The organism is Streptomyces sp. NPDC005898, assembly GCF_040629635.1.
In the GTDB taxonomy this organism is placed as follows: Bacteria; Actinomycetota; Actinomycetes; order Streptomycetales; family Streptomycetaceae; genus Streptomyces.
In genome coordinates, this window is the sequence record NZ_JBEXWC010000034.1 from 1 (window position 1) to 56,123 (window position 56,123).

The window sequence follows — 56,123 nt, forward strand, 5'->3', positions numbered from 1 at the left end:
GCCAGAAACAAGCCCGCATCAGTCACTACAAACGGCGCGGACACAGTCCCTGAAACTGCCCAGCAATCAGCACAAACACCGTTGCAGTACTAGGGGTGCCAGACGCAGCGGATGTCCGGCTCGTGCTCTTCGTTGCCCGAGCCGTCCGTGCGTTCCTCCTCGGTGAAGCCATGGCGGGCGTAGAACCGCCGGGCCGGGGCGTTGATCTCGAACGTCCACAGCCAGAGCCCCTCGGGGCTGCGGTCCTTGGCCAGTTCCACGAACCGGTCGCCGATGCCCTGCCCCCGCCACTCGGGGGCGAGGTAGAGCTGGCTCAGCTCGTCCCCGTCGAGGACCATCATGCCGACGGCCTCGCCCGCCGACCGGGCGAGCCAGGTGCCGCCGCGCGGCACGACGACGTACTCGAAGAACTGCCGCACCTCGGCGTCGGAGTGCGCCCGCCGCACGGTCGGCAGCGCCGCGTCGTAGGAGCGCAGGTAGACGTCGGTGACGGCGGCGGCGTCGGAGGCGGTGGCCGGGCGCAGGTCGATCGGGGTGGTCATGGAGCGATCATGTGCGAGCCCGGGGGCGCGCCGCATCCCCTTTTGCCCGCGCCCCCGAGGGGCGCCCAGCGCACCGGTTGCCCGCGCCCCCGGGGACGTCCACCCCACCGGCGCCACGCCGGCTCAGCGCATCGCCGCCGGTGAGCTCCCGCCCGGCACCAGCAGCGCGGCCTTCCCCGAGCCGTCGGCCGGCGCCGACCAGATGTCCGACTTCCGTCCCCCCTCGCCCGGCAGCGCGTACGCGAGGGTGTCGTCGTCCAGCCAGGCGGCCTGGTCATCGACGCTCCGCCGCTCGGCGACCGGGTGTTCGCGCAGCGTGCGGAGATCGAGGACGTACAGCCGCCACGGGTCCGAAGTCCCCTTCCGTACGCGCTTCTTGAAGGCGAGGCGGGTGTTGTCGGGGGAGAGGGAGGGGCACTCGACGTTCTCGCGCAGCGCGGTGGCCGCCCACTTCCGCATGTCGCCCCGCACGAGGTAGGTGCGGCCCTTGGTCGAGACGGTCGCGTAGAAGCGGTTGTCGTCCTCGGCGAAGGTCACGCCCCAGTAGTTGACGTCGGGGGCGTGGTAGCGGCGGCCGCGCAGGGTCAGGGGGATCTCCTCCATGTTCTTGACGAGGTAGCCGGTGCGGGTGTCCAGGATCGAGGTGCGGGTGGAAAAGGAGGAGCCCGCGTAGGAGTCGCCGGTGGCGAACATCGTCCAGGACAGCATCCGGCCCGACGCGGAGACGCGGGCCCGGTTGGGGATGCCGGTCAGCGCGATGCGGCGCTTCTCGCGCAGCCGTGCGTCGAGGACGACCGCGTACGCCTTGGGCGGTATCCCGGAGCGGCGCTGCAGGCACAGGCCGGTGCGGGCGGCGGCGTAGAACCGTTCGCAGGACGGGCCACCGGTGGTGCGGGCGCCCTTGCGGGCCGCCGCGCCGGACACGGGGCGCCGGGCGACGCGGCCCGCGCCCGCCTCGGTGCTCCGGAAGTAGAGCTGCCCCGCATCCAGGCCGAACGCCGACATGGTGTCGGCGGACCGGGCGCGCTGCGCCGCGTGCAGGGTGTACGCCACGGCGACGCCCATGAGGACGGCGGCGACCACGGCGACCGCGACGATCCGGGAGCGCGGCGAGCGCCGGGTGAGGGGAGCGGACACGGTCATGAGGGCCTTTCCGTACGAGGGAGCAGCACGGCCGCCCCCGCGAGCGCCACCGCCAGGGCGACGACCGCGCAGGTCAGCGCCGGCCCGACGCCCCACAGCGTCCAGGCCGCGCCGAATCCGGCGGCGGCCGCCAGCCGGGCGAGGGCCTGCCCGGTCTGGAGCACGGCCATCCCGCAGGCCCGGCGCTCACCCGGCACGAACGGTGCCGCCAGGGCCATGAGGACGCCGTCGGTGGCGGCGTAGAAGACGCCGAGGAGGAGCAGTACGCCGACGAGGAGCAGCCGCCCGTCGGTGGGCGCGAGCAGCAGGACGTACCCGCCGAGGAGCGCCACGTGCCCGGTGAGGAAGGGCACGCGGCGCCCGACGCGGTCGGCGAGCCGCCCCGCCGGTACGGCGAGCAGCAGATAGACCGCGGCGGCGCCCAGCGGGAGCAGCGGGAACCACGACACGGCGAAGTCGAGCCGCCGCTGGAGGAGCAGATAGAGGAACGCGTCGCCGATGGTGGCCGCGCCGAGCAGCGAGGCGGCGAACAGGACGCGCCGGAAGGCGGGGACGCGGAGCAGGTCGACCACCTTGGCGCGCGGCGGAGCCGGGCCGGCCCCTTTTCGGGGGTTCACCGGCCCCGAGGCCGCCTGCTTCCGTTGCCCCGGCACGAACTTCCGGTGGCCGGGCGCGAATTCCCGGTGGCCAGGCGCAAATTCCCGGTGGCCGGGCACGAACGCGACCAGCGTCAGCACCCCCAGCAGCCCGAAGCAGAAGCTGACGACGAACACGGCGTCGTACGCGTCCGCGGTCGCCCACAGCAGCGCGAACGCGGCCAGCGGCCCGAGCAGCGCGCCCGTGGTGTCCATCGCCCGGTGCACGCCGAAGGCGCGGCCGAGCGCGTCGGGCGGGCTGCTCAGCGAGATGAGCGCGTCGCGCGGCGCGGTCCGCACGCCCTTGCCGATCCGGTCGGCGGCGAGCGCCGCGCCGATGCCGGCGGTGGCGCCGCCCGCGAGGAGCAGGCCGAGCCGGGAGAGCGCGGAGAGTGCGTAGCCGCTCCCGGCGACGAGCTTGTGGCGTCCGCCCCGGTCGGCGGCGTACCCGCCGGCCAGGCGCACGAGCGCGGTCACGCCGTTGTAGAGGCCGTCGAGGAAGCCGAACTGCAGTGGGGAGAGGCCGAGCTGGAGGACGAAGTAGAGCGGCAGGACGGCGGTGACCATCTCGGAGGAGATGTCCGTGACCAGGCTGACCGCGCCGAGCGCGAGGACGGGTCCGGCGACGCGGCCGCGCCGGGCCCCGGACTTCTCCGAGGCCTTGGCGACCGCGTCGGTGGTGGCCAGGTACATGGCGCTCGTCTTCTCAGCGGCAGGCGTACGAAGGGCTGGTGTCCTTCGTCGAGCCGTCCGCGGCGACGAGGTTCCAGGAGAACCCGGTGTCGGTGAAGTTCAGCTTGACGACACCGAAGGTCTTGGTGATCCGCTTCTGGCTGTTGGGCTGCACCTCCTCGATGTCGTACGGGTGGGCGCCGCCCATGCCGCCGAGCAGCTCCACGATGCCGTTCGGGTCCGCCTTGCCGTCCGCGTTCTGCGGCGCGAACCGCTCGTAGTGGTGGTCGTGGCCGTTGAGCACCAGCTCGGCCTTGTGCTGCTGCAGCAGCTTCCACACCGGGCGGCCCACGGGGTCGTTGCCGTGCTCGCCGGAGGAGAAGAGCGGGTGGTGCCAGTACGCGGCCACGCACTTCCTGGAGTTGGCGGCGAGGTCGTCCTTGAGCCAGTCGATCTGGTCCTCGTCGTCGAAGCTGTTGGAGTCGAGGGCGATGAAGTGCCAGTTGTCCTGGTCGAAGCTGTAGTAGCTCTTGCCGTCGGGGTAGGCGATGGACCCGAAGTAGGACTTGTAGCCCTTGAGCGGGCCGGCCGGGTCGTACGTCTCGTGGTTGCCCGGGACGGGGCGGGTCCTGCTCTTGAAGGCGCCCCAGGTCTTGTCGTAGTAGTTCTTGTAGTCCTTCAGGCGCGCGTCGTCGTACTGGTTGTCGCCCATGGTCATCACGAAGGACGGGTTGATCTGCTTGACCAGGGCCGCCGTCTTGGGGTGCTTGCAGCTGCTGCTGCTCGCGGTGCACTGCTCGGCGATGTCACCGGCGGCGACCGCGGTGAAGCCGGCGCGGGGCCCGGCGGCGGGGGAGGCGGCCGTGGCGGCGTCGGCCTCGGCCTGCCCGGCCGGGGACCAGAGCAGCACGCCGCCGACGAGGGCGAGCGAGGCTCCCATGGCGACGGGGATGCCCCAACGTGCTTTGTGCGAGCGGGAGTTGGGCGTGTGGGTGGGGGTGACGCGGGGGGTGGACGACATGTCCGTCTCCTCGGTTGGCGTGGGGGTGCCGGGCCGTCTCGGGGAATCCTGGCGATCGGACATGTGCGCGTCAATAAGGTGGACAGCAATTGTTAGGAAACTTTCCTTCCAGTGCGGGGAGGGAGTGCTTGAGCGACTTTCCAGGGGCGTCGGGTTGCGCCGGACGGGTGGCCCGAGGGACGTCCGGCCGGGTTGTCAGTGGTCTCGCCTAGGGTGGCGAAAGCAGAGGGATCGGTGGCGTGAGCAGGGGCTGAGGGAGGTGGCGGCGATGACGGCGGAGACGGTGCGGGGTTCGACGGCGATGGCACCGGAACAGGCCTCCCTCGTGCGCACCTGCGCGGCGGTCTTCCTCCCGGCGGAAGCACCGAGGGAGGGCCGAGTCGCGTTCTGGAGGCCGGACGGGGGAGAGCTGCCGGGGGGCGGTGAGGGGGACGGCGGGCTTGGGGCGGGGGCGTCTGGTGCCGCGCGGGGTGAGCTTGTTGTGGCTCGGCGGCATGGCAAAGGTGCCCGTTCCCGGACCGTGTCCGCGTTGTTCCTGCCGGTGGGGGAGGCCGTACCCCTTCTGTTGCGTGCCGCTCACCCGCACCCGGCCGCCGCCTGCTGGGCCGCGGCCGCCCGGCACGCGTTGCACCTGGCCGCGCGCGGCCGACTGCTGCCCGGCCTCACCGCGGGCGACCTCGACGCGTGGCGGGCGGGCCCGCTGGACGAGGCCGATGTGACGCACCTGCGTGCCATCGCCGCGGCCCTGCCCGCCGAGGGGCACGCCGTGCCGTTGCCGGGCGCCGGCCCGCTGCTGCTGCCGGAGCCGTTCGCCCTGGTCAGGGCCTTCGTGGACGCGGTGGTGGACGCACTGCCCCGCACGCCCGCCGCCGCGTACGCGGTCGGCGCACCCTTCGCGGCGCGCGAGCCGCAGCGACTGTCGGGCGCCCGGGAATGGGCGGCGGAGGTCGCGGCCGGCATGGACGCCGGGGTCCGGGTGTCCTTGCGGCTGGACCTGCGGGCGCACGAGGTGTTCGACCGGGGGGATGACGAGCCGAGCCCCGACGCGGAGGCGTTGCCGGGCGCCGAGGCTCAAGAGGTCCAAGAGGCCCAAGGGATCCAAGGGGCCGGAAGAGGCCGCTCCGGTGCGCAAGGGTCGCCCGGGGGCGAGGGAGGCGACGCCCGCCAAGGCGTGCCGCGCGCGGCGGTGGCCAGCCCCGCGGCCGCCGTCGTCCAGGTGCACAGCCTCGCCGACCCCTCACTGGTGACCGACGTGCCCGGACTCTGGGCGGACGCCGCCGGCCACTTCGGCCCGCGGGCCAGGGTCGACACCCTGCTCGCCCTGCGCCGCGCCGCCCGCGTGTGGCCGCCGCTCGCCCGCCTCCTGGAGCGGCCGCGCCCCGACGTGCTGCCGCTGAGCGAGGAGGAGCTGTACGACCTGCTGGGCGCCGCGGCCGGCCGGCTCGGCGCGGCGGGGGTGGCCGTGCACTGGCCGAGGGAGCTGACCCGCGGCCTCACCGCGACGGCGGTCGTCCGCCCCGCGCCCGGCACCGCCGCCGACAACTTCGACTTCTTCAAGACGGAGCAACTGCTCCAGTTCCGCTGGCAGCTGGCGTTCGGCGACCAGCCGGCCGAGCCGCTGACCGAGGCGGAGCTCGACCTGCTGGCGGAGGCGCACCGCCCGGTCGTCCGCCTGCGCGACCAGTGGGTCCTGGTCGACCCCGAACTCGTACGCAAGGCACGCAAGCGCGACCTCGGCCTGCTCGACCCGGTGGACGCCCTGTCCGTCGCCCTCACCGGCACGGCGGAGGTCGACGGCGAACAGGTGCCCGCCGTGCCCATCGGCGCCCTGGCGCGGCTGCGCGAGCGGGTGACGGACGACCTCGACGCCCTCGACCAGCCGCCCGGCCTGCACGCGACCCTGCGCGACTACCAGCTGCGGGGCCTGGCCTGGCTGGACCGCATGACCTCGCTCGGCCTCGGCGGCTGCCTCGCCGACGACATGGGCCTCGGCAAGACGATCACGCTGATCGCCCTCCACCTCCACCGGGCGCACCCCGCCCCGACGCTCGTGGTCTGCCCCGCGTCGCTGCTCGGCAACTGGCAGCGCGAGATCGAACGCTTCGCGCCGGGCGTGCCGGTGCGCCGCTTCCACGGCCCCGGCCGCAGCCTCGCCGGACTGACCGGCGGCTTCGTGCTCACCACGTACGCCACCATGCGCACGAGCGCGCCCGAGCTGGCCGCCCGGCCCTGGGGCCTGGTCGTCGCCGACGAGGCGCAGCACGTCAAGAACCCCCACGCGGCGACGGCGAAGGCGCTGCGCACCATCCCCTCCCCGGCCCGCGTCGCGCTCACCGGCACCCCCGTGGAGAACAACCTCTCCGAGCTGTGGGCCCTGCTCGACTGGACGACCCCCGGGCTCCTCGGCCCCCTGAAGGCGTTCCGCGCCCGGCACGCGCGCCTGGTGGAGGGCGGCGAGCGGGCGGAGAACGACGAGGCGCTGGCCCGCCTGTCCCGCCTGGTCCGCCCCTTCCTCCTGCGCCGCAAGAAGTCGGACCCCGGGATCGCCCCGGAACTGCCCCCGAAGACCGAGACCGACCACCCGGTCACCCTCACCCGCGAACAGACCTCGCTCTACGAAGCGGTGGTGCGCGAGACGCTGGCCCGCATCGAGGCCTCCGACGGCATGGCCCGCCGGGGCCTGGTGATGAAGCTGTTGATGGCGCTGAAGCAGATCTGCAACCACCCGGCGCAGTATCTGAAGGACGGCGCGCTCACCACGCGGTCGGGGCGACCCCGCTCCGGCAAGCTGGAGCTGCTCGACGAGCTCCTCGACACGATCCTCACGGAGTCGGAGAGCGCCGGCGCCGTCCTGGTCTTCACGCAGTACGTGGAGATGGCCCGCCTCCTGGAGAGGCACCTGACGTCCCGGGGCATCGCGAACCAACTCCTGCACGGCGGTACGCCGGTCGCGCGCCGCGAGGAGATGGTGGACCGCTTCCAGTCGGGCGAGGTCCCCGTCTTCCTCCTGTCGCTGAAGGCGGCCGGCACCGGCCTCAACCTCACCCGCGCGGGACACGTCATCCACTACGACCGCTGGTGGAACCCGGCCGTCGAGGAACAGGCCACCGACCGCGCGTACCGCATCGGGCAGACCCGACCGGTCCAGGTGCACCGCCTGATCACGGAGGGCACGGTCGAGGACCGCGTCGCCGAACTCCTCGCGGCGAAGAAGGCGTTGGCGGACGCGGTGCTCGGCGAGGGCGGCGAATCCGCGCTCACCGAGCTGTCCGACGCGGAACTGTCCGACCTGGTGGCCCTGCGGAGGACGACGTGAACGGACGTGTTCCCCGGGGCGGCGGCCTCGGCCGGGCGAGCGGGATGAGCGAGACGAGCCGCATGGGCAGCGGCCGCGTCTTCCCCGCCCTGCCCGCGCACCCCGACCCCCACGCGCCCTTCGCCACGTCGTGGTGGGGGAACGCGTGGATCGACGCGCTGGAGGAGAGCGCCCTGGACCTGGCCCGTCTGGTCCGCGGCCGTGCGTACGCCCGCCAGGGAGCGGTCGACAAGATCACCGTCGCGCCGGGCCGCATCGTGGCGTACGTCCACGGCAGCCGCCCCCGCCCCTACCGCGCCGAGATCCGCCTGCGGACGATGCTTCCCGCCCACTGGGACCGCTTCCTGGACGCGGTGGCCACGGACCCCGCGCACATCGCGGCGCTGCTCGACAAGGACATGCCGCACGCGCTGGCCGAGGCGGCGGACCGCGCGGACGTCCCGCTCCTGCCGGGCGCCCGCGAGCTGGCCCCGTCCTGCACCTGCCCGGACCGGGGGCACCCCTGCAAGCACGCCGCCGCCCTCGCCTACCAGACGGCCCGCCTCCTGGACGCCGACCCCTTCGTCCTGATGCTGCTGCGCGGCGGCGAGGAGCAGGACCTCCTGGACGAGCTGTCCCGCCGCAACGCGCGCATGGCGGCGGCGGAACAACAGCCGACCCCCGCCACCCCAGCCTTCACCACCCCCGACTCCGGGCCCACCGCCTCGGGGTCCACCGCCTCGGGGTCCACCGCCTCGAGGTCCGCTGCCCGCGGATCCACCGCCCGCGGGTCCACCGTGCCCGGGTCCACTGCCTCGGGGTCTGCTGCCCGCGGGTCCACCGCCCCCGGGTCCACCGCCCCCGGATCCACCGCGCCCGGATCCACTGCGCCCGGATCCACTGCGCCCGGGGCAATCGCCCCCGGATCCACTGCCCTCGGGTCCACTGCTTCGGGGGCCACCGCCCCCGCGTCACCCGCCCCCGCCTCACCCGCCCCCGGGTCCACCCCGCCCGGGTCCACCGCACTCAGGTCCACCGCGCCCGGGCCCACTGCCCCGGGGTCCACCGCCCCCGGGTCCACCGGCCCAGGGCCCACCGCCCCCGGATCCACCGCGTCCCGCTCCGTCACCTCCCCGTCGGCCGACTCCACGCCCGCCGCCTCCGGGGCCGGGGAGGCAGGCCTCCTCGCACCCCTGCCCGGCATCCCGGCCCGGGACGCGCTGGCCGCGGAGTACCGCCCGGCGCCCCCGCCCCCGCTGCCGCCCCCGCCGCACCCGGGCGAGCCTCCGGTGCTGCCCTCCCTCCCCGGCGCGCCGGACGCGGCGTCGCTGGAGTTCCTGATCACGGACGCGGCGGCCCGGGCCCACGCCTTCCTCACCTCCGGCACGGACCCCTTCACGGCCGCCTCCCCCTGGCGCGACGCGGTCCGCCTCGCGGCCTCCCACCCCGGTCTCACGGGCCGCCGCACCTTCAGCCGCCAATTCGCCGCACTGGCCCGCTCGGTGGGCAGCACCCCGGCCGACCTCTCCCGGGCGGCGGCGGCCTGGCGCCAGGGCGGTGAGGAGGGCCTGGCGGTCCTGGAAACCCCCTGGGACCCCCCGGCGGGCCCCTTCGACCGCGCCCGGGGCGCCCTGGCCGAGGCGGACCTCCCCCGGATGACGATCCACCACAACACCCTGACGAACCAGGACGCCTCCCTCCAGCTCCGCTACGGCCACGACGGCCGCTGGTACCCCTACCGCAGCGACCCGGGCGCGGACGACTGGTGGCCCGAGGGAGAGGCGGACATGGACGTGGTGGGGGCGCTCACGGCGGTGCTCGGGAGCTGAGGGCGTCTCAGGCGGCCAGGTGCGCCAGGAGGTCGCCGGGCGTCGGATAGGGGCGTTCGAGGGGGAGGAGCCGCGCGGCCGCGGTGAGGTCGCCGTCGCGTACGAGGGCGTGGATCGCGTGGGCGCGGTCGGTGACGTCCGTGATCGACACCGTCCACTCGTCCGCGTAGCGGCGGGCCGCCTCGCCCGCCAGGCCCAGCTGCAGGGAGCGGTGGGGGAGTGGGGCGAGGCGCAGGTCGCGCTCCGGGTCCCACTGGACGCGGGCGGGAGACTCGCGCAGGGCGCGTTTCCAGGCGGCCTGGTCGGGGTGCACGTCGGGCGCGTAGTGGGAGAGGCACGCGTGGCGCAGCGCCCAGTCGAAGCCCTCACGCGTGATCTCGACGGCCAGAACCGTCTGCTGACCCTCCTTCAGGGCCCAGCCGCAGCGGTACATCATCCAGAGGAAGGACGGCTTGATCCACGTCATGCGGTCCCGTTTCCAGGCGGCGGGGAAGCGGCCGGTGCGGGCAGCGGGGAGGCCGATCGAGGGGTCGTACGCCTGGTAGACGGTGAGGGTCGAGTCGGTGTGCAGGGCGCGGATCTGGTGCGTCATGGCAGCCCAGCCTGGCGGGACGGCCGGCAATCCGCCAGCGAATTCCACCCCGCCCCAAAGCCCGCCCCGCCCCAAAGCCCCCGCCCCAAAGCCCCCGCCCCAAAGCCCCCGCCCCAAAGCCTCCGCTCAGAAGTCCGCCCGGGTTCGCTCGTCGAGTCGGGCGACCGAGTCCTGCGCGAACGCCTTCTCGTAATCGCCGCGGATCTCCTCGATCAAGGCGTCCCGCTCGCGGGCCTCGCCCGTCGGGTACAGCAGGATCAGTTCGTACGAGCGTTCGCGCTCGATCCTGCCGTGGGAGTCGCGCCACTGCCCGCGCCCGTCCTGGATGGTCAGCCCGTCGGGAAAGCCCGGCGTGACCTCCTTGTCGACGAAGGCCATGAACTGCTTGTCGGTGACCGCCGGCCCGCCGTCGGGGCGCTCCGTGCCGAAGAACAGCCGGGTCTCGGTGAAGGGCTTGCCCCGCGCGACCGTCGACGTGGCGGCCGCCGCCGAGGAGGACGGCCGTGACCCGCCGTCCAGCGAGGCGTACGCCGCCGGCGCGCCGACCGCCAGGGCCGCCGTCACGGCGCCGGCCACGGCGAGTCGGGTACGGGTGAGGCGGGAGAGGCGGGTTGTGGCCATGAAGCGGTCCCTTTCGGCGGCGGGCGAGGACGTCACCCCGGTGAGCGCCCTCTGTCGGCCGCACACCGTAGCGGACTCGCCCGCCGGACCCCAGGCGCTACGCCGCGAGGCCCGCCAGCACCGCCCGGCGAGTGACGGGGCGAGAGCGCGAAGCCGCGTCCCGCTTGGCCCGGGGCGGTGCCCAAAGCCGTAAGACGCCGTCTTCCCACACGTCACCCGACTCCCCTACGGTGCACCTCACTTGACGGAAGCGGTACGTGAGGGGGCGGTGGGCGTGGCGGTGCGCGGCAAAGTGGTGGGGCTGCTGGTGGGAGCCGTCGCCGCCTGGAGCGTCCTCGGGGGCGGCACGGGCACCGCGGTCGGCGCCGAGGACCCCGCGCCGGACTCCGCGTACGCGGCCACGACCGGCGTTGGCCTGCACAACGCGTACGAGAAGGCGAAGTACCCCTACTTCGCCGACGCCCTCGACTCGGGCGCGGCGATGCTCGAACTGGACGTCTGGACCAACGTGTTCGGCGGTGGCTGGCGGGTCTCGCACAGCAACCCGGTCGGCAACGACAACAACTGCGAGAACGCAGCGAGCCCCGGCGAACTGCGCACCAAGTCCCGCAACCAGAGCCTCGCCGGCTGCCTGCGGGACATGCGGGCCTGGCACGACGCCCACCCCGGCCACCGGCCCCTCCTGGTGAAGGTCGAACTGAAGGACGGCTTCCAGGGCAGGTACGGGCGCGGCCCCGCCGACCTCGACGCGCTCCTGACGAGCGTGCTCGGTGACGCCGTGTACCGGCCGGGCCGGCTCGCCGCCGGACACGCCACCCTCGACGACGCCGTGCGGGACAAGGGCTGGCCGAGCCGCACCGAGCTGGCCGGGAAGTTCGTGGTCGAGCTGATCCCCGGCACCGTCGAGCAGGGCAATCCCGCCGACACCCTGTGGACCGACCGCGAGTACGCCACCCATCTGCGCGACCTCGCCGCGGCGGGCCGCCTCGACCGGGCCGCCGCCTTCCCCGCCGTGCTGGGCGCGCAGGCGGGCGATCCGCGCGGGCGGTACGCGGACGCGTCGATCCGGCCGTGGTTCGTGGTGTTCGACGGGGACGCCGCCGCGTACGCGGGCGGGGGCATCGACACGCGGTGGTACGCCGACCGGCGCTATCTCGTCGTCATGACCGACGCCCACAACGTGGCCCCCGCCATCGACGGGACCCGCCCCACCGAGGCACAGGCCCAGGAGCGGGTCGCCCTGCTCGCCCGCCGGCACGCCAGCATCGTGTCGGCCGACTGGTACCCGCTGCCGGGGGTCCTCTCGACGGTCCTGCCGCGCGGCTGAACCGGGCCGCACAGGTCGGTCGTACGACACCCGGCTGACCTGCGGCGCAAGGGAGTCCGCAACTTTTTCCCGTGTTTCCCGCCGCCGGGCGATGAGTTCCGCGCACCCCGCCGGTCCACCCTTCGCCGAAGTACGCGCCCGAAGGGTGGAGGAGACACACCATGGGACTTCCGGACGTCGTCACACGCGAGGAGTGGCTCGTCGCACGTGCGCGGTTGCTGGCCAGGGAGAAGGCCGTCACCCGCGCGCGCGACGCGCTCAACGCCGCGCGCCGCGAACTGCCGATGGTGGAGGTCGACAAGGAGTACTACTTCGACGGCTCCGACGGGAAGGCGACCCTGCTCGACCTCTTCGACGGCCGCGAGCAGCTGATCGTCTATCACTTCATGTTCGCCCCGGAGTGGGACGCGGGCTGCCGCAGCTGCTCGGCGTTCCTCGACCAGATCGGGCACCTCTCGCATCTGCGGGCCCGGGGCACGAACTTCGTCGCCGTCTCCCGCGCGCCGTACACCGCGCTGCTCACCTTCAAGGCGCGCATGGGCTGGACGGTGCCCTGGTATTCGACCAACGGCGGCGACTTCAACCACGACTTCCAGGCGTCCTTCGACGAGGAGCCGTACGACGTGCCCGCGATCAACTGCTTCCTGCGCGACGGCGACCGGATCCACCACACGTACGCGACGTTCGCCCGGGGCCTGGACGGCATCGGCTCCACGACCAGCCTCCTGGACCTCACCGCGCTCGGCCGCCAGGAGGAGTGGGAGGAGCCGAAGGGGCGCTCGTCGGCGCTCGGCGCCCCGGCGGGCAGCGCCCGGGTGCGCTACCACGACGAGTACGAGGACTGAGGTCCCCGGCCCCCGGCAGGACTGAGGGGCGCGGCCCGGGCAGAAGCCCGGGAGAACCCCGGGAAAACCCTGGAAACGCCTCGACTCGGTGTCGGTTCGGTTACGTCGCGAGCCCTTGGGGGCCCGACGCGCGTTCTCCACAGCAGAACCGGACGAACCGCACGGGGGACAGGCATGAACACGAACGTGAACGCGGACAGGGTGAACCGGCGCGTGGTGCTGCGGAGGTTTCCCGCGGGCGGGCCCCGCGGCTCGTGGCCCGCGGAGGACTTCGCCCACGCCCGCCGCCAGGAGGGGCAGCGGGCGGAGGTCGTGATGGACCTCGCCTCGGACGCCTTCCTGGTGATCGTGCGCGAGCCCGGGGAGGCCCGCGCGGCACAGGCGTGACCCGCGTCCCCCCGGGCGCGCCGGAGCCGGCTTCCGTTCAGCGCGGCGGGACGGCCCCCGTCCGCGACCACCCCGGCGTCGTCCCCGTCGCCCGGCACAGCGCCAGGTACAGCGGGATCGGCGGGGTGTAGGGGACGTCGCCCTCCGGCCGGTTGATCAGGACGGGGGGCCGGTGCCCGCCGTCCCGTACGACCGCGCCCGCGGAGTAGGCGACCGGCGCGGGCCACTCCATGGCGACGTCGGAGTCCGCGGGAACGATCCACCACCAGCGCGGCCCGTCCTCGTACACGCACCCCACGCGGGGCAGTCGGGACATCAGGCGGGGGCCGAGGGACGCGGGGACGGCCACCGCGTCGCAGCCGAGCGGTTCGGTCATTCCCGCCGGCAGGTCGAGCCGCACGGGCGGCGGTGGCAGATCCCCGGCGTGCCTACGCCGCCGGGAGAGACGGACCAAGGTGTTCAGATCCAACGGCCGCACCGTACCCGCGCTCACATGCCCCCCGCCCGCATCACTGCCACGCTCGACTCACCCGTTTCCCCGCGCACGCGTTCCCGCACACGCCGGCGCCGCTGGTCCGGCCGCGCCGTCACTCGGTCCGCGCGCACGAGTCGTACGCGCCGTCACTCGGTCCACGCGCACACGCCGTGCGCGCCGCTTACCAGGTTCACGCGTACGTGCCCGCACGCGCCGCTACTCGGTCCATACCTACGCGTTGTCGTACGCGCCGTTGCTCGGTCCGCGCGCACGCGTTGTCGTAGGCGCCCTACCACCGCGGTCTACGCGGACACCGACACCTGTGCCGCCGTCCGGCGCAACTCCGCCCACACCGTTCGCCCGATCCCGGGCCCCGCGTCGTGGACGCCCCACGCACTGCTCACCGCGTCGACGAGAAGCAATCCCCTCCCGTGCTCCTCGTCGGCCCCCCTGTGCACCGGGCGCGGCATCCCTGAACCGCAGCCTTCGTCACGCACGGCTATTCGCAGCTTCTCCGTGTCCGCGCATATCTCGCAGATGATCCGCCGGCTCGCGGTGTGCACCACGGCATTGGTGACCAGTTCGGAGAGGACGAGTGCCGCCGCGTCGCAGGCGTCGTCGTCCCGCACCGCCCACTCGCCGAGCCGCGTGAGCATCAGCCGTCTGGCCTGAGCTACGGAGCCGGGTCGTGGGACGAGAGCGAAACTGACGCAGACCTCGGCAACGCTCACAGGCGGATGCTCGGTGAGAACACCAAGACGGCCTTCGGCGGCTTCGGTTCCTAACGGCGCGGGCGGAGTCACGCTCTCCACTATCGCCCCGCCCCGAACACCTTGGCAAGACCCACTCTGAAAAGTGCACAGTGGCGTGTCCCTCCGAGACGGCGCATGGCACACTGCTGACAACAACTCTCGGCGGGGTGTGAGTTGGCAAGCGGAGTCGGGTGGAGGTAGGAGACGTGAGCGAACCGCGGTCCGCGCCGACCGTCGGCCAGGTCGTTCTCGGTCGTCGCCTGCAGGACCTGCGCGAGAGCGCCGGCCTGAAACGCGAGGAGGCGGCGAAGGTCCTGCGCGTCGCCCCCGCCACCGTGCGCCGCATGGAGACGGCCGAGGTCGCGCTGAAGATCCCGTACCTCCAGCTGCTCCTGAAGGCCTACGGCGTCCCCGACGACGAGGCCGAATCCTTCGTGGCCCTCGCCGAGGAGGCCAACAAGCCGGGCTGGTGGCAGCGGTTCCACGACATCCTGCCGGGCTGGTTCAGCATGTACGTCAGCCTGGAGGGCGCCGCCAGCCTCATCAGGTCCTACGAGCCGCACTTCGTGCCCGGCCTGCTCCAGACCGAGGAGTACGCGCGCGGCGTGATGCGCTCCGGCGCCATCGGCCAGACCCGGCCCGCCGACATCGAGCGGTACGTGGCGCTGCGCATGGAGCGCCAGGCGCTGCTGACCCGCGAGGACGCGCCCCGGCTGTGGGTGGTGATGGACGAGACCGCGCTGCGCAGGCCGGTGGGCGGCCCCGAGGTGATGCGCGAGCAGCTCGACCGGCTGCTCGAAGCGACCGAGATGCCCCATGTGACCTTGCAGGTCGCGCCGTTCGCGGCGGGCCCGCACCCCGGAACGTACGGACCGTTCGTGCTCTTCCGCTTCGCCATGGCGGAGCTGCCCGACATGGTCTACAGCGAGTACCTGACCGGCGCCGTCTACCTGGACGCGCGCAAAGAGGTGGCAACCCACCTGGAGGTCATGGACCGCATGGCGGCGCAGGCCGCCACGGCACAACGCACGAAGGACATCCTCCGGGACGTCCGCAAGGAGCTGTGACATGGACCGACACCGAGCCGGAAGCCGCCCAGCCGGTCCGCGATCCCCCGGAGCCCGCGACGACTCGCGCACCGAGTCGCGCGGGGAGTCCCGCATCTACAACGGCATGCCCGCCCGCGACCTCGGCAACGACGGCTGGCACAAGCCGTGGAGCGGCGGCAACGGCGGCAACTGCCTGGAGGCCATGAAGCTGGCCGACGGCAGGGTGGCGGTGCGCCAGTCCGCCGACCCCGACGGCCCCGCGCTCATCTACACGCACGGGGAGATCAACGCGTTCATCCAGGGAGCGAAGGCGGGCGAGGCGGACTTCCTGCTCTCCTGACCCGTGCCTTCCCGACCCGCGCTCCCCTGCCCCCGCTCCCGCCCGTCCACCCCTCCGCCGCCGACGTCTGGAGTACGCATGACGGACCCGTCGTACATCGACACCAGCAAGCCGCACCCCGCACGGATGTACGACTGGTTCCTGGGCGGCAAGGACAACTACCCGGTCGACGAGGAGATGGGCCGTCAGCTCGTCGCCATGGACGGGCGGGTCCTGACGACGGCGCGGGCCAACCGCGCGTTCATGCAGCGCGCCACGCGCTGGCTCGCAGGACAGGGCGTACGGCAGTTCCTCGACATCGGCACGGGCATACCGACCGAGCCGAATCTCCATCAGATCGCCCAGGGCATCGCCCCCGAGACCCGCGTCGTCTACTGCGACAACGACCCCATCGTCCTCGCCCACGCCGAGGCGCTGCTCCGCTCCACGCCGCAGGGCGTCACCGAGTACATCCAGGCGGACTTCCGCGAGCCCGGGAAGATCCTCGAAGAGGCCTCGCGGACCCTGGACCTCGACCGGCCCGTCGCCCTGTCGCTCGTCGCGCTGCTGCACTTCATCTCGGACGAGGACGGCGCCTACGACCTGGTCGAACGGCTGATGCGGGCCCTGCCCGCCGGCAGCCACCTGCTGCTGTCGCACGGCACGGGCGACTTCACCCCGGACACCGCGCGGCAGGCCGCGGAGCTCTACAAGGCGCGCGGCATGACGCTCGCCCTGCGCACCCGCGCCGAGGTGGAGCGCTTCTTCGAGGGCTACGAGATGGTGGACCCCGGAGTGACGGTCATCGACCGGTGGAAGCCGGAACTGGGCGAGCGGGCACCGGACACCGGCCAGGGCCCCACGCCCGGATACGGGGCGGTGGGCCGCAAGGTCTGAGGCGGGGCGGGTTCACGTCAGGGCGAGCAGGAAGCACGCCGACGCCGCGAGGGAGGCGATGCCGCGGACGTGGTTCCAGGCGGTCCACTCGCGGACGTAAGCACGCCAGTACGCCGCGCCCGCCTCGCTGTCGGGGTCCACCTCGGCGAGGGCCTCGTTGCGCGGGACATGCGCGACGACGGTCACGCCGAACGACCCGAACAGATGCAGCGCGCACCCGAGCAGCAGCTCGGCGGTGCCGTCCTGCGGCCAGAGCACGAACGTCACGACGGCGAGCACCGCGCAGAGCCCCGTCGCCCCCAGGAACAGGGCCATGAACGCCGGCCCGACGGCGGTCACGTTGATCGCGTTCATCGCGGCGATGCCCCGCGCCGGGGGCAGCGCGGCCAGCGCCTTCATCACGAAGGTCGAGAACGCGGCGAAGACCCCGGCGACGAGCCCGCAGGCGAGCGCCCCGAGCACGGTGAGGACGAAATACGGTCCGTCGATCATGGCAACTCCCGCGGTGAATAGGGCCGTTACATGGGACGGCGGGCCGCGAGCGATCCTGCACGGCGCCCCGTGTCACCACAAGTCAATTGCGCGGGCCGCCCCGGATCGTCCAAAAGCGCCGCCGCGGCCTGACGGCATCATGGGTCCGTGCGACTCGAACCGATCACCTGGGAACGCCTGGCCGATACCCTCGCCGACCGCCTGCTCGACCTGAAACCGGCCGACGGGAGCCCCTGGCCCCGCGTCGCCGTGGACGGGGCGCCCGCGAGCGGCACCGGCGAACTGGCGCGGCGGGTGGGCGACGCGCTGCGCCTGCGCGGCCGGACCTCGCTCGTGGTCGCCGAGGAGGGGTTCCTGCGGCCCGCCTCGGTGCGGCTGGAGTACGGGCGGCACGACGTGGAGGCGTACTACAGCGGGTGGTTCGACACCGGCGCCCTGTGGCGCGAGGTGCTCGGGCCGCTGGATCCGGACGGCACCGGCCGTGTGCTGCCCGACCTCTGGGACCCGGTGACCGACCGGGCGACCCGCAGCGCCTACGTCGAACTGCCCCCCACCGGCGTACTGTTGCTGCACGGCCCGCTGCTGCTCGGCCACTGGTTCCCGTTCGACCTGACGGTGCACGTACGTCTCTCGGCGGGCGCCCTGCGGCGGCGCACGCCGGAGGGGGACCGGTGGACGCTTCCGGCCTTCGAGCGGTACGAGGAGGAGGCGGACCCCGCCGCCACGGCCGACGTGGTGGTGCGGGCCGACGACCCGCTCCATCCGGCGTGGAGCGGCTGACCCCGACCAGTTCCCCGAAACCCCTATCTATATGCACGTGCATATAGATAGGGTGTGATCATGACGCCGAACCCCAAGGTGAGCCCCCGTCCCGTCGCCCTAGGCGAATCCGTCCGCGCTCTGCTCGACGCCAAGAACTTCGCCAGCGTCGCCACGCTCGGCCCCGGCGGCGCGCCGCACAACTCCGTGGTGTGGATCAAGCGGGACGGCGACGCCGTGCTGTTCTCCGCCACCGCCGGCCGCCAGAAGGTCCGCAACCTCGAACGCGACCCGCGGATCAGCATCTCGGTCTATGACCTCGCGAACCCCTACTCCTCGGCCGAGATCCGCGGCGTCGCCGAGATCCTGCCGGACGAGGGCAAGCGTCTCCCGCACGAGCTGTCGCACAAGTACCTGGGCGTCGATCCGCCGGCCGAGAAGGACGACGAGATCCGGGTCATCGTCCGGGTGATCCCCCACAAGATCCTGACGTTCACGCCCTAGGGTCCGCGCCCGGGTCTCCAGATGCGGGGCGTCGAGGGCCCCGGGAGAATGAAGGGCGCCGGGACCATCGGCGCGCTCGCGTCGCTCCGGACACCGCCCGGCACGGGAGGCAGCGATGACCACCGCCGGAGACATCATGCACCGGGGCGCCCAGTGGATCCCCGAGCACGAGACCCTGGACCGCGCCGCCCAGCTGATGCGCCGACTCGACGTGGGCGCGCTGCCCATCGCCGACGAGAGCGAACGGCTCTGCGGCATCCTCACCGACCGCGACATCGTGATCGGCTGCGTGGCCATGGGGCACGACCCCTCGCAGGTGACCGCCGGCTCCCTGGCCAAGGGCACCCCGCGCTGGATCGACTCGGGCGCCGACGTCGACGAGGTCCTGCGGGAGATGCAGGGCCATCAGATCCGCCGCCTGCCGGTGATCGAGAACAAGCGGCTCGTCGGCATGATCAGCGAGGCCGACCTGGCCAAGCACCTCACCGAGGACCAGCTCGCGGGCTGGGTCGAGAGCGTGTACGCCAAGGGCTGACCGGCCGGCCCCCGCTCCGGATCGACCGCCTGGAGTCAGGCCCGGCCGACGGGCGGGGTCACAGCCAGCCGCTGCGCCGGAACCCCCGGTACAGCGCCAGGCAGGCCGTCGCGACCAGGCTCATGATCAGCGGATAACCGAACCGCCAGTGCAGTTCCGGCATGTGATCGAAGTTCATGCCGTACATGCCGCAGACCATCGTCGGCACCGCGACGACCGCCGCCCAGGCGGTGATCTTCCGCATGTCCTCGTTCTGCGCGACGGACACCTGGGCCAGGTGCGCCTGGAGGATCGAGTTGAGCAACTCGTCGAAGGCGGCGATCTGCTCGGTGGCCCGCTTCAGATGGTCGTCCACGTCCCGGAAGTACGCCTGTATCTCCGGGGCGATGACCCGCATCGGCTGGGTGGCGAGCACCTGGAGCGGGCGGCCCAGCGGCACCACCGCCCGCTTCAGCTCCAGCAGTTCGCGCTTGAGCTGGTAGATGCGGCCGGGGTCGAGCCGCTCGCCGTCCGGGGCGAAGACGGCCATCTCGACCTGGTCTATGTCCGACTGCACCGCGTCCGTCGCCGCGAGGTAGTCGTCCACGACCTGGTCCGCGATCGCGTGCAGCACGGCGGCCGGACCCTGCGCCAGCTGCTCGGGAGAGGCCTCCAGCTCCTCGCGCAGCGGGCCGAGCGAGCCGTGCCGGCCGTGCCGGACCGTGATGACAAAATCGCGGCCGACGAACACCATGATCTCGCCGGTGTCCACGACCTCACTGGTCGCGGTCAGCTCGGTGTGCTCCACGTAGCAGACGGTCTTGAAGACGGCGAACAGCGTGTGGTCGTATCGCTCCACCTTCGGGCGCTGGTGCGCGTGCACCGCGTCCTCCACGGCGAGCGGATGCAGGTCGAAGAGGTCGGCGACGCCCGCGAACTCCTGCTCCGTCGGCTCGTGCAGCCCCAGCCAGACGAAGCCGTCGTCGGACTTGCGGACGGCCTCCACGGACTCGACCAGGTCCCGGCCCGCGGTCCTGCGCACTCCCTTGCGGTACGTCACGCAGTTCACCACCGAGGAGCCCAGCGGGGAGCGGGCCGGGTGGCTCAGGTCGACGCGCGCGCCGCGCCGGGCCAGGCGGGCCACTCTGCGCAGGCCGCCGACCTTCCGCAGACCTCCGGCCTTGCCCAGGCTTCCGACCTTCCGCAGGTTGCCTGTCATCGACATGTGGGGCTCCTCGCGCTGATGACGTGACGTGCCAGTCTGCCAGGGCGGTCGCCGACTCTGCCGGTGCCTGTGGGAACGGAGCATTCCACTCCGGAATGTCCGGTTCCGCCTACCAGGAGCGAGCGGCAAAATGGTGATAATTCGGTCATGACGCGAATCGACGGCCACCTCCTCGACCCTCGGCAGCTCCCCGACCCCCGTCAGCTCTCCGACGCCCGCCAGGCCCAGGCGAAGCAGGACTTCGCCGCCTACGCCGCCCTCTTCGACCGCACGACGTTCGGGCACATCGAACGCCTCGGCATCGGACCCGGCTGGCGCTGCTGGGAGGTGGGCGCGGGCGGCACGTCGGTGATCTCATGGCTCGCCAAGCGGGTCGGCCCCACCGGCAGGGTTCTCGCGACGGACATCGACATCTCCTGGCAGACCCGGGCCGCGCGCTCACCTCTCGCGGTGCGCACGCACGACGTCGCCGCCGACCCGCCGCCCATCGAATCCTTCGACCTGGTGCACGCCCGGCTCGTCCTGGCCGACGTCGCCGACCAGGAGCACGCCCTGAAGTCGATGCTCAGGGCGCTGCGGCCCGGCGGCAGACTCCTGATCGAGGAGGCCGACCCCGCGCTCCAGCCGCTGGCCTGCCCCGACGAGTACGGGCCCGCGCAGGAGACGGCCAACCGGCTGCGCCACGCCGTGCGCACGCTGCTGGCCGGGCGCGGCGCCGACCTCGCGTACGGCCGCCGGCTGCCCCGCCTGCTGCGCGAGGCCGGCCTGCGCCAGGTGGAGTCCGACGCGTACTTCCCGCTGGCCTCGCCGGCCTGCGCGGCCCTGGAGACCGCGACGCTCCAGCAGCTCCGCCCCGATCTGATCGCGGCGGGCCTGGCGACCCCGGACGACATCGACGGCCACCTGTCCGACATCGCCACACAGACGTTGGACGTGGCGACCCCGCCGCTGATCTCGGCGTGGGGCAGAAAGCAGTAACCGGCGGAAAGCCCCACCCCGCGCCTCCAGGGGCGCGGGGGCCCACCCCTCGCGGGGTGCGGGGATGTGCATGTGCGTAAGGGGGAGGCGGCTGGCGCAGGCGCACGTTGAGCCGTGAGGCGGCGCAAGGGGCGCGGGGGGCCGACTGGCAGAGGGGCGGGGAGCGGCGATGCGCGTGGCGGCCGGCGCGGAGGGCTGACTTGCGCGGGGGCGTGGAGCAATGACGCGCATGACGGCCGGCGCGGGGGCCGTCGGTGCTCGGGCGCCATGACGCACGCGTGCCTCAGGCCGGGCGTCCTCCGATCCTCTGTACCGCCTCGCCGCCCGCCCGGCAGCCTTCCGTCACCGCCTCCAGGAGCCCCGCCCCCGCCAGCCGCGAGGCGAGAAGCGCCCCGGTGAAGGCGTCACCCGCGCCCGTCGTGTCCCGCACCCGCGCGGGCACCGCGGCAACCCGCCCGACCAGCTCGCCGCCCCGGGCCACCACCGCCCCCTCGGCGCCCGAGGTGACCGCCACCACGGGAAACCGGCGGCTGAGTGCCACCGCCGCGTCCGACGCATCGGGGAGCCCGGTGAGCAGGACCGCCTCGTCCCGGCTGGGCAGCAGCACGGTGACCCCTTCCGCCGCCGCGAGGAACCGCTCCACGCCCAGCTCCCCGAGGAACCCCGCCGACGCCGGATCGACGCTCACCGGCACGCCACGCGCGCGTGCCGAAGCCAGCGCCGCCCCGGCCGCCGCCCGACTGGGCCCGGCGAAGAACAGATAGCCGGACAGATGCAGCCACGCCACGCCGTCGAGCAGCTCGGGCGACCAGTCGGCGGGGGAGAGCCGCAGCGCGGCACCGCTGTCCGTGAGGAACGTCCGCTCGGCACCCGCGCCCTCGTCCACCAGGCAGATCACCGTCCCGGTCGGCGCCCGCGGGTCGACGACGAGCCGGGGCCGCACCCCCGCGCGCGTGAGGGCCGCCTCGTGCCACGCGGCGGAGTCGGCCCCCACCCGGCCGAGCAGGCGCACGTCCGCCCCGCCCCAACGCGCCGCCCAACACGCCGCATTGGCCCCCGCGCCGCCCGGCACGGTCCGGATGGCGGCGGCCGTGTCGGTGCCCGGCACCGGCGGCGTACGGTGCCGGGCGACGATGTCCGTGACGACGTCCCCGACGACGAGCAGACCCTGGGCCGAGCGCGGCGCCACCCGGACCTCAGCGCCCGGCCCAGGCCGCGGCGACCCGTCCCGCGAGCCGTACGTTGCCCCGGACCGCCGCGAGGTTGGCCTCCAGCGACGCCCCTCGGGTCCGACGCGTCAACTGGTCCAGCAGGAACGGCGTGATCGCCTGCCCCGTGATCCCCCGCTCCTCGCAGTCCCGCAGCGCTTCGTCCAGCACGCGCGCGTGGAGCACGGGATCGAGCTGCTCCTCGGACGGCACAGGGTTCGCCACGATCAGCGCCGCGTCGGGCCCACCGAGCGCGTCCTGCGCCCCCATCACGTCGGCGACCTCCTCGGGACTGTCCAGGGTCCAGTCCACGCCGTGCCCGGAGTCGACGAGGTAGAAGCCGGGGAAACGGTTCGTCCGGTACCCGGCGACCGCGACCCCCAGCGTCTCCAGGCGCTCCAGCGTCGCCCCCACGTCCAGGATCGACTTCACGCCCGCGCACACCACCGTGACCCTGGTGCGGGCGAGCAGCCCCAGGTCCGCCGACTCGTCCTGCGTCACCGTCCACCCCCGGTGCACGCCGCCGAGCCCGCCGGTCGCGAACACCCGCACGCCCGCGCGCGCGGCGAGCGACGCCGTCGCCGACACCGTGGTCGCCCCGCTCGCCCCCGTCGCCACGGCGAGCGGCAGATCGCGGTGGCCCAGCTTGCGGATGCCGTCCCCGCGCGCGACCCGCTCCAACTGCCCGGCGTCCAGGCCGACGTGGGGCCTGCCGTCCAGGACGGCGATGGTCGCGGGGACGGCGCCCTCCTCGCGCACGGCCGCCTCGAGTTCCTTCGCCACCCGGAGGTTGCGCGGCCGCGGCAGGCCGTGCGCGATGATCGTGGACTCCAGGGCCACCACGGCGCGTCGCCGGGCGACAGCCGCCCGCACCTCGTCGGACACCACCAACACGGGCCTGCCTCCTGCCAGTCGGGTCTCCCCTCATCCCTGGCGGGCGGCGGGCCCCGCCAAACCCCCTTGCGGGACACCGCGCGGGACAGCAGCCTTGGGGCATGGCAAATAACACGACCCGTCTCGACCACATCGTCCTGTGGGTGCGCGACCCTCTGGCGGCAGTCGATTTCTACGAGAAGACGGTGGGCCTGGAGCCCCTGCGCGTCGAGCAGTTCACGGCCGGCAAGGCGGCCTTCCCGTCCGTACGGGTCAATGAGGAGACCATCTTCGACCTCGCGCCGCTGACGTTCGCGGAACGCATGAGTGTCCTTCCGGATGCCGACAAGAGCGCGGGCCACCCCGTCAACCACGTCTGTCTGGCGTTCCCCAAGGCCGACTTCGAGGCGCTGCGCGCCCGCCTGGAGGAGAACGGCACGCCGGTGTCGGACTTCTCGCACGACTCCTTCGGCGCTCTCGGCAAGGCCCCGAGCAGCTTCTACTTCCGTGATCCGGACGGGAACATCTTCGAGGCCCGCCACTACGACGAGAGCTGACGTCCGCCGGGGCCCACGCGGGCCCCGTTCGGGTCCCGTCCCAGCACCCGGCTAGGGTGACCGGCCATGACCACGAATGATCAGAGTGTCGCGTCTTTTGCCGTCCATATTCCGGATGTGGAACTGGAGGCCGAGCCGCTCGATCCGGAACAGATCGTTTCCGGTTCCCCCGAGGTGACCGGCAAGGTGCTGTGGGAGTCCGCCGACGGCAAGCAGCTGCGCGGCATCTGGCAGATCACGCCGGGCGTGGTCACCGACACCGAGGCGAACGAACTCTTCGTGGTCGTCAGCGGCCGCGCCACCGTCGAGGTCGAGGGCGGCGACACGCTGGAGATCGGCCCCGGTGACGCGGCCGTACTGCGCGAGGGCGACCGGACGACCTGGACGGTGCACGAGACGCTGCGCAAGGCGTACCACATCACGCTGCCCTGACCGCTGCCCTCGCCCTGACCCTGCCCCTGCCCCTGCCCCTGCCCCTGACACCGACCCCCCCGGCCCGGGGACCTGTCACGCCTTCCCGGTCGACACCGCCCTGCGCACGGCGAGCGCGGCCATCGGCAGCAGGACGCAGACCCCGACGAGGTTGAGCCAGCCGTAGCTCGCCCGGGCGACGATCAGGCCCGCGAGCGCCCCGCCGACGCCGGCCGCCGCGTTCATCGTCAGGTCCGAAAGGCCCTGCACCGCGGCCCGGGCCGGCTGTGCCACCGAGTCGGTGAGCAGCGCGGAACCGGAGACCAGGCCCGCGGACCAGCCGAGGCCGAGCAGGAAGAGGCCGGCGGCGGTCTGGCCGTGACTGGGCCCCGCCGTCCCGGCCAGGAGCGCCGCGCAGCACAGCAGCCCCACCGCCAGGCCGATCACGGACAGCCGGCCGAACCGGTCGGCGAGCCAGCCCATCACCGGCGAGAACGCGTACATGCCCGCGATGTGGCCGCTGATCACCAGGCCGACCAGTTGCAGGCTCGCCCCGTGGTGTCCCAGGTCGACCGGGGTCATCACCATGATGGAGACCATCACCGTGTGCGACACGGTCACCGTCACCAGCGCGAGCCGGGCCATCGGCGAGGCGGCCACCGCGGCGACACCGGCCCGCAGCGAGCGGCTCTGCGCGTTCTCGTCCTCCCGCGGGGCCAGGGCGCGGGCGGTGAGCAGCGGATCGGGGCGCAGCAGCACCGCCACCACCAGCGCGGCGACGGCGAAGATCCCGGCGGCGAAGAGAAACGGTCCGGCCTCCTCGGGGATGGCGGTGCCGGAGAAGGCGCGGCTCGTGGGCGCGGCGATGTTCGGGCCGAGCACCGAGCCGATGGTCGTGGCCCAGATGACGAGCGAGATGGCACGGCCCCGCCGCTCGGGCTCGGCCAGGTCGGCCGCGGCGAACCGGGCCTGCAGATTGGCCAGCGAGCCAGCGCCGAACGCGGCCATGCCGAGCAGCAGCAGCGCGAAACTCCCGACGACCGACGCCAGCACCACGAGCCCCGCGCCGCACGCGCCGATCACATACGCGAGGACGAGCCCCGCACGCCGTCCGCGTGCGGTCATCAGCGCGGCGAGGGGCAGCGAGAGCAGGGCCGTGCCGGCCACGGACGCGGTGGGCGCGAGGCCCGACAGCGCCTCCGTCCCGCTCACCTCGGTGGCGAGCACCGGAGCCAGCGCGATGCCGATCGGTATCCCGAGCCCGCCCAGTATCTGACTGGTCATCAGTACCGCGGTCGTGCGGCGCCGCAAGGCGGGCAGCGACTCCGGCGCGGGTATGTCAGGGGCGTCGACGGTGTTGGTCACTGACGCAGTGTGCCAGGGGCGCGAGGGACACGGAACAGGGTTACGTCGGCACGGCACCGCGCGAGCATCCCCGCGGTCCCTCGGCGCGGGCCCGCGCAATCACCCCCGCCACGCCGTCAGAAAACTGGCTGCGGAAGGCTGCCCGCCAGGGCCTCAGAACAGCGGCTGAGGCAGGCTCCTGCCAGGGACTCAGAACAGCGGCTGCGGCAGGACCCCCTCCAGCGCGAGCAGTCGCCGCTTGGTCTCCAGGCCTCCGCCGAAGCCGCCGATGCCTCCGTCGCTCTCCACCACGCGGTGGCACGGCACCACGACCGGCAGCGGGTTGGAACCCATCGCGACGCCCACGGCCTGTGCCGCGCCCGGCTGGCCGACACGACGGGCCAGGTCCCCGTAGCCCACCACCGACCCGTACGGGACGCCGGCGGCGAGCTCCCGCAGCACCTGGCGGTTGAAGCCGGAGATCAGCGACCAGTCCAGCGGCAGCTCGAAGTCGCGCCGCTCGTCCGCGAAGTAGGCCGCGAGCTGGCGTATCGGCTCGGCGAGCAAGGGGGAGTCCGGCGCGTGGAGCGGCTCGGCGCCCAGCCGGGTGCCCAGCCGCTCCAGGGTCCTGTCCCGCACGTCGTCCGTGGCGTGGAAGGCCACCATGACGAGCCCCTCACCGGTCGCGGCGAGCAGCAGGGGGCCGATGTCGCTGCCGACGACGGCCCACACGGCCTGACGCTGGTCCTCGTTCATGCCGACCACCGTACGACCGCCCACTGACAACGCGTCCGCCGAGCGGTGCCTCAGTCGTCCTCCAGCGCCCTGCGGACGACGTCGGGCGCGTTGCTGATGATCCCGTCCACACCGAAGCTCGCGGCGCGCACCGCGCCGGCGGTGTCATTGACGGTCCAGGTGAAGATCTCCAGGGGCTTGCCGTGCGGGCCCTTGAGCGCGTGGATCGCGGCGACGTAGGGAGCGGAGAGGGAGGTGTGCGTCGAATTGATCTGGTCGGAGAACTTCGCGTACGCGGGCAGGTCGGCGACCGACGGGGTGCCGAGGAAGCCCGTCTTCACGTCGGGCCGCAGCGCGTGCACGGTCCGCACGCTGTCGGCGCTGAAGCTCTGGACGACGAGCTTGCTCTTGACGTGGTGCTTGTCGAGCCAGCCCGTGTCGCGCAGCACTTGGAGGCCCTGCTTCTCGATGCCCGGGTAGAGCTCGGGTTTCTTGAACTCGAAGACGAGCTTCTGGTGGTTGTGCGAGACCCGGCGCATGTACTGCTTGAGGGTCGGCACCCGCTCACCCGCGTACTTCGGGCTGAACCAGCTGCCCGCGTCGAGGCGCGCGATCTCCGCGGCGGTGAAGTCCGCGACCTTCCACGGCGCGCGGCCGGGGAAGACCTCCTCGACGTTCGTCGTCCGCTTCAGGTTGTCGTCGTGCATGATCACGAGTTCGCCGTCCTTGGTGCGCTGGACGTCGTTCTCGACCCAGCGGAATCCCATGTCGCGGGCCTTGTCGATGGCCGCCAGGGTGTTCTCCGGGGCGTAGGCGGAGGCCCCGCGGTGCGCCACGACCAGCGGTCTGTCGTGGTCGGCCGTGCGCACCGCCGCAGGAGTGCGGGCGGAGGCGGGAGCGGCGGGGACGGCGAGCGCACCGGCCCCCAGGAGGGCGGCGGTGGTGACAGCGGCAGCGCGTGCGTACACGGGTACTCCTCGCGTCGTGAGATCGCGGACCGGTCGAGAGTGACAGTCCACGGCCAACGGAAAACAGGTGCAGGATGGCCACACGTTGAACGGAGTCGCCGAAGTCGAGGACCCCGCGCGCGGGTGACGCGATTGTTTGCCGGAAAATCGGTCGGGCGTCCCGGAGTGAGCTTTACTCTCAGCCTCAGCCGACGGTCTCTCAGCCGACCGACGGCAGAGGGCAAATGGGGCGATCAAGGGCATTTGGTCACCATAGGTGGAAGGGCTACCGCGCATGCAGGGCACGGTCGACGGGTTCAGCTACGGAGTCGTCACACCTGTGGTGGCCTACGTCATGGCCTGCCTCGGGGGAGCGCTCGGCCTGCGCTGCACCACCAGATCGCTGCTCCTCGCCCACTCCTGGCGGCCCGGCTGGCTGGCGCTCGGCTCGGCCGCGATCGGCTCCGGGATCTGGACCATGCACTTCGTGGCGATGATGGGCTTCACCGTCGAGGAGGCGCCCATCCACTACGACAAGGCGCTGACCTTCGCGAGTCTCGCCGTGGCCATCCTCATGGTCGGCATCGGCATCTTCATCGTCGGCTACCGGGGCGCCACCGGCACCGCCCTGTTCACCGGCGGGACGATCACGGGCCTCGGCGTGGCGTCGATGCACTACCTGGGAATGGCCGGTATGCGTCTTCGCGGGACGCTGGAGTACAACACCCTCACGGTCGCCGCGTCCGTGGTGATCGCCATGGTCGCCGCCACCACCGCGCTCTGGGCGGCCGCACAGGTCAGGGGTTTCCTGTGGAGCCTCGGTGCCAGCCTCGTCATGGGCCTGGCCGTGAGCGGCATGCACTACACCGGAATGGCCGCCCTCAGCGTCCATCTGCACGGCCCGGGGGCCGAGCCCGCCGGTGCCTCGCCCGCCGAGATCCTCGCGCCGATGATGATCGGCCCCCTCGCCTTCCTGCTCCTGGCGGGCGTCATCGTGATGTGCGACCCGCTGATGGTGATGGGCGGCCACCAGGACCCCAGGAACCGCGCGCAGACCGGCCGGCCCGCTCCTCCCGGCGGCGCGGCCCGTCCCCGCCACCCGGCCCGCTCGTACCCCGACCGGCGCCCGGGCCTCCGGCGCGTCCCCGCACCCCGCCGCGGCAGCCGACGGCCCGGCTCGCGCACGCCGCAGAACTGGTGAGGGAGCACCGCTGAGCGGCCGATCCGGCCCGGTTGTCAGTGCTGGGTCGTACGGTGGATTCCATGCGGCCCGTATCCAAGATCGAACGCACGGTGGCACCTTTCGAGGTCGTCAGTCCGTACCAGCCAAGCGGCGACCAGCCGGCGGCCATCGCCGAGCTGGAGCGGCGCATCCGCGCAGGCGAGAAGGATGTCGTCCTCCTCGGCGCGACCGGCACCGGCAAGTCGGCCACCACCGCGTGGATGATCGAGAAGCTCCAGCGCCCCACGCTCGTGATGGCGCCGAACAAAACGCTGGCCGCCCAGCTGGCGAACGAGTTCCGCGAGCTGCTGCCGAACAACGCCGTCGAGTACTTCGTCTCGTACTACGACTACTACCAGCCCGAGGCCTACGTCCCTCAGTCGGACACCTACATCGAGAAGGACTCCTCGATCAACGAGGAGGTGGAGCGGCTGCGCCACTCCGCGACGAACTCCCTGCTGACCCGCCGCGACGTGATCGTGGTCGCCTCCGTCTCCTGCATCTACGGCCTCGGCACCCCGCAGGAGTACGTCGACCGCATGGTCCCGCTCAAGGTGGGCGACGAGATCGACCGCGACCAGCTGCTGCGTCGCTTCGTCGACATCCAGTACACCCGCAACGACCTGGCGTTCACCCGCGGCACCTTCCGGGTCCGCGGCGACACCATCGAGATCTTCCCGGTCTACGAGGAGCTGGCCGTCCGCATCGAGATGTTCGGTGACGAGATCGAGGCGCTCTCCACCCTCCACCCCCTCACCGGCGAGGTCATCAGCGACGACGACCACCTGTACGTCTTCCCCGCCTCGCACTACGTGGCGGGACCGGAGCGCCTGGAGAAGGCGGTCACCGGCATCGAGAAGGAGCTGACCGAGCGCCTGGCCGAGCTGGAGAAGCAGGGCAAGATGCTGGAGGCGCAGCGTCTGCGCATGCGCACCACGTACGACCTGGAGATGCTCCGCCAGATCGGCTCCTGCTCCGGCGTGGAGAACTACTCCATGCACTTCGACGACCGCGCCCCCGGCACCGCCCCCAACACCCTCCTGGACTACTTCCCCGAGGATTTCCTCCTCGTCCTGGACGAGTCGCACGTCACGGTCCCCCAGATCGGCGCGATGTACGAGGGCGACGCCTCCCGCAAGCGCACCCTGGTCGACCACGGCTTCCGGCTGCCCTCCGCCATGGACAACCGCCCGCTGAAGTGGGAGGAGTTCCTCGGCCGCATCGGCCAGACCGTCTACCTGTCGGCCACCCCGGGCAAGTACGAGCTGTCGCGCGGCGACGGCTTCGTGGAGCAGATCATCCGCCCCACCGGCCTGATCGACCCCGAGGTCGTCGTCAAGCCCACCGAGGGGCAGATCGACGACCTGGTGCACGAGATCCGCACCCGTACCGAGAAGGACGAGCGCGTCCTGGTCACCACGCTCACCAAGAAGATGGCCGAGGACCTCACCGACTACTTCCTGGAACTGGGCATCCAGGTCCGCTATCTGCACAGCGACGTCGACACCCTGCGCCGCGTCGAGCTGCTGCGCGAGCTGCGCGCCGGTGAGTACGACGTCCTGGTCGGCATCAACCTCCTGCGCGAGGGCCTCGACCTGCCCGAGGTCTCCCTGGTGGCGATCCTCGACGCGGACAAGGAGGGCTTCCTGCGCTCGGGCACCTCCCTGATCCAGACCATCGGCCGCGCGGCGCGCAACGTCTCGGGCCAGGTCCACATGTACGCCGACAAGATCACCCCGGCGATGGAGAAGGCCATCGACGAGACCAACCGCCGCCGGGAGAAGCAGATCGCGTACAACAAGGAGCGGGGCATCGACCCGCAGCCGCTGCGCAAGAAGATCAACGACATCGTGTCGGCGATCGCGCGCGAGGAGGTCGACACCGAACAGCTGCTCGGCTCCGACTACCGCAAGCCGAAGGCGGGCAAGGGCGCCAAGGCGCCGGTGCCCGCGCTCGGCGGCGAGGCGGCCAAGGCCGGCAAGGCCGCCACCTCCGCCAAGGCCAAGGGCAAGAAGGGCGCACAGGTCCCGACCGACCGCCCCGCGGCCGAGCTGGCCGAGCAGATCGAGGAGATGACCGCACGCATGCGCGCGGCCGCCGCCGACCTGCAGTTCGAGATCGCCGCACGACTGCGCGACGAGGTGTCGGAGATGAAGAAGGAGCTGCGGCAGATGAAGGAGGCCGGCCAGGCCTAGCGGGCCCGGAAGCACGGCTGGGGAAGGGGGGGGAGCGGCCCGTCGGCCGCTCTGTTGCAGGACCGCCACAATGTGCGGCCCGCGAGGCACCGCGGCGACCCGCACTGCATAGGCTGCCGGGCAACCGCGAGAGGCGGTTGCCCAGGCAGTTCGAGAGGGGACAGCGCGTGACGGTCAACATGACCAAGGGTCAGGCCATCAGCCTGCAGAAGGACGACGGGGGCGCCCTGTCCGCGGTGCGCATGGGACTCGGGTGGCAGGCGGCCCCGCGCCGCGGCCTGTTCGGCACCCGCACCCGCGAAATCGACCTGGACGCCTCGGCGGTCCTCTTCGCCGACAAGCAGCCGGTCGACGTCGTGTTCTTCAACCACCTGGTCAGCCAGGACGGCTCGGTGCGCCACACCGGCGACAACCTCGTCGGCGGCGTCGGCAAGGGCGGGGACGACGAGGCGATCCTGGTCGACCTCCAGCGGGTCCCCGTCCACATCGACCAGATCGTCTTCACGGTGAACTCCTTCACCGGCCAGACCTTCCAGGAGGTGCAGAACGCGTTCTGCCGCCTGGTCGACGAGACCAACGGCCAGGAGCTGGCCCGCTACACCCTCGACGGCGGCGGCCAGTACACCGCCCAGATCATGGCGAAGGTCCACCGCGCGGGCGCGGGCTGGCAGATGACGGCCCTCGGCAACCCCGCCAACGGCCGCACCTTCCAGGACCTGATGCCCTCGATGCTGCCGCACCTGTAGCCGTTGCCGCACCTGTAGACACGCGGCGGTGCTCGGGGGTGCCGCCGCGGCACGTCCGTACGTACGAGGGGGGAACGAACGCGATGACGGCCGAGCTGGTGCGGGGGCAGAACCACCCGCTGCCCGGGTCCCGCCTGGAGATCCGCGTCTCGGCCGGCAGGCCGGTGGTGGCGGGGGCCACGCTCAGCGACGCCCACGGCAAGGTGCGCGGCGTGGAGTGGGTGGCCCACCCCGGCTCGCCCGCCCTGCCGGGCCTCCAGGTGTCCCGGCAGGCAGCCGCCGACCACCGCCTCGCCGTGGACCTCGACGCCCTGCCGGACGCCGTCCACCGGGTCGACGTCCTGCTGGCGCTGCCCCCCGGCGTCGCCGGTCCGGCCACCTTCCGCGGCCTGGCCGCCCCCTTCGTCGCCGTCACCGGACTCGACGGCACCGAGATCGCCGGCTTCACCCTCACCGGTCTGGACGCCGAGTCCGCCGTCATCGCCCTGGAGCTGTACCGCCGCCAGGGCGCCTGGAAGGTCCGCGCCGTCGGCCAGGGGTACACGGGCGGCCTCGCCGAGATGCTCGCCGACCAGGGCCTGCCCGAGGCCCGCGAACTGGCGGCCGCCATCGACGACACCGTGGCCCAAGGCCTGGCCCGCTCCGTGCCCCCGCCCCACCTCACCGAAGACCCCCGCACAGGCCTCACGGCCCAGGCCCAGCAGGGGACGGCCCACCGAGACCCGGCCCACCGAGACCCGGCCCACCCGGCTGGCCAGGGCCCGGTCCATCCGACCCACCAGGACCAGGCCCGCCAAGCCCGCCGGGACCGGGACCCGACCCACCAGGACCCGACCCGCCAGCCCCAGGCTCACCAAGACCCAGCTCACCAGGGCCCGGTCCGCCACGGCCTTCAAGGCCCGGCCCGCCAGGCTCAAGCCCACCAGGACCCAGCTCACCAGGCCTACCGAGGTCCGGCCCACCAAGGCCCGGCCCAAGGACCCTCCGCCCCGCCTGTACGGCGGACGGGAGGCGACAGCCCCGCGGCGCCCGCCACCGCGGGCGACAGGGCGGCAGGTGGCGGCCCCGTCGACTACACGCACCCGGGCCGCCGGGCCACCGCGCCCCCGGTACCGCCCCCCGCCATCCCTCCCGCCGAGCCGGGTCGGCCCGCGCAGCCCGTCGCGGGTGACGCCACCGGCTGGTCCATGGACGAGCGGCTCTACAACCAGGTGTGGGGCATGTTCGAAGACCTGGCCCGCACCACGGCGGCCTACCGAAGCGCCGTCGATTTCGCCGACTCCCGCAGGGAGCAGGAGCTGGACAAGGTCCTCGACGACCCCCGCAGCCGCATCGGCGGCGCCGGTGACGCCGCCCGCGAGCGCGCCCGCGCCCGGCACGCCGACCTCGTCGGCCGGGCCAGGGCGGCCCTCGACCGCGACCTCGCCCAGCTCACCGCCGAGGCCGACGTCGTTGAACCCGCCCTGCCCCCGGCGTTCGCCGCCTGGAGCAGCCCCGTCTGGCACGCCTACCGCGCGCCCATGGAGGTCCCGATGGCCCTGCGCCTCGGCGACCTCCACCTCCCCGAGCGCCCCGGCCTGCGCATCCCGATGCTGGTGCGGCTGCCGCTGGAGCGCGGCCTGTGGATCGACAGCGGCAAGGCGCTCACCAACCACCGCACCGACCCCGCGGAGCTGCGCCGCCTGGCCATGGACACCGCGGTCGTGCACGCCGCGCGGCTGCTCGCGGTCCACCCGCCCGGCGAGTTCCAGGTGCACGTCATCGACCCGGCGGGCGCCGCGACGGCCGCCCTCGCCCCGCTGGTCACGGCCGATGTCCTCGCCGGGCCCCCGGCGTCCGGCGCGGCCGGTGTCACCGAGGTCCTCGCCCGGCTCACCCGGCGCGTCGACCTGGTGCAGATGGCGATCCGCGGCGGCGCCGCCGACGCACTGCCCCCGGACCTGGACACGGCCGAGCAGCTGTTGATCGTCAACGACTTCCCCCACGGCTTCGACGACCGCGCCGTGACCCGGCTGCGCTACCTCGCGGACGAGGGCCCGGCCGTCGGGGTCCACCTCATGATGGTCGCCGACCGCGAGGACGCCGCCGAGTACGGCCCGCTGCTCGACCCGCTGTGGCGCGCCCTCCTGCGCCTGACGCCGGTGCCCGACGACCACCTCGCCGATCCCTGGGTCGGCCACACCTGGACGTACGACCCACCGGTCCTCCCGCCCGGCGGCCAGACCCTTCGAGAGCTCCTGGCCCGGGTCGTCACGGCCCGCCGCACCGGCGGCCGGTGAGGGCGCGGCACGCCCCGCGAAGAGCGGCGCGGCCGTAGCGGTAAAGCGACTTTAGGCCCCCGCCGAACTGGGCTTTTGGCTTTTGTTTGCCATCGTCTTTACCAATCCTTGGTGTTTCGCGTACTCTGGTGTCAGCGGAGGGGAGTACTCCCGACTGCGACGTACCCGTCAATACGGACCGCCATCGGTCCCGGGGCGTCGGTCCGAGGCGCGGCGGTGCCCGCCCCGGGTGGAAGAGACCTCCGGCAGCGACGACGCTGATCAGTAGCCGTACGACGCCGGAGGCGCAGTGGACGTTTCAATGACCGTGTGGGTAGCGACCGTTCTAGGGCTGTGTGCCCTGATCGCGGTCGACTTCCTCATCGGGCGCAAGCCCCATGACGTGTCGATCAAGGAAGCCGGAATCTGGACGGTCGTCTGGATCGTCCTCGCGGCGCTCTTCGGCGTCGGCCTGCTGGTCGCCGGGGAGAGCCAGGCGTCCGGCGAGTTCTTCGCGGGCTTCATCACCGAGAAGTCCCTCTCCGTGGACAACCTCTTCGTCTTCATCCTGATCATGGCGAAGTTCTCGGTGCCCTCCCACCTCCAGCAGCGCGTGCTGCTGTTCGGTGTGCTGATAGCCCTGGTCCTGCGCGCGATCTTCATCGCCGCCGGCGCCGCGGTCATCGCCAACTTCTCCTGGGTCTTCTACATCTTCGGCGCGTTCCTGATCTACACCGCCTGGAAGCTCATCCAGGAGGCGCGCTCCGACGACGAGGAAGAGGAGTTCGAGGAGAACCGCCTGCTGAAGTCCGTCGAGAAGAAGTTCGGCGTCTCGGACCGGTACGAGGGCACGAAGCTGTTCATCCGCAGGAACGGCAAGAAGATCATGACGCCCCTCATGGTCGTCATGCTCGCCATCGGCACCACCGACGTGCTCTTCGCGATGGACTCCATCCCGGCGATCTTCGGCCTCACCCAGGACCCGTACATCGTCTTCACCGCCAACGCCTTCGCCCTGATGGGTCTGCGCCAGCTGTACTTCCTCATCGGCGGACTGCTCAGGAAGCTGGTCCACCTCAGCTACGGCCTGTCGGTGATCCTCGGCTTCATCGGCGTGAAGCTCGTCCTGCACGCCCTGCACGAGTCCGGGGTGCACGTCCCCGAGATCTCCATCCCGCTCTCGCTCTCCGTGATCTGCGGCGTCCTGGTGATCACCACGATCACCAGCCTCATCGCCTCCAGGAAGCAGGAGCGGAAGGCGGCGGCCGAGGCCGCGGCCGCGGGGGAGACCGAGAAGGACAGCATCGAGGCCTGACCGCCCGACCGTCCCCTCATCTGCCCACCCCTCACCTGCCCGCCCCCGCACCCGACCGACCCGCCCCAGGGGGCGGCACCGAGTAGCGACACCCGAGCGCCCGGAGGAGCATCGAACCATGGTCACTCGGCTCCGGGCGCTCGTCATGCGGTGGACGACCGTGGTCCCGTTCCTCGCGGTCGTCCTCCTCGCCCTCACCTGGGGGCGCGACCTGCCCGGCGTGGTCGTCGCCGTGGTGACACTGGTCCTCGCGGGAGCGGTGCTCTCCGCCGTGCACCACGCCGAGGTGATCGCCCACCGCGTCGGCGAACCCTTCGGCTCGCTCGTCCTCGCCATCGCGGTGACGATCATCGAGGTGGCGCTGATCGTCACCCTCATGGCCGACGGCGGCGACAAGAGCTCCACACTCGCCCGCGACACCGTCTTCGCCGCCGTGATGATCACCTGCAACGGCATCGTGGGGCTCTGCCTCCTGGTCGGAGCGCTGCGCCACCGCGTCGCCGTCTTCAACCCCGAGGGCACCGGTGCCGCCCTCGCGACCGTCGCCACCCTGGCCACCCTCTGCCTGGTCCTGCCGACGTTCACCACCACCAAGCAGGGCCGGGAGTTCTCCACCAGCCAGCTCACCTTCGCCGCCGTCGCCGCGCTCGTCCTCTACGGGCTGTTCGTCACCACCCAGACCGTGCGCCACCGCGACTACTTCCTGCCCCTCACCAAACAGGGCGAGGTCATCGACGCCGACAGCCACGCCGAGGGGCCCTCCTCGCGGCAGGCGCTGGTCAGCCTGGGGCTGCTCGCGCTGGCGCTCATCGGCGTGGTGGGGCTCGCCAAGAGCGTCTCGCCGACGATCGAGTCCGGCGTGGCGAGCGCCGGCATGCCGCACGCGGTGGTCGGCGTGATCATCGCCCTGCTCGTGCTGCTCCCCGAGACCATCGCGGCCGTGCGCGCCACCCGCCGCGACCGCGTGCAGACCAGCCTCAACCTCGCCCTCGGCTCGGCCATGGCCAGCATCGGCCTGACCATCCCGGCCGTCGCGGTCGCCTCCGTGTGGCTGTCCGGGCCGCTCGTCCTCGGCCTGGGCGCGACCCATATGGTGCTGCTCGCCCTCACGGTCATCGTCGGCACGCTCACGGTCGTCCCGGGCCGCGCCACCCCGCTCCAGGGCGGCGTCCACCTGGTGCTGTTCGCCGCGTACCTGGAGCTGGCGGTCACGCCGTAGGGCCCGGCCCCCCGTTGGGCGCCGGTCGCCGAACGGTCACCTCAGTACGTCACCGTGACGCGCCGCGCCGGCCCGTCGACCCGTACGAACCCTCCGTAGGGGATCACCACCTGCGGGTCGGTGTGTCCGAGGTCCACGTCGAAGACCGCCATGGTCCGCGGCGCGTACAGGTCGAGCGCCCGCAGCACGGCCTCCCGCTGCTCACGCGCGTAGGCCGCCTTCGCCTCGGCGTCCTGGGGGTTGGCGAAGGACCAGGCCTTGGCCCGCCCCATCAGGAGGGCGGGGAAGCGGTGCAGCAAGCCGCGCTCGCCCATGTTGCGCAGGATGCGGAACACCCGCTCGGCACTGATCAGTTCCTCGCAGGTCTCCAGGAACAGCACGCAGCCGTCGTACGCCGACAGGTCCCGCGAGACCTCCTGGTCCGCCATCAGGAGCCAGGAGAGGATCTCCAGCTCACCGCCCCAGGAGCGGCCCTCCACGACGTGGTCGGGGCGGTGCCAGTACCAGCCGTCACCGGGCTCGGTCGGCGGTTCCTCGGCGAAGTGGGCGGGGTCCTCCCAGGGCAGGTCGACGTCGCGGTAGCGCTCGGCGGGGGACAGTTCGTAGGGCCCGGACGTGAAGAGCGCGGCGCGCAGCGAACGCTCCGTCAGGGGCGCCATCGCGCCCGGCCGGCCGAGCTCGCACATCACGGACGCGCCGTGGTAGCCGACGATGCCGCACTGCCAGAGGAAGGCCAGCAGATTGGTGTTGTCGCTGTAGCCGAAGAACGGCTTCGGGTGCGCGCTAATCAACTCGCGGTCCAGATGCGGCAGTACGGTGATCTGGTCGTCGCCGCCGATGCTCGCGACCAGGGCCTTGACGGACGGGTCGGCGAACGCCGCGTGGATGTCGTCGGCCCGCTGCCGGGGCGTGGCGCCCATCTTGCGCGTCGAGGGGTACTCCACCGGTTCGAGGCCGAACTCCTCGCGCAGCCGTTTCAGGCCCAGTTCAAAGGGGAGGGGGAAGAGCTCCGGCAGGCCGCTGGACGGCGAGATCACGGCGACGCGGTCACCGGGCGCGGGCTTGGGCGGATACAGCGGCTCGATGGTCATACGCAGCAGCGTAGGGGCGAGATCCCCGGGGGCGCACGCGAGTTGCCGCACGCCGTCGGCGTGATAGACCTCCTCCATGACCCTCGGTACCCGCAGCCTCGCCACCGCCCCGATCATGATCCTGAACGGCCCGAACCTGAACCTCCTCGGGCAGCGCCAGCCCGAGATCTACGGCTCCGACACCCTCGCCGACGTCGAGGCCCTGTGCGCCGAGGCGGCGGCCGCGCACGGCGGCACGGTGGACCTGCGGCAGAGCAACCACGAGGGCGAGCTGATCGACTGGATCCACGAGGCGCGCGAGCACCACGCGGGCATCGTCATCAACCCCGCGGCCTACTCCCACACGTCCGTCGCGATCCTGGACGCCCTCAACACCTGCGACGGGCTGCCGGTGGTGGAGGTGCACATCTCCAACATCCACCAGCGCGAGGCGTTCCGGCACCACAGCTACGTCTCGCAGCGCGCCGACGGTGTCATCGCCGGGTGCGGGGTGCAGGGGTACGCGTTCGCCGTGCAGCGGGTGGCGGCGCTGGTGGCCGCCGGCGCGTGACGCGTCCCCCCGTCCCCCCGGTTCACCCTCCCCGTCTCACCAGCCCCGCGCGCGCCACTCCGCGAGATGGGGCCGCTCGGCGCCCAGCGTCGTGTCGTTGCCGTGGCCGGGGTAGACCCACGTCTCGTCGGGGAGCGCCCCGAAGATCTTCGTCTCGACGTCGTCCATGAGGCTCGTGAACGCCTCCGGGTCCTTCCGCGTGTTGCCGACACCGCCCGGGAAGAGGCAGTCGCCGGTGAACACGTGCGGGTGGCCGTGCGGGTCGTCGTAGACGAGCGCGATCGACCCCGGAGTGTGGCCCACCAGGTGGCGGGCGGTCAGCTCGACGCGGCCGACCCGGATGGTGTCGCCGTCGTCGACCGCCACGTCCGTCGGCACGGGGATGCCCTCGACGTCCTCGCGGCCCGCGTACGTCCGCGCGCGGGTCGCCGCGACGACGGCTTCGAGCGCCTGCCAGTGGTCGCCGTGCTGGTGCGTGGTGACGACGGACGCGATGCCGTCGTCACCGATCAGCGTCAGCAGCGTCTCGGCGTCGTTGGCCGCGTCGATCAAGAGCTGTTCGCCGGTGGCCCGGCACCGCAGCAGGTACGCGTTGTTGTCCATCGGTCCGACCGCGACCTTCGAAATCATCAGGTCCGACAGCTCGTGCACATCCGCGGGCCCGCCGACCTTCACCGCTCCGCTGTACGTCATGTCCGTCAGCCTATAGCGGGGGCAGGGCGGGCAGGAGGCCCGCTTCGGCCGTCAAGGCGGAGCCGTCGCGGCGGCCGGAGAGCCAGCCGACCAGGTCCGGCGCCGGGCCGCTGACGGTGATGGTGGCGTCGTCCGGGGCGCCCTTGCGGCCGGTGCTCCACGCGCGCGTGCCGTCCGAGACGCGGGTGGGCGGCACATCGGGATTTCCCGAGAAGCGTGCCGTGAGGAACGAGATCTCCCGCTGGACGAACTCCGCCGGCAGGTCCTCCAGCTCGTACCCGACGCCGAGGTCGACGTGGTGCAGCTCGACCTCGACCCAGCGCCGGAACGGCACGCGGGAGGCGGAGTCCGTCACGCCGTTGCGCAGGGTGACGGTGCGGGACCAGTCGGCGGGGACGGCGGCCTCGGCCTCGAAGCGGGCCGCGCTCTCCCGCAGGTCGGCGAGGTGTGCGGCCGGCGGCCTCGGGGCGTCCCGCTCGATGTCCGCGTCCCGGGCCTCGGCGCTCGGATACATGGGCCGGCCGGCGAGGACGTTCACCAGCGCGTCGGCGTTCCGGGCCAGGTGGGCGAGGACATGGCCACGGGTCCAGCCCGGCAGCCGTGACGGGCCGGCGGTCGAATCGTTGTTCAGTTCCGCGGCTGCGGTGAGCAGCCGCTCGGTCGCGTCACGTACAGACGCCAGGTCGCGCACATGATCAATCATGGGGCCGACGATAGCTGTGTCACACGTCCGGGTGAAGGTGTCCAGGTCACCCCGGTAATCGAATGTGCGTGCTATATGGTCGGACGTGGCATCGGGCATTCTTGACGGTCCGGATGTGTTCCACAGGTGAACCGGGGAACCAGCCCGGCGTTGTCAGTGGCTCGCCCTAGTCTGTGAAAGACGGGGTTTCGTCCCTGTCACTTCTCTCTAGAAAGGTGCGGACCGGCGTGGCCGACCGTCTCATCGTCCGTGGCGCGCGCGAGCACAATCTCAAGAACGTCTCGCTCGACCTCCCGCGTGACTCCCTCATCGTGTTCACCGGACTCTCCGGGTCGGGCAAGTCCTCGCTCGCGTTCGACACGATCTTCGCCGAGGGCCAGCGGCGGTACGTCGAGTCGCTGTCCTCGTACGCCCGGCAGTTCCTCGGGCAGATGGACAAGCCCGACGTCGACTTCATCGAGGGCCTCTCGCCCGCGGTCTCCATCGACCAGAAGTCGACCTCGCGCAACCCTCGCTCGACGGTCGGCACCATCACCGAGGTCTACGACTACCTGCGCCTGCTCTTCGCGCGCATCGGCAAGCCGCACTGCCCCGAGTGCGGCAGGCCCATCACCCGCCAGTCGCCGCAGGCCATCGTCGACAAGGTCCTGGAACTGCCCGAGGGCAGCCGCTTCCAGGTGCTGTCCCCGCTGGTGCGCGAGCGCAAGGGCGAGTTCGTCGACCTCTTCGCCGACCTCCAGACCAAGGGGTACTCCCGCGCGCGGGTCGACGGCCGGACGATCCAGCTCTCCGAGCCGCCCACGCTGAAGAAGCAGGAGAAGCACACCATCGAGGTGGTCGTCGACCGCCTCACGGTGAAGGACTCCGCCAAGCGCCGCCTGACCGACTCCGTGGAGACCGCCCTCGGCCTCTCCTCGGGCATGGTCGTGCTCGACTTCGTCGACCTGCCCGAGGACGACCCCGAGCGCGAGCGCATGTACTCGGAGCACCTCTACTGCCCCTACGACGACCTGTCGTTCGAGGAGCTGGAGCCCCGATCCTTCTCCTTCAACTCGCCCTTCGGCGCCTGCCCCGACTGCACGGGCATCGGTACGCGCATGGAGGTCGACCCCGAGCTGATCGTCCCGGACGAGGACAAGTCGCTCGACGAGGGCGCCATCCACCCCTGGTCGCACGGCCACACCAAGGACTACTTCGCCCGGCTGGTGGGCGCCCTCTCCGACGCCCTCGGCTTCTCCACCGACATGCCCTGGGCCGGCCTGCCCCAGCGCGCCAAGAAGGCCCTGCTGTACGGCCACAAGACGCAGATCGAGGTGCGCTACCGCAACAGGTACGGCCGCGAGCGGGTCTACACCACGGCCTTCGAGGGCGCCGTCCCCTTCGTCAAGCGCCGCCACAGCGAGGCCGAGAGCGACGCCAGCCGCGAGCGCTTCGAGGGCTACATGCGCGAGGTGCCCTGCCCCACCTGTGAGGGCACGCGCCTCAAGCCGATCGTCCTCGCGGTCACGGTCATGGGGAAGTCCATCGCCGAGGTCTCCGCGATGTCCATCAGCGACTGCGCGGACTTCCTCGCCGAGCTGACGCTGGGCGCCCGCGACAAGAAGATCGCCGAGCGCGTCCTGAAGGAGGTCAACGAACGGCTGCGCTTCCTGGTCGACGTCGGCCTGGACTACCTCTCGCTGAACCGCGCGGCCGGCACCCTCTCCGGAGGCGAGGCCCAGCGCATCCGCCTGGCCACCCAGATCGGCTCCGGCCTGGTCGGCGTGCTCTACGTCCTGGACGAGCCGTCCATCGGTCTCCACCAGCGCGACAACCACCGGCTCATCGAGACCCTCGTACGCCTGCGCGACATGGGCAACACGCTCATCGTCGTCGAGCACGACGAGGACACCATCAAGGTCGCCGACTGGGTGGTCGACATCGGCCCCGGCGCGGGCGAGCACGGCGGCAAGGTCGTGCACAGCGGCTCCATGAAGGAGCTGCTCGCCAACGACAAGTCGATCACCGGGCAGTACCTCTCGGGCAAGAAGTCCATCCCGGTCCCGGACGTGCGCCGGCCCGCCGACCCGGCCCGGCAGCTCACCGTGCACGGTGCCCGGGAGAACAACCTCCAGGACATCGACGTCTCCTTCCCGCTCGGCGTCCTCACGGCCGTCACGGGCGTCTCGGGCTCCGGCAAGTCGACGCTGGTCAACGACATCCTCTACACGCACCTGGCCAGGGAGCTGAACGGCGCCCGCTCCGTTCCCGGCCGCCACACGCGCGTGGACGGCGACGACCTCGTGGACAAGGTCGTGCACGTCGACCAGTCGCCCATCGGCCGCACCCCCCGGTCGAACCCGGCGACGTACACCGGCGTCTTCGACCACGTCCGCAAGCTGTTCGCGGAGACCACGGAGGCGAAGGTGCGGGGCTATCTCCCCGGGCGCTTCTCCTTCAACGTCAAGGGCGGCCGCTGCGAGAACTGCTCCGGTGACGGCACCATCAAGATCGAGATGAACTTCCTGCCGGACGTGTACGTCCCGTGCGAGGTCTGCCACGGCGCGCGCTACAACCGCGAGACGCTGGACGTGCACTACAAGGGCAAGTCCATCGCCGAGGTCCTCGACATGCCGATCGAGGAGGCGCTCGGCTTCTTCGAGGCCGTGCCCGCCATCGCCCGGCACCTGCGGACGCTCACCGACGTCGGCCTCGGGTACGTGCGCCTCGGCCAGTCCGCCCCCACGCTCTCCGGAGGCGAGGCCCAGCGCGTGAAGCTGGCCTCCGAGCTCCAGAAGCGGTCCACGGGCCGGACCGTGTACGTCCTGGACGAGCCGACCACCGGTCTGCACTTCGAGGACATCAGCAAGCTGATCACGGTCCTTTCCGGGCTGGTCGACAAGGGCAACACGGTCATCGTCATCGAGCACAACCTCGACGTGATCAAGACCGCGGACTGGGTCGTCGACATGGGCCCCGAGGGGGGCAACGGCGGCGGCCTGGTCGTCGCCGAGGGCACGCCCGAGGAGGTCGCGGGCGTGACGACGAGCCACACCGGCAAGTTCCTGCGGGACATCATCCCGCCGGACCGGATCAGCGACGCGCTGCCCTCGCAGGGGCGGGCGCGGGCCAAGAAGGCCCCGGCGAAGAAGCCGGCCGCGAAGCGGGCGGTGGCGGCGAGCGCCACGGCCACGAAGAAGACGGCCACGGCCAGGACGGGCGCCCCCGCGAAGAAGGTGGCCGCCGAGAAGGCTGCCCCCGCGAAGAAGGCCGCCCCGGCCAAGAAGGCCGCGCCTGCGAAGAAGGCGGCCGTCGCCAAGAAGACGGCCGCCAAGAAGACGACGCGGGCCCGCAAGGCCTGACCGGCGTCACCGGCCACAAGGCCTGACCGGCGTCACCGGTCGACCGAAGCGCCCCGCCCCCACGTCCGGGGGCGGGGCGCTTCGCCGTGCGGCGCAGGGGATGGCGCGTCCTTGTGGGGGCGGCCCTGGCCGTGGTCGGCTGGAGGACATGTCCGTACGCAGTGAACGCACCGGCCCCGTCACCACCATCGTGCTCTCCCGGCCCGCGGTGCGGAACGCCGTCGACGGGCCGACCGCCCACGCCCTGGCCGACGCCTTCCGCGCCTTCGACGCCGACCCCGAAGCGTCCGTCGCCGTCCTGTGGGGCGAGGGCGGGACCTTCTGCGCGGGCGCGGACCTGAAGGCCATCGGGACGCCCGAGGGCAACGACGTGACGGCGGACGGGGACGGCCCCATGGGCCCCACCCGGATGCGGCTGGGCAAGCCGGTGATCGCGGCGATCTCCGGTCACGCCGTCGCGGGCGGCCTCGAACTCGCCCTCTGGTGCGATCTGCGGGTCGCCGAGGAGGACGCCGTCCTCGGGGTCTTCTGCCGCCGCTGGGGCGTCCCCCTCATCGACGGCGGAACGGTGCGGCTGCCCCGGCTGATCGGCGAGAGCCGTGCCATGGACCTGATCCTCACGGGCCGCCCGGTGGGCGCGGCGGAGGCGCTCGGCATGGGCCTGGTCAACCGCACGGTCCCCACCGGCACCTCGCGCGCCGCCGCCGAACGCCTCGCCGCCGAGATCGCCGCGTTCCCGCAGACCTGCCTGCGGCACGACCGGCTCTCCCTCCTCGAACAGGGCGGCCTGCCCGAGCGGGAAGCGATGGCGGGAGAGTCGCGCCACGGCAGGCACTCCCTCGCGGGGGCCACGGAGGGCGCCGCCCGCTTCACGGCGGGCGCGGGACGCCACGGGGCGTTCCCGAAGGGGTGAGCACCCCGGGGCCGGGCGCGCGACCCCGGCCCTCCCCGGGGGGGACTGGATGGGCAGCCCGTGTGCGACCCGGGCGCACTGGCCCGAGGGGAACCGGATGGGCTGCCCTGAGCAACCGGCCGCATTGCCCGAGCGGACCCCGATAGGCAGCCCCGAGGGGACCCGGGCAGGCAGCCCCGTGTCCGACCCGGGCGCGTTGCCCCGAGCGGGCGGGAAGGGCAGCCCCGAGGGGATCCGCTTGGGCAGAGCCCCGAGCGGGCCCCGACAAGCAGGCCCGAGGGGACCCGGGCACGCTGCTCCGAGGGGACCCGGATGGGCGGCCTCGAGCGGACCCCGACAGGCAGCCCCGAGCGGACCCGGATGGGCAGCCCCGAGCGGACCCCGACAGGCCGTCCCGTCGTCAGCGGAGCTCCGCCGCGTACGGGGGTTCTGCGCCCGGTCGTGAGCAGGTGATCTCCGCCGCGCGCGCGGCGAAGCGCAGCACGTCGCGCCAGCCGGCAGCGCCCAATCCGGCCGAGGCATCCGCCGAGAGCGCGTCGCGCGCCGCGAGGCCGTGCAGCAGCGCCGCGTTGACGGTGTCGCCCGCGCCGATGGTGTCCACGACGTCGACCCGTTCGCCGGGCACCCGCAGTTCCATGCCGTCCCGTGTGTACAGCCACAGGCCCTCGCCGCCCCGGGTGACCACCACGGCAGAGGGCCCGGCGGCCAGCCACTCCTCGGGCCCGCCGCCGAGCCAGTCGGCGTCCTCCTGCGACAGCTTGAGCAGCGAGACCGACGGCAGCCAGCTCCGGAACCGCGCCCGGTAGGCGTCCGCGTCGGGGATCAGTGCCGCCCGCACATTGGGGTCGAGCGCCGTGAACACCCCGCGCCCCGCCGCCCGCCGCAGCAGCTCCTCGTACGCGCTCGCGCCCGGCTCCAGGACGAGCGAACAGGTGCCGAACGACATCGCGCGCACGCCCTCGGGAAGGTGCTCCGGAGCGCTGAAGAGCCGGTCGGCCGTGCCCTCGACGTAGAAGGAGTACCCGGCCGAGCCGTCCGCGCCGATCGAGGCGACGGCGAGCGTCGTCGGCTCCGGGCCGCGCTGGACGCAGGCGAGGTCGACACCGGCCGCCCGCAACCCGTCCAGCAGGGCCTCGCCGAAGGCGTCCCGCGACACGCGCGAGCAGAAGGCGACGGGGGAGCCGAGGCGACCGAGTGCCACGGCGGTGTTGTACGGGCCGCCGCCCAGGCGCGGCGCGAGCAAGGGAAGTCCGGCCCCCGCCTCCCGTCCCTCGGGCACGAGGTCGATCAGGGCCTCTCCGGCGACGACTATCACGGGCGGTTCCTCTCGGGCGCTGCCTGGCTCGGTCCTGGGCGGGACGCCGGGCCGCACGTCGCGCGGCCGGGCGTCCCGCCCAGGCTAGGCCGTCCGCGACCGCCGGGCCGTGCGCGGGCAGCGGACGCGGGCCCCTGCGTACCCCACCCGGTCCGCCGCGCTCCCGCCGGTATGGTCTGATCCGTCACCGATGCCCCTGACCTGTGGAGACACCATGCCCGGCACGCCCCCCGCCCGCCGCACCGTGCTGCGGGCCGCCGCTCTCGCCCCGGCCGTCGGGCTCGGCCTCACCGCCTGCTCCGCCGGCGACGAAGGCTCGAACCGGTCGGCGCCGACCGCGCCGGTGGACCTCGGGAACTCCGACGACGTGCAGGTGGGCGCCTCGAAGCTGTACACGGACCAGAACGTGGTCGTCAGTCGGATCTCCGACGACCAGTACAAGGCGTACAGCACGATCTGCACCCACGCCCGCTGCCCGATCAACACGCTGGAGGGGCACAAGCTCATCTGCCAGTGCCACGGCAGCCAGTTCGACGCCACGAACGGCGCGGTGCTGCACGAGCCGGCGGACGAGCCGCTGCGCGAGCTGCCCGTGAAGGTGCGGAACGGCAAGCTCATCGCGGGCCCGGAGAAGAAGGCCTGACCGCCCCCGCCGCCTCCCCCCCCCCCGGGCAGCCGCAGCCTCACCCCCGCCGCCGGGGCCCCGGTCACTGCCAGTCCCAGGCGATCCCCAGCAGCCCCGCCCGCACCTGCGGCTCCACCAGGTGCACCGAGCGGTGGCTGCCGCTCAGGGTCAGTTCCTGCCGGCCGCCGCGCGGGGCGGCCGCCGACTGCTGGGCGAAGCGGTGGCAGCGTACGGGCAGGGCGTCGGCGTCGAAGCGGATCTGGAGCGCGTACTGCCCGCCCGCGTAGGTGAAGCCGCGCACGTACTCGGTGGCCGTCCCCGCCGTGCCGTCCTCGAAGCCGTAGCCGAACAGATGGGTCTCGCCCGCCCGCAGCCGCGCGTCGAAGAGCAGCTCCGCGACCAGCACCCCCGCTCCCGCGTGCCACCGCACCCGTCCCGTCCGGCAGTTCTCCAGGGCCCGCACCCGTATGCGCTCGGGCGCGCAGCCGGGGTCGCCGTAGTAGATCGCCACATAGCGGTCCACGCCGTCCTGGTGCGCGCGTACGGCGTGCTGCGACTCGCGGCCGAGCAGCTCGCGGCGCGCGCCGATCCGCACCCGCTCGTGGTGGCCGATGGTGTGCAGCCCCCCGTCGACCGGGGAGCCGAGCTCGGCGAGGAGTCCGCGCAGCACGTCGGAGGCCTCGACCAGGGAGCGGTACGAACGGGCGGAGGGCCGTTCGGCGTCGGAGCGTTCGAAGGGGTGGTCAAGGAGCCGGAGCAGTGACTCCTCGGGGAGCTGGAGGATCTCCTCCAGGGCCCGCACGGCGCGCAGTGACTCGGCGCGCTGGGGGCGCCGGGCGCCCTGCTGCCAGTAGCTCAGGCTGGTCACGCCGACGGTGATGCCGTACTGGGCCAGATGGTGGCGCACCCGCTGCAACGGCAGCCGCCGGGCGGCGATCGCGGTGCGCAGCGCGATGTGGAAGGGCCCGGTGCGCAAGGCGGCCGTCAGCTCCGCCGGATCACCGTCCGCCGCCCGCCCCGCCTCGGGCCGACCCCGAGCGCCACCGCTCTCGTACGCTCGCGCCGCCCCATGCGCCCGCGCCACCTCGCTCGGCCGCGCCACCTCGCTCGGCCGCCCCGCCTCGTTCGTCCGCGCCACGTCGTTCGAGCGTGCGCCCTGTGCGAGCCGTGCGTCGTACCGCATGAGGGCCCCTTCCCTGTGAACGTTCACTTCGGCCGCCACGGCGTTCGGGCCGGTCACGGCGGGCCGCCAGGTCGGCGCGCGGCGTGCGTTCACATCTGTGGGCCGCCGTTCACGGCCCAAGTAATTCCGCATTGAAGCGTGTTGACCTGCACCCGACAACACTCGATGCTCAATCGCAAGCGTCCGGACGCGCTCCTCCACACCCCACATCCCGCTCGGGAGGAACGCGATGCGCTCACCGATCAACAAGAGCGGCGGCACAGGCAGACGCAGACGTCTGTCCGCGCTCGCCCTCGTCACCGCGGCTCTCTTCGCCGCGCCCACGGCCACCGCGACGGCGGCCCCCGCCCCCGCCCCGGCCTCCGTCCAGCAGGCGAGCGGGGGCCGGAGCGCCGCCGACGCCTCCGTCCTCGCCGCCAAGCGCCTGAACATCACCATGCAGGCGCAGCAGAAGACCAACTGGTGCTGGGCGGCGGGCGGCAACACCATCGCGACCTTCCTGGGCCGCAACTACAGCCAGAACCAGTTCTGCAACGCGGCCTTCGGGCGCAGCCAGAACACCGAGTGCCCCAACAACCAGGCCACGCTCGGCAACGTCCAGAGCGGTCTGCGCTGGGCGGGCATCAACCCCGGCTCATACGTCACCGGCTGGCTCCGCTACTCCACCGTGCAGTCCGAGATCAACGCCGGGCGCCCGGTCGAGACCCGCATCCAGTGGGCGAACGGCGGTGGCCACATGCACGTGGTCTACGGCTACGACGACGCCGACAGCTGGGTCTACTGGGGCGACCCGTGGCCCTCCAGCGACCGCTACAACTGGGCCTCGCACGCCTGGTACGTCGACAACGACACCTTCTCCTGGACCCACTCGCTCTACCGGATCGGGGCGTGAGAGCGATGACCCGTCACCTCCCGCGCCGCCTGGCCAGGACCGCGCTCGCCGGTTCGGCCGTCACCCTCCTCCTGGGCCTCGCGGTCCCCGCGGCCTCCGCCGCACCGGACCCCTCGGCCCCCGCCGCGCCCTCCACGGCCTCCCGCGAGGCCGCGCACGAGGCGGCGAAGGCGCCGAAGACCCTGGAGACGCTCTCCCGCTTCTTCGCCCGGGAAGGAGCGGTCACCAAGGCCGCCGCCCACCCGCGCGTCCAGGGCGGGGCCGTGCCCGTCTACTACCTCTCGCCGGAGTTCGTCGCGGGCAAGAAGGGCGCGCCGGTCGCCCGCCTGGAGTTCCTCGCCAGCAAGGCGGTCTCCTCCGACGGCCAGGAGGCCTCCCTCTGGACCGTCCGCCGGGGCGGCTCCTGGCAGGTCGTGAACATCGCCACAGGGGACGACGAGACGCACTACGCGCGCGTGGGCGCCGCCAAGCTCCCCGGAGGCACCGTCTTCCACGAGCCGCAGATCAACGCCTGGTACGTGCAGGGGCACGCGCGCGTGCTGCCGCTCGACAAGGACGCGGTGCGTGCCGTGGGCGCCGACGGCACCTCGCTGGCCGCCTACGGCAAGCGCGTGCGCAAGGCGTACGGCGACAAGCTGCCGGGCTCCGCGTACGAGCGGTCCGGCAAGGCGGGCGGCTACGAGGAGACGGAGTCCGGGCGGACCACCGCCCAGAGCCCCGCGCCGAGCCCTGCCCAGGGCCCCGTCACCGTCGCCTCCACGCTGGCCGGCGCGGGCGCCCTGGCCGCCCTCGGCCTCTCCGGGACGATGCTGGTGAGGCGCCGCCGGGCCCGGCACCAGGGCTGAGGCACGCGAACGGCGGCCGGGACGCCGGCCGCCGTTCCCGCGCGCCGCCCACCCACCGGCCGACCGCCGTTCCCGCGCGCCGCCCCCGGGCCGGTGGCGGCCGACCCGGAGTGTCAGTGCACGCCAGTAGGCTGTCCGACATGGCCGACCCTTCCAGCTACCGCCCCCAGCCGGGACAGATCCCCGACGCCCCGGGGGTCTACAAGTTCCGCGACGAGCACCGCCGGGTGATCTACGTCGGGAAGGCCAAGAGCCTGCGTCAGCGCCTGGCCAGCTACTTCCAGGACCTGGCCAATCTGCACCCCCGCACCCGTTCGATGGTCACGACCGCCGCCTCCGTGGAGTGGACGGTGGTGAACAACGAGGTCGAGGCGCTCCAGCTGGAGTACTCCTGGATCAAGGAGTTCGACCCCCGGTTCAACGTCAAGTACCGCGACGACAAGAGCTATCCCTACCTCGCGGTGACGATGAACGAGAAGTTCCCCCGCGTGCAGGTGATGCGCGGCCACAAGAAGAAGGGCGTGCGCTACTTCGGGCCCTACGGCCACGCCTGGGCGATCCGCGACACCGTCGACCTCCTCCTGCGCGCCTTCCCGGTGCGCACCTGCTCCGCGGGCGTCTTCAAGAACGCCACCCGCACCGGCCGCCCCTGCCTGCTCGGCTACATCGGCAAGTGCTCGGCGCCCTGCGTGGAGCGCGTCACCCCCGAGGACCACCGCGAACTGGCCGAGGACTTCTGCGACTTCATGGCGGGCCGCACCGGCACGTACATCCGCCGCCTGGAGCGGCAGATGGCGCAGGCGGCCGAGGAGATGGAGTACGAGCGCGCGGCGCGCCTGCGCGACGACATCGACGCCCTCAAGAAGGCGATGGAGAAGAGCGCCGTCGTCCTCGCCGACGCCACCGACGCCGACCTCATCGCCCTCGCCGAGGACGAGCTGGAGGCCGCCGTCCAGATCTTCCACGTCCGGGGCGGCCGCGTGCGCGGCCAGCGCGGCTGGGTCACCGACAAGGTCGAGGCGGTCACCAGCGCCGACCTCGTGGAGCACGCGCTCCAGCAGCTCTACGGCGAGGAGAGCGGCGACGCCGTGCCCAAGGAGGTGCTCGTCCCCGCCCTGCCCGACCCCATAGAGCCGGTCCAGGAGTGGCTGACCGAGCGCCGCGGGGCCGGCGTCTCGCTGCGCATCCCGCAGCGCGGCGACAAGAAGGCCCTGATGGAGACCGTCGCGCGCAACGCCCGGCAGTCCCTCGTCCTGCACAAGACCAAGCGCGCCTCCGACCTCACCACCCGCTCCCGCGCCCTGGAGGAGATCGCCGCCGCCCTGGAGCTGGACAGCGCCCCCCTGCGCATCGAGTGCTACGACGTCTCGCACCTCCAGGGCGACGACGTCGTGGCGTCCATGGTCGTCTTCGAGGACGGCCTGGCCAGGAAGAGCGAGTACCGCCGCTTCCAGATCAAGGGCTTCGAGGGCCAGGACGACGTCCGGTCCATGCACGAGGTGATCACCCGCCGCTTCCGGCGCTACCTCGCCGACAAGGAGCGCACCGGTGAGTGGGTGGACGAGGACACCGGCGAAGTGGGGGAGAGCGCCCTCACCGAGGAGGACGGCCGCCCCAAGCGGTTCGCCTACCCCCCGCAGCTCGTCGTCGTGGACGGCGGGCAGCCGCAGGTCGCCGCCGCCAAGCGGGCCCTGGACGAGCTGGGCATCGACGACATCGCGGTGTGCGGCCTGGCCAAGCGCCTGGAGGAGGTCTGGGTCCCCGCCGAGGACGACCCCGTCATCCTGCCGCGCACCAGCGAGGGGCTGTACCTCCTCCAGCGCGTACGGGACGAGGCGCACCGCTTTGCCATCACCTACCAGCGCGCCAAGCGGGCCAAGCGCTTCAAGGCGGGCCCGCTGGACGAGGTGCCGGGCCTCGGCGACGCCCGCAAGCGGACCCTGATCAAGCACTTCGGTTCGGTGAAGCGGCTCCGGTCCGCGACAATCGACCAGATCTGCGAGGTCCCCGGCATAGGCCGCAAGACGGCCGAGGTCATCGTGGCGGCCCTCGCCGGCGCGGTGCCCGCCGGCCCCGCGGTGAACATGGCGACCGGAGAGATCATGGAAGACGAGGAGCCCACCGCCGCGGGCACCTCGGACAGCGCAGGAGAGGAGCCCGTGACCGCGGGCGCCTCGGAGGAACGACGGGGGCAGGAGACATGAGCGAGCACGACGAAGGTGGAGAGCAAGTGAGCACGGGCGCGCCGATCGAGACACCAGGGGTCCCCGAGGCGGCGATCCCCGAGCTGGTGATCATCTCCGGCATGTCGGGTGCCGGCCGCAGCACGGCCGCCAAGTGCCTGGAGGACCTCGGCTGGTTCGTCGTGGACAACCTGCCGCCCGCGCTGATCCCCACCATGGTGGAGCTCGGCGCCCGCTCGCAGGGCAACGTGGCCCGCATCGCGGTCGTCGTCGACGTCCGCGGCCGGCGCTTCTTCGACAACCTCCGCGAGTCCCTCGCCGAGCTGGAGTCCAAGAACGTCACGCGGCGCATCGTCTTCCTGGAGTCCTCCGACGAGGCCCTGGTCCGCCGCTTCGAGTCGGTCCGCCGCCCGCACCCGCTGCAGGGCGACGGCCGCATCGTCGACGGCATCGAGGCCGAGCGTGACCTGCTGCGCGAGCTGCGCGGCGACGCCGACCTGGTCATCGACACCTCCAGCCTGAACGTGCACGAGCTGCGCGCCAAGATGGACGCCTCGTTCGCCGGCGAGGAGGAGCCCGAGCTGCGGGCCACCGTGATGTCCTTCGGCTTCAAGTACGGCCTGCCGGTCGACGCCGACCTGGTCGTGGACATGCGCTTTCTGCCCAACCCCCACTGGGTCCCCGAGCTGCGCCAGTACACCGGCCTCAACGAGGAGGTCGCCGCGTACGTCTTCAACCAGCCCGGCGCCAAGGAGTTCCTCGACCGGTACGCCGAGCTGCTCCAGCTCATCGCCGGGGGCTACCGCCGCGAGGGCAAGCGGTACGTGACGATCGCGGTCGGCTGCACGGGCGGCAAGCACCGCTCGGTGGCCATGTCGGAGAAGCTCGGGGCGCGCCTGGCGTCCGAGGGCGTGGAGACCGTCATCGTCCACCGGGACATGGGGCGCGAGTGAAGCCGACCCGCCGGACCGTCCGCCTGAGCCGTCTGGGCCGCAAGCGGGGCACCCAGCCGAAGGTGGTCGCGCTCGGCGGGGGCATGGGCCTGTCCGCCTCGCTCGCCGCGCTGCGCCGCATCACCGGGGCCGGCGACCTCACCGCCGTCGTCACCGTCGCCGACGACGGCGGCTCCAGCGGCCGCCTCCGTGACGAGCTGGGCGTGCTGCCCCCCGGCGACCTGCGCAAGGCGCTCGCCGCGCTCTGCGGCGACGACGACTGGGGCCAGACCTGGGCCCGCGTCATCCAGCACCGCTTCCAGTCCCGCGGCGCGCTGCACGAGCACGCGGTCGGCAATCTGCTGATCGTCGCCCTGTGGGAGCAGCTCGGCGACCACGTCCAGGCGCTGGACCTGGTCGGCCGCCTGCTCGGCGCGCAGGGCCGCGTCCTTCCCATGTCGGCCGTGCCGCTGGAGCTCCAGGCGCTGGTCAAGGGCCACGACCCGAGCCGCCCCGACGACGTGGACACCGTCCGCGGCCAGGCCACGGTGGCCCTCACCCCCGGCGAGGTCCAGTCGGTGCACGTCGTGCCGTCCGACCCGCCGGCCGTCCCCGAGGCGGTCGCCGCCGTCCTCGACGCGGACTGGGTCGTCCTCGGCCCGGGCTCCTGGTTCTCCTCGGTGATCCCGCACCTCCTGGTCCCCGAGCTGCTGGACGCGCTGACCGAGACGAAGGCCCGCAAGGTCCTCCCGCTGAACCTCGCGCCGCAACCGGGAGAAACCGATGGCTTCTCTCCGCAGCGTCATTTGGAGGTTTTGGCCCGACACGCCCCTAAACTCGCCCTGGACGTGGTGCTGGCCGACGAGGACGCCGTGCCCGACCGTGAATCACTGTCCGACGCCGCGAAGCGGCTCGGTGCCACGGTCGAGCTGGCAGCGGTGGCCCGGCCCGACGGGACTCCGAGGCACGATCCGGAGCTCCTGGCAGCCGCGTACGACCGTATTTTTCGGATGCATGGAAGGATCGGCCCATGGCGATGACGCCAGCGGTGAAGGACGAGATCTCCCGGCTCCCCGTCACCCGGACCTGTTGCAGGAAGGCAGAGGTCTCGGCGATCCTGCGGTTCGCGGGCGGCCTTCACCTGGTGAGCGGCCGCATCGTGATCGAGGCGGAGCTGGACACCGCGATGGCGGCACGCCGCCTGAAGCGGGACGTCCTGGAGATCTTCGGGCACAGCTCGGAGCTGATCGTGATGGCCCCCGGCGGCCTGCGGCGCGGCTCGCGCTACGTCGTTCGGGTGGTCGCGGGCGGTGATCAGCTCGCCCGCCAGACCGGCCTCGTGGACGGCCGCGGCCGTCCCATCCGGGGCCTGCCGCCGCAGGTGGTCTCGGGGGCCACCTGCGACGCGGAGGCGGCCTGGCGCGGGGCGTTCCTCGCGCACGGCTCGCTCACCGAGCCCGGCCGCTCCTCCTCCCTGGAGGTCACCTGCCCGGGTCCGGAGGCGGCGCTGGCCCTGGTGGGCGCCGCCCGCAGACTCCAGATCGCGAGCAAGGCGCGCGAGGTGCGGGGCGTGGACCGGGTCGTCGTGCGCGACGGCGACGCGATCGGCGCGCTGCTGACCCGCCTCGGGGCGCACGAGTCGGTCCTCGCCTGGGAGGAGCGGCGGATGCGGCGCGAGGTGCGCGCCACCGCCAACCGCCTGGCCAACTTCGACGACGCCAACCTGCGCCGTTCGGCCCGCGCGGCCGTCGCCGCGGGCGCCCGGGTGCAGCGGGCCCTGGAGATCCTCGGCGAGGAGGTCCCCGAGCACCTCGCGGCGGCCGGCCGGCTGCGCATGGAGCACAAGCAGGCCTCCCTGGAGGAGCTGGGCGCGCTCGCCGACCCGCCGCTGACCAAGGACGCGGTGGCGGGCCGCATCCGCCGCCTGCTCGCCATGGCGGACAAGCGGGCCCAGGACCTGGGCATCCCCGGCACGGAGTCCAATCTGACCGAGGAACTCGCGGACAACATGGCGGTCTGACCGCCCCACGAGCAGCGACAGCCGCCGACGCCTCCCGGGGCACCGGCGGCTTCCGCTTGCTCGCGGACACCTCCGGCCGCCCCCCGCCGCCGTATTGACATGATCATGCACTGTCACGAGCCTGGCATCCCGCACATCCGTGCCGGGCAACCGCAAGGGGGGCTCATGAGACGAAGAGCGAGCGCGAGATCGATCCTCGCCGCTTCCGCACTGCTCATCGGTGGTCTCGCCGCCGCACCGCACGCCCAGGCGAGCGGACCCGCGAAGTCACCGGCCGCCGACGACCCGGCGACCGTGAAGGTCTACCGGGCCGAGGTCACCAAGGAGCAGATCCCCCTCCTGATCGAGGCGGGCCAGGACGCCCACGAACTGGCGGGGCAGGCACCCGAGCACGGCACCGGCCGCGTCGAGCTGTACCTGACCGAGGGCCAGGCCGCGGCGATCGAGCGCCGGGGCGTCGAGCTGCGCGAGCACACGGTCTCCCCGGCCGCCGAGAAGCGGGTGCGGGCCGCGGGGGACGGCGTCTACCGGCCGTACAGCGGCAGGGGCGGGCTGAAGGAGGAGATCGTCAGGACCGGGCAGGCCCACCCCGGCCTCACCAAGGTCGTCTCCATCGGCAAGACCGTCCGGGGCAAGGACATCCTCGCCCTGAAGGTCTCCAAGAACGCCGGGAAGACCAGGGACGGCGCCAAGCCGGCCACGCTCTACCTGTCCAACCAGCACGCCCGCGAGTGGATCACCCCCGAGATGACCCGCCGCCTGATGCACCACTACCTCGACAACTACGGCAAGGACAAGCGGATCACCGAACTGGTGGACTCCACCGAACTGTGGTTCGTGCTCTCCGCCAACCCCGACGGTTACGACTTCACGCACGCCGCCGACGGCGACCGCCAGTGGCGCAAGAACCTCCGCGACATCGACGGCGACGGCACCATCGCCCCCGGCGACGGCGTCGACCTCAACCGCAACTTCGCCTACAAGTGGGGCTACGACAACGAGGGCTCGTCCCCCGACGCCTCCTCCGAGACCTACCGCGGCGCGGCGCCGATGTCCGAGCCGGAGACCAGGGCGCTCGACCGCTTCGAAAAGCGCATCGGCTTCGAGTACGGCGTCAACTACCACTCGGCGGCCGAACTGATCCTCTACGGAGTGGGCTGGCAGGTCGCCACGCCCACCCCCGACGACGTCCTCCACCGGGCGCTCGCCGGCACCCCGGAGAAGCCCGCGATCCCCGGCTACCACCCGCAGGTCGCCTCCGAGCTGTACACCACCAACGGCGAGGCCGACGGGCACGCGGGCAACGTCAACGGCATCTCGATGTTCACCCCCGAGATGTCCACCTGCCAGACCGCCTCGAACGTCGACCCCGACGACGCCTGGAAGCCCGGCGACTGCGCGTCCGTCTTCACCTTCCCCGACGACGAGAAGCTCATCCAGCAGGAGTTCGCGAAGAACGTGCCCTTCGCGCTCGCCGTCGCGGAGACCGCCCTCCACCCCGACAAGCCGGTCTCCGTCACCGGCGCCGAGGCCCCGGACTTCACCCCGGACACCTTCACCACCTCGTACGCGCGCGGCGGCGACCAGGAGGTCGCCGTGACCGCCCGCAGGTCCGTGCGCGACAAGGAGCTGACGTACCGCGTCAACGGCGGACGCACGCAGGAGAAGCACCTCAGGGCCTGGAAGGGCGGCGAGACCTACGGCGGGCAGGACAACCTCCACTTCGATCAGTACCGCGCGAAGATCGCGGACGCCCGCGTGGGCGACAAGGTGGAGGTGTGGTTCACCGGCCGCACCAAGAAGGGCCGCACGCACAGCGAGCACTTCACGTACACCGTCGCCGCACGCCCGAGGGCGAGCGCGTTGGTCGTCGCCGAGGAAGGCGCACCGGCCACCGGGACCAAGAAGTACGTCGACGCGCTGAAGGCCAACGGGCGCGCCGCCGCCGTCTGGGACGTCGCCGAGAAGGGCGCACCGCACCCGCTGGGCGTCCTGTCGCACTTCTCCGTGGTCGTCCACGCGACCGGCGACGCCGTGCCCGGGGCGCCCACCCAGCTCGCCCTGCGCGCCTACCTCAACGAGGGCGGCAAGCTCATCGAGGCCGGCGAGCGCGCCGGCGGCGACGTCGACCTGGGGGAGGCCCTCACCGACGACTTCGCGCAGTACTACCTGGGCGCGTACGAACGTCTGTCCGCCCCCGGCGTCAAGGGCTTCGAGGGCAGCGGCGCCCTCAGGGGGGTGAAGGCCCCGCTCGCGGACGCCGCGGCCAACCCCCTCGACGAGGCCGGCCGCTTCACGGTCACCTCCGACAACCTCCCGCCCGCGCGGTTCCCGCAGTTCCGGAGCGCTGCGGCGGGCTCCTACCCCGGCCTCGCCAATCCGTACGCGCCCTACGCGGGCCAGGGCATGGCCTCGGCCACCCACGCCGACCGGGACTACAAGCGGCTCACCCGCACCCTGGACCTGACGGGCGTCACGGCCGCCGACCGGCCCGAACTGCGGTTCGCGCTCAACTGGAACCTGGAGCCCGGCTACGACCACGGGGTACTGGAGGCCCACACCCCGGGCGCCGACGACTGGACGACCCTGCCCGACAGGAACGGAAACTCCCGGGCCACCGTGCCCGCCGAGTGCGCCGCCGGGTTCCTCCTCAACGGCCACCCCTTCCTCGGCCACTACCTGACGCGCGGCTCGGACGGCTGCACGGCCTCCGGCACCAGCGGCTCCTGGAACAGCTTCACGGGCTCGTCCGGCGGCTGGCAGCCCGTCGCCTTCGACCTGAGCGCCTACGCGGGCAAGAAGGTCGAGGTCTCCCTCAGCGCGATCACCGACCCCTCCAGCGGAGGGCGCGGCCTCTTCGCCGACAACGCGGAACTGGTCGTCGGCGGGGCTGTCAAGGAGAGCGAGGGATTCGAGTCCTCGCTCGGCTCCTGG

At 72.6% G+C, this 56,123-nt stretch carries 51 protein-coding genes (1 of these 51 running past the window's edge); 31 read left to right on the top strand and 20 right to left on the bottom strand.

What is annotated here, in order from left to right; translation table 11 throughout:
* Positions 1-89: 89 nt before the first annotated feature.
* The 4 genes from ABZ385_RS30395 to ABZ385_RS30410 form a co-directional block, all read right to left on the bottom strand.
* Positions 90-542, bottom strand: a complete 453-nt coding sequence (locus tag ABZ385_RS30395; protein ID WP_358586343.1) for a GNAT family N-acetyltransferase — start codon at positions 540-542, stop codon at positions 90-92.
* A gap of 123 nt (positions 543-665) precedes the next feature.
* Complete coding sequence (locus ABZ385_RS30400) at positions 666-1,685, bottom strand: hypothetical protein (protein ID WP_358913925.1); 1,020 nt, start codon at positions 1,683-1,685, stop codon at positions 666-668.
* The gene (locus tag ABZ385_RS30405) at positions 1,682-3,013 is read right to left on the bottom strand and encodes an MFS transporter (protein ID WP_358913926.1); all 1,332 of its coding nucleotides are present in this window, start codon (positions 3,011-3,013) and stop codon (positions 1,682-1,684) included. Before ABZ385_RS30405 ends, ABZ385_RS30400 begins: the two co-directional genes overlap by 4 nt.
* A gap of 13 nt (positions 3,014-3,026) precedes the next feature.
* On the bottom strand, positions 3,027-4,013 hold the full coding sequence (locus tag ABZ385_RS30410) for a metallophosphoesterase (RefSeq protein WP_358913927.1): 987 nt from the start codon (positions 4,011-4,013) through the stop codon (positions 3,027-3,029).
* 301 nt (positions 4,014-4,314) lie between these two features.
* On the opposite strand from ABZ385_RS30410, the gene ABZ385_RS30415 reads away from it, so the two are divergent.
* A complete protein-coding gene (locus ABZ385_RS30415; protein ID WP_358913945.1) occupies positions 4,315-7,329 on the top strand; it encodes a DEAD/DEAH box helicase in 3,015 nt (1,004 codons plus the stop codon).
* Complete coding sequence (locus ABZ385_RS30420) at positions 7,326-9,137, top strand: SWIM zinc finger family protein (protein WP_358913928.1); 1,812 nt, start codon at positions 7,326-7,328, stop codon at positions 9,135-9,137. Before ABZ385_RS30415 ends, ABZ385_RS30420 begins: the two co-directional genes overlap by 4 nt.
* A gap of 7 nt (positions 9,138-9,144) precedes the next feature.
* On the opposite strand, the gene ABZ385_RS30425 is transcribed toward ABZ385_RS30420, so the two are convergent.
* Together ABZ385_RS30425 and ABZ385_RS30430 are read right to left on the bottom strand one after the other, a co-directional pair.
* Positions 9,145-9,729 (bottom strand): DUF4291 domain-containing protein, encoded by a 585-nt coding sequence (locus ABZ385_RS30425; RefSeq protein ID WP_358913929.1) that lies wholly within the window; start codon positions 9,727-9,729, stop codon positions 9,145-9,147.
* Between the two features lie 126 nt (positions 9,730-9,855).
* Positions 9,856-10,350, bottom strand: coding sequence for a DUF3574 domain-containing protein (locus ABZ385_RS30430; RefSeq protein ID WP_358913930.1), 495 nt, complete (start codon positions 10,348-10,350; stop codon positions 9,856-9,858).
* Positions 10,351-10,591: 241 nt separating this feature from the next.
* Here ABZ385_RS30430 and ABZ385_RS30435 point away from each other — a divergent pair, with 241 nt between their 5' ends.
* The 3 genes from ABZ385_RS30435 (at position 10,592) to ABZ385_RS30445 (ending at position 12,909) form a co-directional block, all read left to right on the top strand.
* On the top strand, positions 10,592-11,677 hold the full coding sequence (locus ABZ385_RS30435; RefSeq protein WP_358913931.1) for a phosphatidylinositol-specific phospholipase C domain-containing protein: 1,086 nt from the start codon (positions 10,592-10,594) through the stop codon (positions 11,675-11,677).
* 161 nt (positions 11,678-11,838) lie between these two features.
* Positions 11,839-12,522 carry a DUF899 domain-containing protein gene (locus ABZ385_RS30440; protein ID WP_358913932.1) on the top strand — a complete coding sequence of 228 codons (684 nt, stop codon included), beginning with the start codon at positions 11,839-11,841 and terminating at the stop codon, positions 12,520-12,522.
* A gap of 174 nt (positions 12,523-12,696) precedes the next feature.
* The gene (locus tag ABZ385_RS30445; RefSeq protein WP_358913933.1) at positions 12,697-12,909 is read left to right on the top strand and encodes a hypothetical protein; all 213 of its coding nucleotides are present in this window, start codon (positions 12,697-12,699) and stop codon (positions 12,907-12,909) included.
* Between the two features lie 37 nt (positions 12,910-12,946).
* Here ABZ385_RS30445 and ABZ385_RS30450 read toward each other — a convergent pair whose 3' ends face one another.
* Positions 12,947-13,387 (bottom strand): hypothetical protein, encoded by a 441-nt coding sequence (locus tag ABZ385_RS30450; protein WP_358586381.1) that lies wholly within the window; start codon positions 13,385-13,387, stop codon positions 12,947-12,949.
* A 299-nt stretch (positions 13,388-13,686) separates the two neighbouring features.
* Positions 13,687-14,115: an ATP-binding protein gene (locus tag ABZ385_RS30455; protein ID WP_358586360.1), complete on the bottom strand. Its 429-nt coding sequence runs from the start codon at positions 14,113-14,115 to the stop codon at positions 13,687-13,689.
* 227 nt (positions 14,116-14,342) lie between these two features.
* Here ABZ385_RS30455 and ABZ385_RS30460 point away from each other — a divergent pair, with 227 nt between their 5' ends.
* From ABZ385_RS30460 to ABZ385_RS30470, 3 genes are all read left to right on the top strand, one after another.
* Positions 14,343-15,203 (top strand): helix-turn-helix transcriptional regulator, encoded by an 861-nt coding sequence (locus ABZ385_RS30460; protein ID WP_358586362.1) that lies wholly within the window; start codon positions 14,343-14,345, stop codon positions 15,201-15,203.
* Position 15,204: 1 nt separating this feature from the next.
* Complete coding sequence (locus ABZ385_RS30465) at positions 15,205-15,525, top strand: DUF397 domain-containing protein (RefSeq protein ID WP_358586364.1); 321 nt, start codon at positions 15,205-15,207, stop codon at positions 15,523-15,525.
* Between the two features lie 78 nt (positions 15,526-15,603).
* The gene (locus ABZ385_RS30470; protein WP_358698219.1) at positions 15,604-16,401 is read left to right on the top strand and encodes an SAM-dependent methyltransferase; all 798 of its coding nucleotides are present in this window, start codon (positions 15,604-15,606) and stop codon (positions 16,399-16,401) included.
* 12 nt (positions 16,402-16,413) lie between these two features.
* On the opposite strand, the gene ABZ385_RS30475 is transcribed toward ABZ385_RS30470, so the two are convergent.
* Positions 16,414-16,893 carry an anthrone oxygenase family protein gene (locus ABZ385_RS30475; protein ID WP_358586368.1) on the bottom strand — a complete coding sequence of 160 codons (480 nt, stop codon included), beginning with the start codon at positions 16,891-16,893 and terminating at the stop codon, positions 16,414-16,416.
* 147 nt (positions 16,894-17,040) lie between these two features.
* Between ABZ385_RS30475 and ABZ385_RS30480 the strand changes: the two genes are divergently transcribed.
* From ABZ385_RS30480 to ABZ385_RS30490, 3 genes are all read left to right on the top strand, one after another.
* Entirely contained in the window at positions 17,041-17,673 is a 633-nt protein-coding gene (locus ABZ385_RS30480; protein ID WP_358913934.1) for a uridine kinase, read from the top strand.
* A gap of 60 nt (positions 17,674-17,733) precedes the next feature.
* A complete protein-coding gene (locus tag ABZ385_RS30485) occupies positions 17,734-18,156 on the top strand; it encodes a PPOX class F420-dependent oxidoreductase (protein WP_358586371.1) in 423 nt (140 codons plus the stop codon).
* A 115-nt stretch (positions 18,157-18,271) separates the two neighbouring features.
* Positions 18,272-18,691, top strand: coding sequence for a CBS domain-containing protein (locus tag ABZ385_RS30490; protein ID WP_358586373.1), 420 nt, complete (start codon positions 18,272-18,274; stop codon positions 18,689-18,691).
* Between the two features lie 58 nt (positions 18,692-18,749).
* Here the strand turns inward: ABZ385_RS30490 and ABZ385_RS30495 are convergent, their stop codons facing one another.
* Entirely contained in the window at positions 18,750-19,895 is a 1,146-nt protein-coding gene (locus ABZ385_RS30495; protein ID WP_358586375.1) for a magnesium and cobalt transport protein CorA, read from the bottom strand.
* 147 nt (positions 19,896-20,042) lie between these two features.
* On the opposite strand from ABZ385_RS30495, the gene ABZ385_RS30500 reads away from it, so the two are divergent.
* Positions 20,043-20,873 carry a methyltransferase domain-containing protein gene (locus ABZ385_RS30500; RefSeq protein ID WP_358586377.1) on the top strand — a complete coding sequence of 277 codons (831 nt, stop codon included), beginning with the start codon at positions 20,043-20,045 and terminating at the stop codon, positions 20,871-20,873.
* A gap of 283 nt (positions 20,874-21,156) precedes the next feature.
* Here ABZ385_RS30500 and ABZ385_RS30505 read toward each other — a convergent pair whose 3' ends face one another.
* Positions 21,157-22,062 (bottom strand): PfkB family carbohydrate kinase, encoded by a 906-nt coding sequence (locus ABZ385_RS30505; protein ID WP_358913935.1) that lies wholly within the window; start codon positions 22,060-22,062, stop codon positions 21,157-21,159.
* Between the two features lie 7 nt (positions 22,063-22,069).
* On the bottom strand, positions 22,070-22,975 hold the full coding sequence (locus ABZ385_RS30510; protein WP_358913936.1) for a pseudouridine-5'-phosphate glycosidase: 906 nt from the start codon (positions 22,973-22,975) through the stop codon (positions 22,070-22,072).
* A gap of 101 nt (positions 22,976-23,076) precedes the next feature.
* Between ABZ385_RS30510 and ABZ385_RS30515 the strand changes: the two genes are divergently transcribed.
* On the top strand, positions 23,077-23,511 hold the full coding sequence (locus ABZ385_RS30515) for a VOC family protein (protein WP_358586478.1): 435 nt from the start codon (positions 23,077-23,079) through the stop codon (positions 23,509-23,511).
* A 66-nt stretch (positions 23,512-23,577) separates the two neighbouring features.
* Complete coding sequence (locus ABZ385_RS30520; RefSeq protein ID WP_358586480.1) at positions 23,578-23,943, top strand: cupin domain-containing protein; 366 nt, start codon at positions 23,578-23,580, stop codon at positions 23,941-23,943.
* Positions 23,944-24,018: 75 nt separating this feature from the next.
* On the opposite strand, the gene ABZ385_RS30525 is transcribed toward ABZ385_RS30520, so the two are convergent.
* The 3 genes from ABZ385_RS30525 to ABZ385_RS30535 all read right to left on the bottom strand — a co-directional run bounded on the left by ABZ385_RS30525 (position 24,019) and on the right by ABZ385_RS30535 (position 26,969).
* Positions 24,019-25,287 carry an MFS transporter gene (locus ABZ385_RS30525; RefSeq protein ID WP_358586482.1) on the bottom strand — a complete coding sequence of 423 codons (1,269 nt, stop codon included), beginning with the start codon at positions 25,285-25,287 and terminating at the stop codon, positions 24,019-24,021.
* Positions 25,288-25,476: 189 nt separating this feature from the next.
* Positions 25,477-26,022 carry a methylated-DNA--[protein]-cysteine S-methyltransferase gene (locus tag ABZ385_RS30530; protein WP_358913937.1) on the bottom strand — a complete coding sequence of 182 codons (546 nt, stop codon included), beginning with the start codon at positions 26,020-26,022 and terminating at the stop codon, positions 25,477-25,479.
* A 50-nt stretch (positions 26,023-26,072) separates the two neighbouring features.
* Complete coding sequence (locus ABZ385_RS30535; RefSeq protein WP_358913938.1) at positions 26,073-26,969, bottom strand: glycerophosphodiester phosphodiesterase family protein; 897 nt, start codon at positions 26,967-26,969, stop codon at positions 26,073-26,075.
* 274 nt (positions 26,970-27,243) lie between these two features.
* Between ABZ385_RS30535 and ABZ385_RS30540 the strand changes: the two genes are divergently transcribed.
* The 6 genes from ABZ385_RS30540 (at position 27,244) to ABZ385_RS30565 (ending at position 35,903) form a co-directional block, all read left to right on the top strand.
* Positions 27,244-28,149: an MHYT domain-containing protein gene (locus ABZ385_RS30540; RefSeq protein ID WP_358586488.1), complete on the top strand. Its 906-nt coding sequence runs from the start codon at positions 27,244-27,246 to the stop codon at positions 28,147-28,149.
* Positions 28,150-28,211: 62 nt separating this feature from the next.
* The gene (gene uvrB / locus ABZ385_RS30545; protein WP_358586490.1) at positions 28,212-30,365 is read left to right on the top strand and encodes an excinuclease ABC subunit UvrB; all 2,154 of its coding nucleotides are present in this window, start codon (positions 28,212-28,214) and stop codon (positions 30,363-30,365) included.
* A gap of 167 nt (positions 30,366-30,532) precedes the next feature.
* Positions 30,533-31,111 carry a TerD family protein gene (locus tag ABZ385_RS30550; RefSeq protein WP_358586492.1) on the top strand — a complete coding sequence of 193 codons (579 nt, stop codon included), beginning with the start codon at positions 30,533-30,535 and terminating at the stop codon, positions 31,109-31,111.
* An 83-nt stretch (positions 31,112-31,194) separates the two neighbouring features.
* Positions 31,195-33,390, top strand: coding sequence for a TerD family protein (locus ABZ385_RS30555; RefSeq protein WP_358913939.1), 2,196 nt, complete (start codon positions 31,195-31,197; stop codon positions 33,388-33,390).
* Positions 33,391-33,679: 289 nt separating this feature from the next.
* Positions 33,680-34,684: a TerC family protein gene (locus ABZ385_RS30560; protein WP_358586496.1), complete on the top strand. Its 1,005-nt coding sequence runs from the start codon at positions 33,680-33,682 to the stop codon at positions 34,682-34,684.
* Between the two features lie 118 nt (positions 34,685-34,802).
* On the top strand, positions 34,803-35,903 hold the full coding sequence (locus ABZ385_RS30565; RefSeq protein WP_358586498.1) for an ionic transporter y4hA: 1,101 nt from the start codon (positions 34,803-34,805) through the stop codon (positions 35,901-35,903).
* Between the two features lie 41 nt (positions 35,904-35,944).
* Here ABZ385_RS30565 and ABZ385_RS30570 read toward each other — a convergent pair whose 3' ends face one another.
* Positions 35,945-36,994 carry a S66 peptidase family protein gene (locus ABZ385_RS30570; protein WP_358586500.1) on the bottom strand — a complete coding sequence of 350 codons (1,050 nt, stop codon included), beginning with the start codon at positions 36,992-36,994 and terminating at the stop codon, positions 35,945-35,947.
* A gap of 76 nt (positions 36,995-37,070) precedes the next feature.
* Here ABZ385_RS30570 and aroQ point away from each other — a divergent pair, with 76 nt between their 5' ends.
* Positions 37,071-37,544 carry a type II 3-dehydroquinate dehydratase gene (gene aroQ / locus ABZ385_RS30575; protein WP_358586502.1) on the top strand — a complete coding sequence of 158 codons (474 nt, stop codon included), beginning with the start codon at positions 37,071-37,073 and terminating at the stop codon, positions 37,542-37,544.
* A 36-nt stretch (positions 37,545-37,580) separates the two neighbouring features.
* Here aroQ and ABZ385_RS30580 read toward each other — a convergent pair whose 3' ends face one another.
* Together ABZ385_RS30580 and ABZ385_RS30585 are read right to left on the bottom strand one after the other, a co-directional pair.
* Positions 37,581-38,237, bottom strand: coding sequence for an MBL fold metallo-hydrolase (locus tag ABZ385_RS30580; protein WP_358586504.1), 657 nt, complete (start codon positions 38,235-38,237; stop codon positions 37,581-37,583).
* 10 nt (positions 38,238-38,247) lie between these two features.
* Positions 38,248-38,940: a maleylpyruvate isomerase family mycothiol-dependent enzyme gene (locus ABZ385_RS30585; RefSeq protein ID WP_358586506.1), complete on the bottom strand. Its 693-nt coding sequence runs from the start codon at positions 38,938-38,940 to the stop codon at positions 38,248-38,250.
* A gap of 227 nt (positions 38,941-39,167) precedes the next feature.
* On the opposite strand from ABZ385_RS30585, the gene uvrA reads away from it, so the two are divergent.
* Together uvrA and ABZ385_RS30595 are read left to right on the top strand one after the other, a co-directional pair.
* A complete protein-coding gene (gene uvrA, locus ABZ385_RS30590) occupies positions 39,168-42,281 on the top strand; it encodes an excinuclease ABC subunit UvrA (protein WP_358913940.1) in 3,114 nt (1,037 codons plus the stop codon).
* 148 nt (positions 42,282-42,429) lie between these two features.
* Positions 42,430-43,194 (top strand): crotonase/enoyl-CoA hydratase family protein, encoded by a 765-nt coding sequence (locus ABZ385_RS30595; RefSeq protein ID WP_358913941.1) that lies wholly within the window; start codon positions 42,430-42,432, stop codon positions 43,192-43,194.
* Between the two features lie 400 nt (positions 43,195-43,594).
* On the opposite strand, the gene ABZ385_RS30600 is transcribed toward ABZ385_RS30595, so the two are convergent.
* Complete coding sequence (locus tag ABZ385_RS30600; RefSeq protein WP_358913942.1) at positions 43,595-44,509, bottom strand: carbohydrate kinase; 915 nt, start codon at positions 44,507-44,509, stop codon at positions 43,595-43,597.
* 214 nt (positions 44,510-44,723) lie between these two features.
* On the opposite strand from ABZ385_RS30600, the gene ABZ385_RS30605 reads away from it, so the two are divergent.
* Positions 44,724-45,152, top strand: a complete 429-nt coding sequence (locus ABZ385_RS30605) for a Rieske (2Fe-2S) protein (protein ID WP_358698080.1) — start codon at positions 44,724-44,726, stop codon at positions 45,150-45,152.
* A gap of 64 nt (positions 45,153-45,216) precedes the next feature.
* On the opposite strand, the gene ABZ385_RS30610 is transcribed toward ABZ385_RS30605, so the two are convergent.
* Positions 45,217-46,317, bottom strand: coding sequence for a hypothetical protein (locus tag ABZ385_RS30610; protein WP_358583825.1), 1,101 nt, complete (start codon positions 46,315-46,317; stop codon positions 45,217-45,219).
* A 229-nt stretch (positions 46,318-46,546) separates the two neighbouring features.
* Here ABZ385_RS30610 and ABZ385_RS30615 point away from each other — a divergent pair, with 229 nt between their 5' ends.
* The 7 genes from ABZ385_RS30615 to ABZ385_RS30645 form a co-directional block, all read left to right on the top strand.
* On the top strand, positions 46,547-47,209 hold the full coding sequence (locus ABZ385_RS30615) for a papain-like cysteine protease family protein (protein ID WP_358698083.1): 663 nt from the start codon (positions 46,547-46,549) through the stop codon (positions 47,207-47,209).
* Positions 47,210-47,214: 5 nt separating this feature from the next.
* Positions 47,215-48,054 carry a hypothetical protein gene (locus ABZ385_RS30620; protein ID WP_358583822.1) on the top strand — a complete coding sequence of 280 codons (840 nt, stop codon included), beginning with the start codon at positions 47,215-47,217 and terminating at the stop codon, positions 48,052-48,054.
* A 140-nt stretch (positions 48,055-48,194) separates the two neighbouring features.
* Complete coding sequence (gene uvrC / locus ABZ385_RS30625) at positions 48,195-50,258, top strand: excinuclease ABC subunit UvrC (RefSeq protein WP_358583820.1); 2,064 nt, start codon at positions 48,195-48,197, stop codon at positions 50,256-50,258.
* Entirely contained in the window at positions 50,255-51,190 is a 936-nt protein-coding gene (gene rapZ, locus ABZ385_RS30630) for an RNase adapter RapZ (RefSeq protein WP_358583818.1), read from the top strand. Before uvrC ends, rapZ begins: the two co-directional genes overlap by 4 nt.
* A complete protein-coding gene (gene yvcK / locus ABZ385_RS30635; RefSeq protein ID WP_358583817.1) occupies positions 51,187-52,209 on the top strand; it encodes a uridine diphosphate-N-acetylglucosamine-binding protein YvcK in 1,023 nt (340 codons plus the stop codon). Before rapZ ends, yvcK begins: the two co-directional genes overlap by 4 nt.
* Positions 52,200-53,189: a DNA-binding protein WhiA gene (gene whiA, locus ABZ385_RS30640; protein ID WP_358913943.1), complete on the top strand. Its 990-nt coding sequence runs from the start codon at positions 52,200-52,202 to the stop codon at positions 53,187-53,189. The genes yvcK and whiA overlap by 10 nt, the downstream gene beginning before the upstream one ends.
* 165 nt (positions 53,190-53,354) lie before the next feature.
* Positions 53,355-56,123 carry the 5' portion of a M14 family zinc carboxypeptidase gene (locus tag ABZ385_RS30645; RefSeq protein ID WP_358913944.1) on the top strand. The gene runs 192 nt beyond the window's last position, so only the first 2,769 of its 2,961 coding nucleotides appear in the window; the start codon lies at positions 53,355-53,357; its stop codon lies beyond the right edge, outside the window.

What these genes read in the sequence shown, in the direction of transcription:
- ABZ385_RS30615 (WP_358698083.1), top strand. Translation starts at nt 46,547, where the DNA reads ATGCGCTCACCGATCAACAAGAGCGGCGGCACAGGCAGACGCAGACGT.
- ABZ385_RS30445 (WP_358913933.1), top strand. Translation starts at nt 12,697, where the DNA reads ATGAACACGAACGTGAACGCGGACAGGGTGAACCGGCGCGTGGTGCTG.
- ABZ385_RS30565 (WP_358586498.1), top strand. Translation starts at nt 34,803, where the DNA reads ATGGTCACTCGGCTCCGGGCGCTCGTCATGCGGTGGACGACCGTGGTC.
- ABZ385_RS30410 (WP_358913927.1), bottom strand. Translation starts at nt 4,013, where the DNA reads ATGTCGTCCACCCCCCGCGTCACCCCCACCCACACGCCCAACTCCCGC.
- ABZ385_RS30620 (WP_358583822.1), top strand. Translation starts at nt 47,215, where the DNA reads ATGACCCGTCACCTCCCGCGCCGCCTGGCCAGGACCGCGCTCGCCGGT.
- ABZ385_RS30485 (WP_358586371.1), top strand. Translation starts at nt 17,734, where the DNA reads ATGACGCCGAACCCCAAGGTGAGCCCCCGTCCCGTCGCCCTAGGCGAA.
- ABZ385_RS30430 (WP_358913930.1), bottom strand. Translation starts at nt 10,350, where the DNA reads ATGGCCACAACCCGCCTCTCCCGCCTCACCCGTACCCGACTCGCCGTG.
- ABZ385_RS30555 (WP_358913939.1), top strand. Translation starts at nt 31,195, where the DNA reads ATGACGGCCGAGCTGGTGCGGGGGCAGAACCACCCGCTGCCCGGGTCC.
- ABZ385_RS30595 (WP_358913941.1), top strand. Translation starts at nt 42,430, where the DNA reads ATGTCCGTACGCAGTGAACGCACCGGCCCCGTCACCACCATCGTGCTC.
- ABZ385_RS30570 (WP_358586500.1), bottom strand. Translation starts at nt 36,994, where the DNA reads ATGACCATCGAGCCGCTGTATCCGCCCAAGCCCGCGCCCGGTGACCGC.
- ABZ385_RS30540 (WP_358586488.1), top strand. Translation starts at nt 27,244, where the DNA reads ATGCAGGGCACGGTCGACGGGTTCAGCTACGGAGTCGTCACACCTGTG.
- ABZ385_RS30520 (WP_358586480.1), top strand. Translation starts at nt 23,578, where the DNA reads ATGACCACGAATGATCAGAGTGTCGCGTCTTTTGCCGTCCATATTCCG.
- ABZ385_RS30515 (WP_358586478.1), top strand. Translation starts at nt 23,077, where the DNA reads ATGGCAAATAACACGACCCGTCTCGACCACATCGTCCTGTGGGTGCGC.
- ABZ385_RS30580 (WP_358586504.1), bottom strand. Translation starts at nt 38,237, where the DNA reads ATGACGTACAGCGGAGCGGTGAAGGTCGGCGGGCCCGCGGATGTGCAC.
- ABZ385_RS30440 (WP_358913932.1), top strand. Translation starts at nt 11,839, where the DNA reads ATGGGACTTCCGGACGTCGTCACACGCGAGGAGTGGCTCGTCGCACGT.
- whiA (WP_358913943.1), top strand. Translation starts at nt 52,200, where the DNA reads ATGGCGATGACGCCAGCGGTGAAGGACGAGATCTCCCGGCTCCCCGTC.
- ABZ385_RS30495 (WP_358586375.1), bottom strand. Translation starts at nt 19,895, where the DNA reads ATGTCGATGACAGGCAACCTGCGGAAGGTCGGAAGCCTGGGCAAGGCC.
- aroQ (WP_358586502.1), top strand. Translation starts at nt 37,071, where the DNA reads ATGACCCTCGGTACCCGCAGCCTCGCCACCGCCCCGATCATGATCCTG.
- ABZ385_RS30585 (WP_358586506.1), bottom strand. Translation starts at nt 38,940, where the DNA reads ATGATTGATCATGTGCGCGACCTGGCGTCTGTACGTGACGCGACCGAG.
- ABZ385_RS30605 (WP_358698080.1), top strand. Translation starts at nt 44,724, where the DNA reads ATGCCCGGCACGCCCCCCGCCCGCCGCACCGTGCTGCGGGCCGCCGCT.
- rapZ (WP_358583818.1), top strand. Translation starts at nt 50,255, where the DNA reads ATGAGCGAGCACGACGAAGGTGGAGAGCAAGTGAGCACGGGCGCGCCG.
- ABZ385_RS30475 (WP_358586368.1), bottom strand. Translation starts at nt 16,893, where the DNA reads ATGATCGACGGACCGTATTTCGTCCTCACCGTGCTCGGGGCGCTCGCC.
- ABZ385_RS30490 (WP_358586373.1), top strand. Translation starts at nt 18,272, where the DNA reads ATGACCACCGCCGGAGACATCATGCACCGGGGCGCCCAGTGGATCCCC.
- ABZ385_RS30400 (WP_358913925.1), bottom strand. Translation starts at nt 1,685, where the DNA reads ATGACCGTGTCCGCTCCCCTCACCCGGCGCTCGCCGCGCTCCCGGATC.
- uvrC (WP_358583820.1), top strand. Translation starts at nt 48,195, where the DNA reads ATGGCCGACCCTTCCAGCTACCGCCCCCAGCCGGGACAGATCCCCGAC.
- ABZ385_RS30465 (WP_358586364.1), top strand. Translation starts at nt 15,205, where the DNA reads ATGGACCGACACCGAGCCGGAAGCCGCCCAGCCGGTCCGCGATCCCCC.
- ABZ385_RS30470 (WP_358698219.1), top strand. Translation starts at nt 15,604, where the DNA reads ATGACGGACCCGTCGTACATCGACACCAGCAAGCCGCACCCCGCACGG.
- ABZ385_RS30610 (WP_358583825.1), bottom strand. Translation starts at nt 46,317, where the DNA reads ATGCGGTACGACGCACGGCTCGCACAGGGCGCACGCTCGAACGACGTG.
- ABZ385_RS30530 (WP_358913937.1), bottom strand. Translation starts at nt 26,022, where the DNA reads ATGAACGAGGACCAGCGTCAGGCCGTGTGGGCCGTCGTCGGCAGCGAC.
- ABZ385_RS30395 (WP_358586343.1), bottom strand. Translation starts at nt 542, where the DNA reads ATGACCACCCCGATCGACCTGCGCCCGGCCACCGCCTCCGACGCCGCC.
- ABZ385_RS30500 (WP_358586377.1), top strand. Translation starts at nt 20,043, where the DNA reads ATGACGCGAATCGACGGCCACCTCCTCGACCCTCGGCAGCTCCCCGAC.
- ABZ385_RS30425 (WP_358913929.1), bottom strand. Translation starts at nt 9,729, where the DNA reads ATGACGCACCAGATCCGCGCCCTGCACACCGACTCGACCCTCACCGTC.
- uvrB (WP_358586490.1), top strand. Translation starts at nt 28,212, where the DNA reads ATGCGGCCCGTATCCAAGATCGAACGCACGGTGGCACCTTTCGAGGTC.
- ABZ385_RS30415 (WP_358913945.1), top strand. Translation starts at nt 4,315, where the DNA reads ATGGCACCGGAACAGGCCTCCCTCGTGCGCACCTGCGCGGCGGTCTTC.
- ABZ385_RS30405 (WP_358913926.1), bottom strand. Translation starts at nt 3,013, where the DNA reads ATGTACCTGGCCACCACCGACGCGGTCGCCAAGGCCTCGGAGAAGTCC.